General features: G+C 41.1%; 55 protein-coding genes. 33 read left to right on the top strand and 22 right to left on the bottom strand.

The window, feature by feature from the left end; translation table 11 throughout:
- Positions 1-289: 289 nt before the first annotated feature.
- The gene (locus BFP75_RS07875; protein ID WP_099544696.1) at positions 290-1,837 is read right to left on the bottom strand and encodes an Rne/Rng family ribonuclease; all 1,548 of its coding nucleotides are present in this window, start codon (positions 1,835-1,837) and stop codon (positions 290-292) included.
- Between the two features lie 257 nt (positions 1,838-2,094).
- Positions 2,095-2,385, bottom strand: a complete 291-nt coding sequence (locus tag BFP75_RS07870) for an HU family DNA-binding protein (protein WP_013306152.1) — start codon at positions 2,383-2,385, stop codon at positions 2,095-2,097.
- 126 nt (positions 2,386-2,511) lie between these two features.
- Between BFP75_RS07870 and mutY the strand changes: the two genes are divergently transcribed.
- The 5 genes from mutY (at position 2,512) to BFP75_RS07845 (ending at position 6,993) form a co-directional block, all read left to right on the top strand.
- Positions 2,512-3,561 (top strand): A/G-specific adenine glycosylase, encoded by a 1,050-nt coding sequence (gene mutY, locus BFP75_RS07865; RefSeq protein ID WP_099544695.1) that lies wholly within the window; start codon positions 2,512-2,514, stop codon positions 3,559-3,561.
- A gap of 115 nt (positions 3,562-3,676) precedes the next feature.
- Positions 3,677-4,138: a single-stranded DNA-binding protein gene (locus BFP75_RS07860; RefSeq protein WP_099544694.1), complete on the top strand. Its 462-nt coding sequence runs from the start codon at positions 3,677-3,679 to the stop codon at positions 4,136-4,138.
- 22 nt (positions 4,139-4,160) lie between these two features.
- A complete protein-coding gene (locus tag BFP75_RS07855) occupies positions 4,161-5,489 on the top strand; it encodes a gliding motility-associated protein GldE (protein WP_410504082.1) in 1,329 nt (442 codons plus the stop codon).
- Positions 5,479-6,033, top strand: coding sequence for a gliding motility lipoprotein GldD (gldD, locus tag BFP75_RS07850; protein WP_099544692.1), 555 nt, complete (start codon positions 5,479-5,481; stop codon positions 6,031-6,033). Before BFP75_RS07855 ends, gldD begins: the two co-directional genes overlap by 11 nt.
- 12 nt (positions 6,034-6,045) lie before the next feature.
- Positions 6,046-6,993: a pyridoxal-phosphate dependent enzyme gene (locus BFP75_RS07845; protein WP_099544691.1), complete on the top strand. Its 948-nt coding sequence runs from the start codon at positions 6,046-6,048 to the stop codon at positions 6,991-6,993.
- Positions 6,994-7,093: 100 nt separating this feature from the next.
- Here BFP75_RS07845 and BFP75_RS07840 read toward each other — a convergent pair whose 3' ends face one another.
- From BFP75_RS07840 to BFP75_RS07830, 3 genes are all read right to left on the bottom strand, one after another.
- Positions 7,094-7,516, bottom strand: coding sequence for a hypothetical protein (locus BFP75_RS07840; protein WP_099544690.1), 423 nt, complete (start codon positions 7,514-7,516; stop codon positions 7,094-7,096).
- A gap of 156 nt (positions 7,517-7,672) precedes the next feature.
- Positions 7,673-9,745 (bottom strand): M16 family metallopeptidase, encoded by a 2,073-nt coding sequence (locus tag BFP75_RS07835; protein WP_099544689.1) that lies wholly within the window; start codon positions 9,743-9,745, stop codon positions 7,673-7,675.
- A 7-nt stretch (positions 9,746-9,752) separates the two neighbouring features.
- Positions 9,753-11,075, bottom strand: a complete 1,323-nt coding sequence (locus BFP75_RS07830; protein WP_099544688.1) for a M16 family metallopeptidase — start codon at positions 11,073-11,075, stop codon at positions 9,753-9,755.
- A 241-nt stretch (positions 11,076-11,316) separates the two neighbouring features.
- Between BFP75_RS07830 and BFP75_RS07825 the strand changes: the two genes are divergently transcribed.
- From BFP75_RS07825 to rpmA, 3 genes are all read left to right on the top strand, one after another.
- A complete protein-coding gene (locus BFP75_RS07825; RefSeq protein WP_317044515.1) occupies positions 11,317-11,700 on the top strand; it encodes a DUF4199 domain-containing protein in 384 nt (127 codons plus the stop codon).
- Positions 11,701-11,800: 100 nt separating this feature from the next.
- Positions 11,801-12,469: a 50S ribosomal protein L21 gene (gene rplU, locus BFP75_RS07820; protein ID WP_099544686.1), complete on the top strand. Its 669-nt coding sequence runs from the start codon at positions 11,801-11,803 to the stop codon at positions 12,467-12,469.
- A 42-nt stretch (positions 12,470-12,511) separates the two neighbouring features.
- Positions 12,512-12,772: a 50S ribosomal protein L27 gene (gene rpmA / locus BFP75_RS07815; protein ID WP_099544685.1), complete on the top strand. Its 261-nt coding sequence runs from the start codon at positions 12,512-12,514 to the stop codon at positions 12,770-12,772.
- A gap of 53 nt (positions 12,773-12,825) precedes the next feature.
- Here the strand turns inward: rpmA and BFP75_RS07810 are convergent, their stop codons facing one another.
- The 3 genes from BFP75_RS07810 to ahcY form a co-directional block, all read right to left on the bottom strand.
- Positions 12,826-13,347, bottom strand: coding sequence for a 5' nucleotidase, NT5C type (locus BFP75_RS07810; RefSeq protein WP_099544684.1), 522 nt, complete (start codon positions 13,345-13,347; stop codon positions 12,826-12,828).
- 14 nt (positions 13,348-13,361) lie between these two features.
- Positions 13,362-14,657, bottom strand: coding sequence for a M20/M25/M40 family metallo-hydrolase (locus BFP75_RS07805; protein ID WP_099544683.1), 1,296 nt, complete (start codon positions 14,655-14,657; stop codon positions 13,362-13,364).
- Between the two features lie 149 nt (positions 14,658-14,806).
- Positions 14,807-16,123 carry an adenosylhomocysteinase gene (ahcY, locus tag BFP75_RS07800; RefSeq protein ID WP_099544682.1) on the bottom strand — a complete coding sequence of 439 codons (1,317 nt, stop codon included), beginning with the start codon at positions 16,121-16,123 and terminating at the stop codon, positions 14,807-14,809.
- Positions 16,124-16,203: 80 nt separating this feature from the next.
- On the opposite strand from ahcY, the gene BFP75_RS07795 reads away from it, so the two are divergent.
- The 6 genes from BFP75_RS07795 (at position 16,204) to BFP75_RS07770 (ending at position 23,175) form a co-directional block, all read left to right on the top strand.
- On the top strand, positions 16,204-16,845 hold the full coding sequence (locus BFP75_RS07795; RefSeq protein WP_099544681.1) for a 4'-phosphopantetheinyl transferase family protein: 642 nt from the start codon (positions 16,204-16,206) through the stop codon (positions 16,843-16,845).
- A gap of 43 nt (positions 16,846-16,888) precedes the next feature.
- Complete coding sequence (locus BFP75_RS07790) at positions 16,889-17,149, top strand: hypothetical protein (protein ID WP_099544680.1); 261 nt, start codon at positions 16,889-16,891, stop codon at positions 17,147-17,149.
- Positions 17,133-17,765: a nicotinamide riboside transporter PnuC gene (gene pnuC, locus BFP75_RS07785; RefSeq protein WP_206073516.1), complete on the top strand. Its 633-nt coding sequence runs from the start codon at positions 17,133-17,135 to the stop codon at positions 17,763-17,765. Before BFP75_RS07790 ends, pnuC begins: the two co-directional genes overlap by 17 nt.
- Positions 17,726-19,825, top strand: a complete 2,100-nt coding sequence (locus BFP75_RS07780; protein WP_099544679.1) for a DUF4301 family protein — start codon at positions 17,726-17,728, stop codon at positions 19,823-19,825. Before pnuC ends, BFP75_RS07780 begins: the two co-directional genes overlap by 40 nt.
- Positions 19,826-20,058: 233 nt before the next feature.
- Positions 20,059-20,364 (top strand): hypothetical protein, encoded by a 306-nt coding sequence (locus BFP75_RS07775; protein ID WP_099544678.1) that lies wholly within the window; start codon positions 20,059-20,061, stop codon positions 20,362-20,364.
- Positions 20,365-20,994: 630 nt separating this feature from the next.
- Positions 20,995-23,175 (top strand): TonB-dependent receptor, encoded by a 2,181-nt coding sequence (locus BFP75_RS07770; protein ID WP_099544677.1) that lies wholly within the window; start codon positions 20,995-20,997, stop codon positions 23,173-23,175.
- Between the two features lie 61 nt (positions 23,176-23,236).
- Here BFP75_RS07770 and BFP75_RS07765 read toward each other — a convergent pair whose 3' ends face one another.
- On the bottom strand, positions 23,237-23,674 hold the full coding sequence (locus tag BFP75_RS07765; RefSeq protein WP_165776560.1) for a Rieske (2Fe-2S) protein: 438 nt from the start codon (positions 23,672-23,674) through the stop codon (positions 23,237-23,239).
- Between the two features lie 133 nt (positions 23,675-23,807).
- Between BFP75_RS07765 and greA the strand changes: the two genes are divergently transcribed.
- The 3 genes from greA to BFP75_RS07750 all read left to right on the top strand — a co-directional run bounded on the left by greA (position 23,808) and on the right by BFP75_RS07750 (position 25,256).
- A complete protein-coding gene (gene greA, locus BFP75_RS07760; protein WP_099544676.1) occupies positions 23,808-24,284 on the top strand; it encodes a transcription elongation factor GreA in 477 nt (158 codons plus the stop codon).
- A 296-nt stretch (positions 24,285-24,580) separates the two neighbouring features.
- Positions 24,581-24,913 (top strand): type II toxin-antitoxin system RelE/ParE family toxin, encoded by a 333-nt coding sequence (locus BFP75_RS07755; RefSeq protein ID WP_099544675.1) that lies wholly within the window; start codon positions 24,581-24,583, stop codon positions 24,911-24,913.
- A gap of 10 nt (positions 24,914-24,923) precedes the next feature.
- Positions 24,924-25,256: a helix-turn-helix domain-containing protein gene (locus BFP75_RS07750; protein WP_099544674.1), complete on the top strand. Its 333-nt coding sequence runs from the start codon at positions 24,924-24,926 to the stop codon at positions 25,254-25,256.
- A gap of 363 nt (positions 25,257-25,619) precedes the next feature.
- Here the strand turns inward: BFP75_RS07750 and BFP75_RS07745 are convergent, their stop codons facing one another.
- Complete coding sequence (locus BFP75_RS07745) at positions 25,620-26,066, bottom strand: hypothetical protein (protein WP_099544673.1); 447 nt, start codon at positions 26,064-26,066, stop codon at positions 25,620-25,622.
- Between the two features lie 667 nt (positions 26,067-26,733).
- Between BFP75_RS07745 and BFP75_RS07740 the strand changes: the two genes are divergently transcribed.
- The 4 genes from BFP75_RS07740 to BFP75_RS07725 all read left to right on the top strand — a co-directional run bounded on the left by BFP75_RS07740 (position 26,734) and on the right by BFP75_RS07725 (position 28,597).
- Positions 26,734-27,357: a chloramphenicol acetyltransferase gene (locus BFP75_RS07740; protein WP_099544672.1), complete on the top strand. Its 624-nt coding sequence runs from the start codon at positions 26,734-26,736 to the stop codon at positions 27,355-27,357.
- 218 nt (positions 27,358-27,575) lie between these two features.
- A complete protein-coding gene (locus tag BFP75_RS07735; protein WP_099544671.1) occupies positions 27,576-27,818 on the top strand; it encodes a type II toxin-antitoxin system ParD family antitoxin in 243 nt (80 codons plus the stop codon).
- Complete coding sequence (locus BFP75_RS07730) at positions 27,815-28,117, top strand: type II toxin-antitoxin system RelE/ParE family toxin (RefSeq protein WP_099544670.1); 303 nt, start codon at positions 27,815-27,817, stop codon at positions 28,115-28,117. The genes BFP75_RS07735 and BFP75_RS07730 overlap by 4 nt, the downstream gene beginning before the upstream one ends.
- Positions 28,118-28,207: 90 nt before the next feature.
- Complete coding sequence (locus tag BFP75_RS07725) at positions 28,208-28,597, top strand: HIT family protein (protein ID WP_099544699.1); 390 nt, start codon at positions 28,208-28,210, stop codon at positions 28,595-28,597.
- On the opposite strand, the gene BFP75_RS07720 is transcribed toward BFP75_RS07725, so the two are convergent.
- Entirely contained in the window at positions 28,587-28,943 is a 357-nt protein-coding gene (locus tag BFP75_RS07720; RefSeq protein ID WP_099544669.1) for a hypothetical protein, read from the bottom strand. The genes BFP75_RS07725 and BFP75_RS07720 overlap by 11 nt on opposite strands.
- A gap of 2 nt (positions 28,944-28,945) precedes the next feature.
- Positions 28,946-30,094: a sensor histidine kinase gene (locus tag BFP75_RS07715; RefSeq protein WP_099544668.1), complete on the bottom strand. Its 1,149-nt coding sequence runs from the start codon at positions 30,092-30,094 to the stop codon at positions 28,946-28,948.
- A 323-nt stretch (positions 30,095-30,417) separates the two neighbouring features.
- On the opposite strand from BFP75_RS07715, the gene BFP75_RS07710 reads away from it, so the two are divergent.
- Positions 30,418-30,792: a DUF3127 domain-containing protein gene (locus BFP75_RS07710; RefSeq protein WP_099544667.1), complete on the top strand. Its 375-nt coding sequence runs from the start codon at positions 30,418-30,420 to the stop codon at positions 30,790-30,792.
- A gap of 124 nt (positions 30,793-30,916) precedes the next feature.
- Positions 30,917-31,573: a leucyl/phenylalanyl-tRNA--protein transferase gene (gene aat / locus BFP75_RS07705; RefSeq protein WP_410504081.1), complete on the top strand. Its 657-nt coding sequence runs from the start codon at positions 30,917-30,919 to the stop codon at positions 31,571-31,573.
- Here the strand turns inward: aat and BFP75_RS07700 are convergent.
- From BFP75_RS07700 to BFP75_RS07685, 4 genes are all read right to left on the bottom strand, one after another.
- On the bottom strand, positions 31,562-32,254 hold the full coding sequence (locus BFP75_RS07700) for a DUF2490 domain-containing protein (protein ID WP_099544666.1): 693 nt from the start codon (positions 32,252-32,254) through the stop codon (positions 31,562-31,564). The genes aat and BFP75_RS07700 overlap by 12 nt on opposite strands.
- Positions 32,241-32,825: a hypothetical protein gene (locus BFP75_RS07695; RefSeq protein ID WP_099544665.1), complete on the bottom strand. Its 585-nt coding sequence runs from the start codon at positions 32,823-32,825 to the stop codon at positions 32,241-32,243. Before BFP75_RS07695 ends, BFP75_RS07700 begins: the two co-directional genes overlap by 14 nt.
- On the bottom strand, positions 32,812-33,390 hold the full coding sequence (locus tag BFP75_RS07690) for a DNA-3-methyladenine glycosylase I (RefSeq protein WP_099544664.1): 579 nt from the start codon (positions 33,388-33,390) through the stop codon (positions 32,812-32,814). The genes BFP75_RS07695 and BFP75_RS07690 overlap by 14 nt, the downstream gene beginning before the upstream one ends.
- A gap of 126 nt (positions 33,391-33,516) precedes the next feature.
- Positions 33,517-33,894, bottom strand: coding sequence for a dihydroorotase (locus tag BFP75_RS07685; protein ID WP_099544663.1), 378 nt, complete (start codon positions 33,892-33,894; stop codon positions 33,517-33,519).
- Positions 33,895-34,139: 245 nt separating this feature from the next.
- On the opposite strand from BFP75_RS07685, the gene BFP75_RS07680 reads away from it, so the two are divergent.
- The 7 genes from BFP75_RS07680 to BFP75_RS07645 all read left to right on the top strand — a co-directional run bounded on the left by BFP75_RS07680 (position 34,140) and on the right by BFP75_RS07645 (position 41,471).
- A complete protein-coding gene (locus BFP75_RS07680; protein WP_099544662.1) occupies positions 34,140-34,826 on the top strand; it encodes a TetR/AcrR family transcriptional regulator in 687 nt (228 codons plus the stop codon).
- Positions 34,819-36,492, top strand: coding sequence for a peptidase domain-containing ABC transporter (locus BFP75_RS07675; RefSeq protein ID WP_099544661.1), 1,674 nt, complete (start codon positions 34,819-34,821; stop codon positions 36,490-36,492). Before BFP75_RS07680 ends, BFP75_RS07675 begins: the two co-directional genes overlap by 8 nt.
- A gap of 4 nt (positions 36,493-36,496) precedes the next feature.
- The gene (locus BFP75_RS07670; protein ID WP_099544660.1) at positions 36,497-37,849 is read left to right on the top strand and encodes an HlyD family secretion protein; all 1,353 of its coding nucleotides are present in this window, start codon (positions 36,497-36,499) and stop codon (positions 37,847-37,849) included.
- Positions 37,850-37,851: 2 nt separating this feature from the next.
- Positions 37,852-39,258 carry a TolC family protein gene (locus BFP75_RS07665; RefSeq protein ID WP_099544659.1) on the top strand — a complete coding sequence of 469 codons (1,407 nt, stop codon included), beginning with the start codon at positions 37,852-37,854 and terminating at the stop codon, positions 39,256-39,258.
- 11 nt (positions 39,259-39,269) lie between these two features.
- The gene (locus BFP75_RS07660) at positions 39,270-40,151 is read left to right on the top strand and encodes a YitT family protein (protein WP_099544658.1); all 882 of its coding nucleotides are present in this window, start codon (positions 39,270-39,272) and stop codon (positions 40,149-40,151) included.
- 105 nt (positions 40,152-40,256) lie between these two features.
- On the top strand, positions 40,257-40,625 hold the full coding sequence (locus tag BFP75_RS07655) for a hypothetical protein (RefSeq protein ID WP_099544657.1): 369 nt from the start codon (positions 40,257-40,259) through the stop codon (positions 40,623-40,625).
- Positions 40,626-40,859: 234 nt separating this feature from the next.
- Positions 40,860-41,471: a thioredoxin family protein gene (locus tag BFP75_RS07645; RefSeq protein ID WP_099544655.1), complete on the top strand. Its 612-nt coding sequence runs from the start codon at positions 40,860-40,862 to the stop codon at positions 41,469-41,471.
- Here BFP75_RS07645 and BFP75_RS07640 read toward each other — a convergent pair.
- The 6 genes from BFP75_RS07640 to BFP75_RS07615 form a co-directional block, all read right to left on the bottom strand.
- Positions 41,454-42,179, bottom strand: coding sequence for an energy transducer TonB (locus BFP75_RS07640; protein WP_099544654.1), 726 nt, complete (start codon positions 42,177-42,179; stop codon positions 41,454-41,456). The two genes, BFP75_RS07645 and BFP75_RS07640, sit on opposite strands and share 18 nt — an antisense overlap.
- 80 nt (positions 42,180-42,259) lie before the next feature.
- Positions 42,260-42,958, bottom strand: a complete 699-nt coding sequence (truB, locus tag BFP75_RS07635; protein ID WP_206073514.1) for a tRNA pseudouridine(55) synthase TruB — start codon at positions 42,956-42,958, stop codon at positions 42,260-42,262.
- A 20-nt stretch (positions 42,959-42,978) separates the two neighbouring features.
- Entirely contained in the window at positions 42,979-43,776 is a 798-nt protein-coding gene (locus BFP75_RS07630) for an undecaprenyl-diphosphate phosphatase (RefSeq protein WP_099544653.1), read from the bottom strand.
- A 1-nt stretch (position 43,777) separates the two neighbouring features.
- Entirely contained in the window at positions 43,778-44,041 is a 264-nt protein-coding gene (locus BFP75_RS07625; RefSeq protein WP_099544652.1) for a DUF3098 domain-containing protein, read from the bottom strand.
- A 9-nt stretch (positions 44,042-44,050) separates the two neighbouring features.
- Positions 44,051-44,929 carry a cell division protein FtsX gene (locus tag BFP75_RS07620; protein ID WP_099544651.1) on the bottom strand — a complete coding sequence of 293 codons (879 nt, stop codon included), beginning with the start codon at positions 44,927-44,929 and terminating at the stop codon, positions 44,051-44,053.
- Positions 44,930-45,105: 176 nt separating this feature from the next.
- Positions 45,106-47,076, bottom strand: a complete 1,971-nt coding sequence (locus BFP75_RS07615; RefSeq protein ID WP_099544650.1) for a T9SS type B sorting domain-containing protein — start codon at positions 47,074-47,076, stop codon at positions 45,106-45,108.
- A gap of 97 nt (positions 47,077-47,173) precedes the next feature.
- Between BFP75_RS07615 and BFP75_RS07610 the strand changes: the two genes are divergently transcribed.
- From BFP75_RS07610 to BFP75_RS07600, 3 genes are all read left to right on the top strand, one after another.
- Positions 47,174-50,677, top strand: a complete 3,504-nt coding sequence (locus tag BFP75_RS07610; protein ID WP_099544649.1) for a leucine--tRNA ligase — start codon at positions 47,174-47,176, stop codon at positions 50,675-50,677.
- 380 nt (positions 50,678-51,057) lie between these two features.
- On the top strand, positions 51,058-52,158 hold the full coding sequence (ald, locus tag BFP75_RS07605) for an alanine dehydrogenase (RefSeq protein ID WP_099544648.1): 1,101 nt from the start codon (positions 51,058-51,060) through the stop codon (positions 52,156-52,158).
- A 143-nt stretch (positions 52,159-52,301) separates the two neighbouring features.
- Positions 52,302-52,997, top strand: coding sequence for a zinc metallopeptidase (locus tag BFP75_RS07600; RefSeq protein ID WP_099544647.1), 696 nt, complete (start codon positions 52,302-52,304; stop codon positions 52,995-52,997).
- Positions 52,998-53,223: the final 226 nt, after the last annotated feature.

Raw genomic sequence — 53,223 nt, 5'->3', positions numbered from 1 at the left:
GGGTACCGTAACGTTAAAGCCACGACTAGGTGAAGGAAGGTATGCGACTATTGATTCTTCTATCATATCTTTGTCAAGAATAAAGTACATAAAGGGTTGTTTTGGTTTGACTTATGTTTCACAACACAAATCTCTGCAACCCTGTCTTTCGATCCAAAAAAAGTTTAAACCACTTCAATTCAAGGAATGATGCTATCCGGTCCATTAAGATAAAGTACAGACCTTATAAAATTTGATTTTAAAATCGGAAACAAAAAAAGCGACCTCTTTTGGAAGTCGCCTTTAATATTTAATATATTGTTTTGCCGTCCTTATTCTTAAAACGGTATTCGAGATACGTATACGCATCCCTTGGTTGAATCTTTATCCATCGCTTGTGTTCCAGGAACCACTTGGTACGAATGGACGGGAATCCCTTTGAAATGTAGGCCGCTATGAAAGGATGTATGTTTAATGTTATGCTGCTGTCTTTTGCAGGTCCTTTCAAGAGCCGTTCCAAATCCACGTTGATTTTGTTGATCAAAACGATGGGAGCTTCAATCTCCTGTCCGCCTTTGTTTGGATTCTCTTCGGTTGTTTTAATATTCATTTCGGGCCTTACACGCTGTCGTGTAATTTGAATGAGCCCAAATTTACTGGGAGGTAAAATTTTGTGCTTTGCCCGGTCGTCTTTCATCTCATCCCTAAGATGGTCAAAAAGTTTCTTTCTATGTTGTGATTTTACCATATCGATAAAATCCACTACGATGATGCCTCCCATATCCCTTAGGCGAAGTTGTCTCGCAATTTCCGAGGCCGCCAAAAGGTTTACTTCCAATGCAGTGTCTTCTTGGTTCTTGGCCTTGTTGGAACGGTTACCGCTATTGACGTCAATTACATGTAACGCCTCGGTATGTTCAATGATAAGGTAAGCACCTTTGCTCATGGTCGCCGTGCGGCCAAAGGAAGTCTTGATTTGTCTGTCTATTCCAAATTTTTCGAATATAGGGACATTGGTATTGTAGTGTTTAACTATGGATTCCTTCTCCGGGGCTATCTCGGCAACATAGTCCTTGATTTCCCCGTATAATGTGGGATCGTCAACATAAATTCCGGTAAAGCTATCGTTAAAGACATCCCTAAGGATGGAGGAAGCCCTATTGAGCTCCACTAATACTTTTGAAGGCGTCTGGGCCTTGTATAATTTTTTGCACATTGCCGACCATTTATTCAGCAAGTTTGCTAGGTCTTTGTCCAGTTCCGCAACTTTTTTGCCTTCTGCAACCGTTCTGATAATAACCCCGAAACCTTTTGGTTTTATACTTTTTACAAGTCTTTTCAATCGGTCTTTCTCCTCTTTGCTTTCAATTTTCTGCGATACGGAGACACGATCGGAAAAGGGCACCATGACCAGGTAACGTCCGGCAATGGATAGCTCGGAACTTATTCTGGGTCCTTTGGTCGATATCGGTTCTTTTACAATTTGCACTAAAAGGGATTGATTGGCCTTAATGGCATCCGTTATGACACCATTTTTGTCAATATCTTTTTCGAACGGAAAGTTTTTTAAGGAATAATCCTTTAGTTTTCCGGTACTCACCTGTTTAATAAACTTCAACATAGAAGACAGTTGTGGTCCCAAATCATGATAATGAAGGAACGCGTCTTTTTCGTAACCCACATTAACGAATGCGGCATTTAGACCTGTTACGGGTTTACGAATTTTGGCAAGGAATATATCCCCTACCGAAAAGTCGTTATTGTCTTCCTCTTTATGGAGTTCAGTGAGTTTTCCGTCTTTTAGCATGGCAAATTCAACGGCATTGGAACTAGATCTTACGATTAATTCTCTATTCACCTGAATGTATTTGTATCTATCCCCAGTTAGTGTAGGATAGATGGATTAAACAATGCTTGAAACAGATTTAAAAAATCTGCCGAGAGTCTCTTTGGAATCTCTATGTCAAGGAACGTAGGTATTAAAACGAAAAAGTAGTTTCTAAAACTACTTTTTCTTGTGTCGGTTAGCTCTTCTGCGCTTCTTACGCTTATGGGTAGCTACCTTATGTCTTTTTCTTTTCTTACCGCTCGGCATAAAGTTCTTCTTTTAGATTATTATTTTACTTGTACGTTGCTTTTTACACCTTCAACAAAAACCTTTGCCGGCTTAAATGCAGGAATGTTATGGGCGGGGATTTTGATGGTAGTATTTTTCGAGATGTTCCTACCGGTTTTCTCTGCCCTGGTCTTGATTATAAAACTGCCAAAACCTCTCAGGTACACATTATCTCCACTTTCCAAAGAAGTCTTTACTTCTTCCATAAAGGATTCAACTGTCGCTTGTACATCTCCTTTTTCAATTCCCAGTTTGTCTGAGATCTTCGATACAATTTCCGCTTTCGTCATCTTACAATATTAGATTTTCTGTATTTTTTTCGGGTTGCAAATATATAAATTAAATTCAATCTTTCTTTCTAATAATCTAATTTTAAGTATTTAAACTGATACTTTTGACGCTTATTATTTTTGGGAATGTCTTTTTCTGATAAAATTTTGTCGTGGTACCATGAAAATAAGCGTAGCCTGCCTTGGCGGGATACGGTAGATCCCTATAAAATCTGGTTGTCTGAAATACTATTGCAACAAACCCGTGTTGCGCAGGGAATACCCTATTACTACAAGTTTATAGATACCTTTCCTAAGGTTCGGGATTTGGCGAAAGCAGAGGAAGGGCAGGTGCTAAAATTATGGCAAGGGTTAGGCTATTACTCCAGGGCCCGAAATTTACATGCGGCCTCCAAAATGGTAGTAGATGATTTTAAAGGGGAATTTCCAAAAACCTATAAGGACTTATTGAAACTCAAGGGTGTAGGGGATTATACGGCCAGTGCCATTGCTTCCATTTGTTATAATGAGCCGCAAGCGGTGGTAGATGGCAATGTATACCGAGTGTTGTCCCGTTATTTTGGAGTGGACATACCTATCAACAGTACAGCGGGTATCAAATATTTTAAAAAACTGGCCCTTGAGGTATTGCATACCAGCAATACAAGGGATTACAATCAAGGCATTATGGAGTTTGGTGCGTTACAGTGTACACCTCAAAACCCCAACTGTGCGGTGTGTCCGTTGGCCAATGAATGTCAGGCTCTTGAGAAGGGAAGTGTCAAGAATTTGCCCGTTAAAATTGGAAAGGCCAAAATTAAGAAGCGCTATTTTAATTACTTGGTACCCTTGGAGCATCGGCAAAGTGATGCGGTTTACACGCAACTGCGTCAAAGAAAGGGAAAAGGGATATGGCAAAACCTTTGGGAATTCCCTTTGTTGGAAACGGAGCGTGAAGTTACATTACAGGAAATAGAAACTCGGTATTCAGAGGTTTTGAAATTCAAAAAACCGCCAGAAATCAACCTATTTAATACGGACACCATTGTCCATAAATTGTCGCATCAGCATCTACATACCAAATTTTGGATATTGGAAGGGACCTTTTTTCATACGGATGCAATAGATGTATCAAATCTGAAAAATTATCCCGTGCCCGTATTGATAGCGGAATTCATGAATACATTTAAATTTTAGTACTTTTGAAGGGAAGAAACCCAAAAGAGGGATTCTGCGAGTCAAATTACATACCCACACATAGGGTAATGATTAAATATCAGGTAGTTGACGTAATTTTAAACGTGAAAAAACTATGAGCGGGACATTAAACAAAGTGATGCTGATCGGGCATTTGGGAGACGAAGTCAAGATGCACTATTTTGAAGGCGGAGGTTGCATCGGGCGCTTTCCTTTGGCCACGAACGAGACGTATACAAACAAGCAGACGGGGGAACGCGTTACCAATACGGATTGGCATAATATCGTGGTGCGGAACAAGGCCGCTGAAATCTGTGAAAAATACTTGAGCAAAGGTGATAAGGTATATGTTGAAGGTCGTTTAAAGAACCGTCAATGGCAGGGAGAGGACGGGAATACCCGTTATACTACAGAGGTACATGTGCAGGACTTCACCTTTTTGACCACAAAACAGGAAAGTATGGAGAATAGCTCTGGCCAATCTTCCCAGCCGCAACCAATGCAGCATGATGAAAGGACACCTGCAAAATCACCTGCACCTTTGAGTCAGGATGAGGATGATGACCTACCTTTCTAATTTGGATATTAAATTATAGAAAGTGGATCCCGACCCTTTACCACTGGCATCGTTTTTTATGGCAATGGATAGTGCATTCGCACTCAATATCGCCGTCTTGATACTTCTTCTTTTATGTTCTGCCCTCATTTCAGGGGCAGAGGTGGCCATGTTTGGACTCTCGGTGACCGAAATCAACGAAATAAAGGATCAGAAAACGGATAGGGGCACTATCCTTATAAGATTGTTGGAACGGCCAAAAAAATTATTGGCTACCATACTTATTGCCAATAACGCCATCAACATTGGCGTGGTATTGATTTTTAATTTGATAGGGGACACCCTGTTCTCCGAAATAAATACGGTTCTATTCAATATTGTATCGGTCAGGTTTCTTTTGGAAGTGGTCGTAGCTACATTTTTGATTCTAATGTTCGGGGAAATATTGCCCAAGGTCTACGCCAATAGAAACCGATTGAGCTTCTCCAACTTCATGGCCTATCCCTTAAAGGTATTGGACTTTATCTTTTCCCCTTTGAGCCTGCCCATGCGCTCCGGAACCCTCTTTTTATACAATAAGCTGGGAAAGGAAAAATCGAATTTAAGTGTGGACCATTTGTCCCAGGCCCTGGAACTTACCTCAGATGGGGATACCACCAAGGAAGAACAAAAGATTTTACAGGGCATCGTTACTTTTGGGAATACCGATACCAAACAGGTCATGAGGCCTAGGATAGATATTTTCGCATTGAACGATCAAATGAAGTTTCCCGAAGTATTGGAGGAAATCAAAAAGAACGGATATTCAAGGATTCCCGTTTTTTCGGAAAATTTGGACAATGTTCTGGGAGTTTTATACGTAAAGGACCTTCTGCCCTACCTTGACAGGAAGTCCCTTAATTGGATGTCATTGATACGGGAACCCTACTTTGTTCCGGAGAACAAGAAATTGGATGATCTCTTGGCCGATTTTCAGACCAAGAAAAACCATTTGGCCGTGGTCGTGGACGAATATGGGGGTACCTCCGGTATTGTGACCTTGGAGGATATCATTGAGGAAATAGTTGGGGATATAAGCGACGAGTTTGATGATGAGGACCTGGTTTTTTCCAAATTGGACGATTACAACTATGTCTTTGAAGGAAAAACGACCCTAAAGGATTTCTATAGGGTCATCAAGCTTACCGATGAGGATATTTTTGAGGAAAACAAGGGCGAGTCAGAAACCATAGCCGGTTTTGTTTTGGAGATGGCCGGTAGTTTTCCCAAAAGAGGCGAGGAGGTTATTTTTAAGGATTATAAATTTGTAGTGGAAAGTTTCGATAAAAAGAGATTAAAACAAATTAAAGTGACATTGCCCCATGAAGTTTGATACATCCGTACTTATATTAGTGATCGTCCTGCTTTTAGGATCGTGCGAAGATCAAGCCATACCCAAACCAAGGGCCCAAATGCGCTTGGAATATCCGGAGGGAGCATCTTCGCCTTTTGAAACGGAAAACTTCAAATTTCAATACAATCAATTGGCAACGCCCAATTTGGATTCTGAAAATTCCTTTTCCTTGGAGTACCCAGAGATGAAAGGTGCCATATTTCTGACTTACATAAAGGTAGACTCCAACCTGAAAAAATTGATCGTGGATGCCAAGCGGCTCAGCTATGAGCATGCCGCTAAGGCCGATAATATTGTGGAGCAACCCTATGTAAACCCCAATAAAAAGATTTTTGGGTCCTTGTTCGAGGTACAGGGGAACGCGGCATCCCAGTCCCAGTTCTTTGTGACCGATAGTACGGAACACTTTCTGGCAGGTTCTGTATATTTTTATGTAAAACCCAACTATGATTCCATATTGCCGGCGGCTGCCTATCTGCAAAACGACATTAGAAGAATCATGGAAACCTTGGAATGGAAGTAATTTTTATAAGGGATGGACAAAAAAGCACTTACTGATTGCCACAATAGAATCGCTCCTTTTGTCCACGGGACCGCGGTGCTTACCTCAACCTTAATTAATGAAAGTCTGGGATGTAAGGTGTTTTTTAAGTGTGAAAACTTTCAAAGGGCGGGCGCCTATAAAATCAGGGGTGCTACAAATGCCATTTTGGAGCTGAACGAGGCACAAAGAAAGAACGGTGTAGTTACCCACTCTTCGGGAAATTTTGCCCAGGCCGTTTCATTGGCCGCCAAGAGCATAGGGATTACGGCCCATATCGTCATGCCCACTTCGGCCCCTAAAGTAAAAAAGGAAGGTGTTATTGCCTATGGTGGACATATCTACGAATGTGAACCCACGGTGGAGGCCAGGCAATCCATGGCGGATAGAATTGCAGCCGAAACAGGTGCGGTGTTTTTACATCCGTCAAATGATTTGAATGTGATCATAGGTCAGGGAACCGCAGCTTTGGAATTGCTGGCTGAACAGCCAGATTTAAGTTTTATTTTCTGTCCCGTAGGAGGGGGAGGTTTAATTGCAGGTTCTTCCTTGTCAGCCAAATATTTTGGGCAGGATTGCAAGGTTATTGGGGGCGAACCTTTTGAGGCCGATGATGCGTACCGATCATTGATTTCTGGAAAAATCGAGGGGAATGAGACCATAAACACTATTGCCGATGGTTTAAGAACCACATTGGGCGATATTAATTTCCCGATAATACAGGATAATGTTTCCAAGATCGTACGGGTTACTGAGGCGGAAATAGTTTTGGCCATGCGCCTCGTTTGGGAGCGGATGAAGATCATAATCGAACCTTCGAGCGCTGTTGCCTTTGCGGCCTTGATTAAAGATAATCAAGGGAATCCCCTGGAGTTTCAAAATAAAAAAGTAGGTATAATTATCTCCGGTGGTAATGTGGATTTGAACCAGTTGCCATTTTAAATATTTTAGTATTGGCAAACTATCCAAGTAATATCTAAATAACAGCATCAACAGGAGAAATTGAGCTATATCTTTCCAAATAGGTAGATTTGTATTGAATTTACTTCTTGGGGTTCAAAAGCGTTTTAGCATTGGCAATACTGGAATTTATTTTCTCCTTAACTTCCTTGACCTTTTCTTCCTCCTCGTTCAACCATTGCTTTTTTTCTTCGCTAAGTTCCTTGCCATCCATGATTTCTTCCGGCTCAAACCTAGCTCCAAAACCTTGCATCCAATCCATCATGGATTTGTTGGCATCCTGTAAATCGCGCATCGCCTTGGCTTGGGGTGAATCTGCCCCCAATGAATCTGCCATGGGTTTTAACTGACCAACCAGTTTTCCCAATTGTCCCATTTTGGGCATAACCTCATCATGAATTGCCATCACCTGTTCCATTTGGGTAGGGGTTGCGTCTTTCTTTTCTTCCTTGCATGAGATAAAAAGCAATAAGCAACTTAGGATTGGGATAAAATATTTTTTCATGTATGTATTCTTATTAAAGTATAAGATCAATTATGATGCAAAGATACCAAATAGGGTTATTAGTTATATATACTAAAACTCCAGTTATAAAATTTAAAATGAGAAAAGCCCACTTGAAGTTCAAGTGGGCCCATTAAAACCATTGTGAAGGTATGATTATTCAAAATCTGCCGGGGAGACCCCTTCATTGACCTTGATTTCCGATACAATGAACTCAATATTCTGTGGCCCCATGCTTTGTATCAGTTTATATGGAAATAAAATTCCGGACACCTCCTTGTAATCTTCGAGCATCATGGTCTGTTGCATGGTCTGGCCCTGCATTTCCAAAACATTTACTTCCTGAAGTTTTAGTCCGGTTTCAGTGTCGTAAAAAGCCGATTTATTATCTGTTATTTTGACCTTATACGCCTTCCTGTCCCCCACCATATCGGTACCTTCCAAAGAAATTCCTCCGGCGGCCAGATAGTTCAGTTCCGGGAAGGGCGCTGATTCTTCTTTTATCTTTATAATTTCCTCTTCAGAAAAATCCTTGCGCTGGCCCTGTGCCACCATATAGCCGGTATCACCGTCCAGCACCTGTTTGCTTAGCGAGTTCCCCATCATCTGGATATCCTGCATGAACTGGTCCTTGGAGGTTTTCTTTAGTTCTAAATTCAGCTTCATCCCCTGCATTTCCGCTTCTGCGGTCATCGAATAGGATTCTACCGCTTCTAGGGCCTCTTTCCCGCCTATTGCCTTTAAGTAGTTTTCAATGACGGTTTCCGCTTTCAAACCTTCTGGTGTTGCGGCATTATAATTTGGTTTTTCAGTCCGTTCCGCCGTCTTTGTATAAAAAAGCACCGGTAGTTTTTTTCCTTTGAATTCCACTTTTTCAAGGTTTTCCAACACCTCACTGCCCTTACCGGTAACTACAATACGGGCGTTGGAGGAACTAAAATATTTTTGTGCCGCTTTTTGAACATCATCAACCGTTATTTTCTCCAGTCTTTCCAAATAGGTCTTGTAAAAGTCTTTTGGCAACCCTTCTTTTTCTATGTTCAAGGCATAATTGGCAATGGTCTGGGGTTGCTCCAGCGCCATAACGAATCTACCGGCATATTTGGCCTTGGTGTTTTTCAATTCTTTTTCCGATACCGGTTCGGTGATGATCCTATCGATTTCCTTTAGGATTTCTACTACCGAGCTATCGGTTACGGCATTTCGTACACTGGCCGTGGCCCTAAATCTGGATGGTTCATACTTGTCATCGCCAATGGCGGAATAAGACCCGTAGGTATACCCTTTATCCTCACGTAGGTTCAGGAACAATCTGGCTTCACCACCGCCTCCCAAGATTTGGTTGGCTATTAATGCAGGCAGATAATCGGGATCCTTCATCTTCAAGTTTACAATGTTCTGAACCGTAATTTCCGATTGTACGGCGTTTGGCATGTCCACAAAACTGATCTGAGTATTGTAAACGTCCTTTGGCTTGCTATAGGTGAACGATGGGGGAACCGCTTTGGTCCAAGATGTAAAATACTTTTCGGTCAATTCCTTTACTTCGTCAAAATTTACATCGCCAACTACTACCAAATAGGCGTTTGCAGGAACAAAATAATCCCTGTAGAAGGTTTTTACATCTTCCAATTTTACATTGTTAACCGTCTCAATAGTAGTGAACTCCCCATAGGGATGGTCCTTTCCATAGGCCAATGCCCGTTGAACCCTGCCACTAATCGCAGATACATCCTTTTCCTCAGCTTTTAACGCGGTTATCAATATGTCTTTTTCCTTGTCGAATTCCTCTTGGGTAAAGTTAGGGTTGATGGCGGCATCGGCCATCAGCTCCATCATCCGAGGAAAATATTTTGAAAGTGAACTTGCAAAGGCGCTTTGCGCCCCAAAACTCAGTCGAGCGCCAAGAAAATCCACTTCCTCATTGAACTCGTCCTTTGGGATATTGGTGGAACCTTGACCCATCAAGGATCCCGTTAAGCTGGAAACGCCCGCTTTATCGCCTTCCAAAATTGGGGGATTATCAATGGTCAGTTGAATGGAAACCGTTGGTAGTTTATGGTTTTCTACGACCATTACCTTCAATCCGTTGTTAAGACTGAAACTTTGGGGTTCATCCAGGTTTATCTCAGGGGCAGGCCCTGGTTTTGGCATGGTACTTCTATCCACCTGTGCTTGGACAGCTGTGGTTAAAAATATACTTAATAGAAATAGGTGTATCTTTTTCATTTCCGTTTTAGTTTGAAGGTTTTTCTTCGGGTAAATAGTCGATAATGACCCGTTGATTGGGTTTTAGATATTTATTGGCCACTTCCATGATTTCTTCCCGGGTCACGGAACGATAAATCTCGATTTCTTTGTTGATTAATGCCGTATCACCATACAACATATAGTTTCTGGCCAACGAATTGGCAATACCCTCAACACTTGAATTTGAGTTTACAAATTGATTTTCAAACTTATTTTGAAGTTTTTGGTAATCCCTTTCTGAGATAGGTTCTGTACGGACTTTAGCAATTTCTTCTTCCATCTCGGAAATCAAGGTATCCAAGGAAGTCTCACCAACGGGTAGGGCGAAGACAAAATACATGCTATAATCTTCTTGCGGAATATTGAAAGCTCCCACCTGTAAGGCCTGTTTTTGGTCATCCACCATTTTCTTGTAAAGTTTCGAAGTGGGACCATCACTTAAATAGGTCGATATCATATCCAATACATAGGCATCCCGTTCCTTAAAACCCGGTGTTCTGTAGGCTAACCCCGCAGCGGGGATTTGAATATTTGGGTCATAGAATTGCACCCTTCTTTCTGTGGTAATTGGAGTTTCTTTTGGATAGTTCCGGGAAACATCGGTACCTTTTGGAATCGGTCCAAAATAGTCCTGTACGAGACTTTTCGTTTTTACTATATCAATATCACCTGCAACAACGAGTACCGCATTGTTGGGTACGTAGTATTTTTCATTGTAGGCCTTAACATCTTCTAAGGTGGCAGCTTCCAAATCCTTCATATACCCTATGTTGGGATCTTTATAGGGATGCTTTTCAAAAAGATTTTCCCCTAAAACAGGAAGTAATTGGCCATAGGGCGAATTGTCATATCGCAGTCGTTTCTCCTCTTTTACAACTTCGATTTGGGTATCCACACCATCCTGATTGATAACGGGATGCAGCATTCTTTCAGATTCCAGCCAAAGCCCCAGCTCAAGATTGTTGGACGGGAAAACCTCGTAATAATAGGTTCTGTCCTGGGTCGTGTTCGCGTTGTTGGTACCCCCATTCGAGGATAAGATCTCAAACCATTTTCCTTTTTCTATGTTTTTGGTACCTTCAAATAACAAATGTTCAAAAAGATGTGCAAACCCTGTCCTGCCTTCCGTTCTGTCTTTACCGCCAACATGGTACATGACCGAGGTAGTCACCACAGGAGCCGTATTATCTTGGTGAAGGATTACATGAAGCCCATTTTCAAGATCATATTCTTCGTATTCGACCTCTTGCGCAAGAAGTGGTGTACAAGAAACTAAAAGAGCGACAACCCCAATTAAATTTTTCTTCATTTTTTTAATGTTTAGTGTTCTTCAATACTATTAGTATTGTTTTATTGGAAATGTTACGCTAAAATACTCTTTTTGTAGGGTTAGTCTTATTGCCGGGTGTCCTTTTGTCATCGTTTTGGTTACATTTTAGATCAAGATTTCTTAACTTATAAGAATAAAAAGAAACGAAATTAAGAATTATACACTCCCCATCAGATTTGGAATCGTAACAAGTGCCTGCCTTATCGCCTATTTTTTGATTTTGGCATTATTGGAACTTCATACCAATGTTTTCTATAGTCTATTTAATGTGATTATTACCGGATTTGGTATTTATGAAACTATAAAATACCTAAAAATCAAAAGATCTGATACTTTCGAATATGGTACCGGTTTTGTTGCCGGCCTGGTTACGGGAGGCTTGGCCACACTTATTTTTACGCTGTTTTTCGCCTTTTATTCTACGGAGTTGGCACCCGGATTTTTGGAAGAGCTTTCCACCAAATGGGCCAAGGAATATGAAAATTTTGAGGCCATTGTTTTTTTAGTGGTGGCAACCATGGGATTCGTGACGTCCTTGGTGCTCACACTTTCGTTTATGCAACTTTTCAAACCGTCCAATAACTTAAAAAAAGGAAGGGGATAAAATACTTAAAAATCCCTTGTGAGTTAAGGAATAAGCAGTATATTTGCACCCGCCTTTGGAAAAAATCCAATAGGTTTTAACAATACATTTTTTTAACGCTATGTACGCAATTGTAGAGATGGCAGGGCAGCAATTTAAAGTTGCAAAAGACCAGAAAGTGTATGTTCACCGTTTACAAACGGAAGAAGGAAAAAAGGTGACTTTTGACAATGTACTTCTTTTGGACGATGGTAAGAACATAACTGTTGGCGCCCCAGCTATAGACGGAGCCGCTGTTGAGGTCAAAGTCATTAAACACCTTAGAGGAGATAAGGTAATCGTTTTTCACAAAAAAAGACGTAAGGGTTACAGAAAGAAAAATGGACACAGACAATCTTTGACAGAGATTGTTATTGAATCCATAGTGGCAAAAGGTGCTAAAAAAGCGGAACCGGCCAAGAAGGAAGAGAAACCTACGGCTAAAAAGGAGGCCCCGGTTGAGAAGTCGGTTGCATCTAAACCAAAGGCTGCTAAAGCAAAAGCTACTGCAGATGACCTTAAAAAGGTTGAGGGGATCGGCCCAAAAATTGCAGAAACATTGAATGCCGCAGGTATTACGACATTTGCAGAATTAGCTAAATCAACTCCTGAGAAAATCGCTGAAATCATTGCTGATGTAAGAGGTAACCACGTTACGGATACATGGCCTGCACAAGCCAAATTGGCTGCTGAAGGTAAGTGGGATGAGTTGAAGAAATGGCAAGACGAATTAGACGGAGGTAAGGCTTAACCGCGTTGCTTTCAAAGTATAACAATATAAAACCTTAAAATTATGGCACATAAGAAAGGTGTAGGTAGTTCTAAAAACGGTAGGGAATCAGAATCGAAACGCTTGGGCGTTAAGATTTTTGGTGGCCAGGCGGCAATTGCCGGTAACATTATCGTTAGACAACGAGGTACAAAACACAATCCAGGTGAGAACGTATATGCCGGTAAGGACCATACGTTACATGCCCGAGTAGACGGTCTTGTAAAATTCGAGAAAAAAGCGGGCGGTAAGTCCTATGTTTCCATTGAGCCTTTTGAAGCTTAATAAACGTTCGCTACAAAAAAAATGAAACCCTCACATTGTGAGGGTTTTTGTTATTACAGGAGTTTTTTAGCTACCTCTTGCCAAGAATTAACCCGCTCAATACCTGTTGTATGGATATTATGGGGAGAAGTAAAAAGTAAGGGTCTACCATCAAAATTGGTGAGGTTATAACTTCTATCGTCAATCAGAACATCTCCTTTTAAAATATGTTTGTGACCACATAAAATTCTATTCTGCCATGGAATGAAAGGGAAATGTTCATCCAGCCAATCACTTTTTTCTTCCAGGGAATTAGGGAATTGCATGGCCGCAGAGGCGATATAGAGCTCGTATTTTTCAGCCAGTTGCCTTAAGATTTCCTGACTGTTGGCAATAGGTTTTAAATTCCTGAAGAATCCCCTTCTTCTAGCATGGTTCCTAACACTTGCCTGATGAGCTTCGGGTACCACGTGCCAAACTTCCTTACCCATACAGAACTCTTCGGTGAGATTGCCACTGAATTCTTTGTTGTAAAGATCTATATGGGCGCCATAGGTATCTGCCAAAACCTCGTCCATATCCACATAAATTGTCATAGGCTACTCTCTTTTTATTTACTCAATCCGGCTTGAGCCAAGGTAATCATTAGAGCGAGTTTAATGGATTCTTCGGATGGCTCGTCGTTCACATACCACTCGTGCAAGGAATGCGCCCCGCCTCCAGAACCGCCCCTGCCGATGCATACGGCCGGGATGCCTTTGGAAACGGGAATGTTGATATTGGTGGAGCCCCTACCCAATGAGGGCGTACCGCCAAAATATTTGGTGGCGGCCATGCTCCTTTGAACCAAGGCAATATCCGCAGGCAGTTCGCCCGAGGGCCTGTCACCGATCTTGATGAGTTCATAGGTTACTTGATCCTCAATACCGCTGGCATTATAATCGGCTATTGCCTTTTCTATCGATGACTTAAAAATTTCTTCGATTTCATCCAGGTTTTTTGGACTGATGGCTCGCATGTCCACCTCCATCCAGGATTCAAAAGGAATGGAATTCACGGAAGTGCCACCACCCATGCGGCCCACGTTAAAACTGGTCTTTGGAATGTCGCCGGAAGTATAGTCCCAAGCAGCTTTGGAAAATAGGTCAATAGCCTTACCCAGTGCGTGGTGCGGGTTGGCAAGTCCGAAGGCTCCCCATGAGTGGCCTCCTTTTCCCTTGACCACAAGTTTATACCTTTTGGAACCCAATCCCGCATTGCTGATTCTTCCCATGCTCCCGCCGTCTATGGCGATCCAGGAATCGATATCCATTCCGGATTCATTGAATATATATTTCATTCCCCGCAAATCGCCCAATCCTTCCTCACCTACCGACCCAACTATGAGTACATCCTTTTCCGTTTTTAGGGCTGCTTTGTTCATGCCTTTCAACATGGAAATGAGATTGGCCAAAGCCCTTGTATCATCTCCAACGCCAGGGGCTTTCAAGGTGTCACCAACTTTTTTGACGGAAACGTCCGTACCTTCCGGAAATACTACGTCAAGATGGGCATCGATCCCCACATATCCAGATTCTCCACTCGTACCCTTCCTAAGGCCTATTACATTTCCTGCCTTGTCCGTCCATAGACTATCCACGCCTGCCTCCTCAAGTAGTTTGGCGAAAGCTATTCCTCTTTTATCCTCCTTAAACGGTGCGGCCAAAATTTCGGTAAGGGCAATATGATCTAAGGTCGTTTCTTCCTTTTGCCCCTCAATGTACCCAAAAGCAGATCGTACCTTTTTATCCTTGGCCAACCGATCAATTTCCTTTGCATATTTTTTGTCGATTGAAATGTCATCCTGTGCCTTTGAAATATGTACGACCAACAAGGTTGTCAAGGCTATTAAAAATTTTTTGTTCATACGCTTTTGTGATCTATAAATGGAGGTTCAACTTTGGGTTTAAGTTCTAAGCGTGAATTTAACGGATAATCCAGTAAAGAAAAACCATTAGCATAAAAAAATAAAGCCCTTACTATTTTTGTAAGGGCTTTATTTAGAAAGTATTGGGTTTAGTATCTGTAATAATCAGGCTTGAAAGGTCCTACAATCGTAACCCCAATATATTCCGCTTGCTCCTCATTAAGTTCCGTTAATTCGGCCCCAAGGCGCTCCAAATGCAATTTCGCCACTTTTTCATCCAAGTGCTTTGGTAACATATACACCTGGTTTTCATAATTTCCGTGGTTTTTCCAAAGTTCGATTTGTGCCAAAGTCTGATTGGTAAAGGAGTTACTCATCACAAAACTTGGATGACCGGTGGCACATCCTAAGTTTACCAACCTTCCTTCCGCAAGAACAATCACATCCTTTCCATTGATGGTGTATTTATCCACTTGGGGTTTTATTTCGTCCTTGGTATCGCCATAGTTTTTGTTCAACCATGCCATATCGATTTCATTGTCAAAATGGCCAATATTGCAGACGATGGCCTTATCCTTAAGGGCCTCAAAATGCTCCCCTCTAATGATATCTTTGTTACCTGTGGAGGTAATTACGATATCGGCATTGCCAATCACCGTTTCCAATTTTTTCACTTCAAAACCGTCCATACAGGCTTGCAATGCGCAAATAGGGTCAATTTCAGTAACCGTTACAATGGAACCGGCTCCTTTAAAGGAAGCGGCCGTACCTTTACCAACGTCACCATAACCAGCTACGACCACCCTTTTTCCGGCAAGCATGGTGTCCGTGGCCCTTCTAATGGCATCTACGGCGCTTTCCTTGCAGCCATATTTATTATCGAATTTGGATTTGGTAACGGAATCGTTCACGTTTATAGCAGGCATTGGAAGTGTTCCTTTTTTAACTCGCTCGTATAAACGATGTACCCCGGTAGTCGTTTCTTCGGATAACCCTTTAATACCACTGGCCAACTCCGGATATTTGTCCAATACCATATTGGTAAGGTCTCCACCGTCGTCCAAGATCATGTTCAAAGGTTTTCTATCCTCACCAAAGAAAAGCGTTTGTTCAATACACCAATCGAATTCCTTTTCGTTCATTCCTTTCCAAGCATATACGGGTATACCAGCTTCCGCTATTGCGGCAGCGGCTTGATCCTGAGTGGAAAAAATATTACACGAACTCCAAGTGACCTCTGCTCCCAAGGCCACGAGGGTCTCTATTAAAACCGCCGTTTGAATGGTCATGTGCAAACAACCTGCAATACGCGCCCCTTTTAAGGGTTGTTCGTCTTTGTATTCCTCACGCAGGGACATTAAACCGGGCATTTCGGCTTCCGCCAGTTCTATTTCTTTTCTCCCCCATGCTGCAAGACTCATATCTTTGACCTTGAAAGGAATGTAGGGAATGGTTGTTGTGCTCATATATTATTTTCTTTTTACTTTCGTTTAACTACGACTAGCTATTTTATAAGTTTCAAAGGTACAAAATACATGAAAAATCAATGCCTCTTTACAAAACTATAACAGTAAATTTGAATACTTCCATAGCCATTTGGAAGGTAGAGGAGACCGAAACTTTTCTGGAACAGGGCATCCGGTTGACATCACAATGTCAGACCCGATATAACGGTATGAAATCCGAATTGCACCGGAGGGCTTTCTTAAGTATTCGACATCTAATGGCGCTTTATGGATACGAGGATAAGGATTTGTATTATAGCGAATTTGGGAAACCCCATTTGAAGGACGGCAATTTTATTTCCATTACCCACTCACATCATTTTACGGCAATTATCGTTAGTAAAACGGAGGAGGTAGGCATCGATATAGAAAAGAACAGGGAAAAGATTCTTAGGATCTCGCATAAGTTCACCCCTTTTGAAGAGTACCGGACTTTGGCAAATACGGAGGCCATTATCCGAAAACTGACCATCGTTTGGGGAGCCAAGGAATCGCTCTACAAAATTTACGGGCAACAGGGCATCAGTTTTCTACATCATATCCATGTGGCCGATTTCTCCTTTTCTGACACTCAAACAACTGCCGAAATTATCTTTGAGGGGCAGGTTTCCCAGTACCATGTGCATTTTATGGAGTTTGAAGGTTTTACCCTTGTCTATGGCATTAGGCAAAAAACAGGATAGTTTTTGCGCCTAGAATCAAATATCTTTACCAAAACATAATTTCATGGATATATCCGTAGAACTTACCTTTTCCCCTTTACAGGACGATTTTGAGGAACATATCATCAACTTTATCAAAAAACTGAGAAATTCCGGTCTGGTCATTTTGGAAAATCCTTTAAGCACCCAGGTTTTTGGTCCTTATGATACGGTGATGGAAGTGCTTAAAACCGAAATCAAAACAGCCTTTGAACTCATGGACAAAGGACTTATGTATATGAAATTGGTGAAGTCCGATAGAAGCGCGTATGAGCCCCATTTTTGATTTTTTCCTCGGGCCCTACCGGGATAAGGAGACCTTCATTATTGTAATCGAAGCCATTGTCTTTGTTACCGGCATATTAAGTGTCTGGTACGCAAAAAAGGAACATATTTGGGTGTACCCTACGGGATTGGTAGCTACGGTCCTTACCGTGTATCTTTTGTATCGGGACCAGTTGTTAGGTGATATGATGATGAACTTCTATTTCTCCATCATGAGTGTTTACGGTTGGTGGAATTGGGCCAGGACTAAAAACAATAAAAAGGTCGTACATATTTCCAGGACCAATGCAAAGGAGAAAATTATTGGTTTTGTACTTTTCCTTCTAACAATGGTCGTTACCTATATCGTATACCGAATTTTTGATGTGGAAGTAGGTCCATCAAACTATATTGATATTTTTACCTCGGGTGTCTTCTTTACAGGAATGTGGTACATGGCCCTTAAAAAATTGGAGAATTGGACACTTTGGATTTTGGCCGATGTAATTACGGTGCCATTATATGCCTACAGGGGCTGGGGCATGCTTTCCTTGCAATATCTTATATTTACCATCTTGGCTATCCAAGGTTATTTTGAATGGAAGAAAAGTATAGACAACAGCCTTCGAACGTCCTAAAAGTAGTTCTTTTTGGTCCGGAATCGACAGGAAAGACCACCTTATCGGAACAACTCGCAAGACATTATAATACGGTCTGGGTTCCAGAATATGCACGGGAATATCTTCAGAACAAATGGAACAACGAACGAAAGACCTGTGAGCCGGAAGATTTGTTACCTATCGCCGAAGGTCAAATGCGACTGGAAAACGAACTGACCAAAAAAGCAACGGAAATTCTTGTTTGCGATACCGATCTATTGGAAACTAAAGTATATTCCGAAGCATATTATATTGGAAACTGTGACCCGGTACTTGAAAAATACGCCTTAGAGAACCAATATGACCTTTACTTGCTAACCTATATAGATATTCCTTGGGAGGCGGACGACCTTAGGGACAAACCTAATGAAAGGGAGCAGATGTTCGAATATTTTAAGGCTACCTTGGAAAAGTATGAACGCAATTTTATTATCTTAAAGGGAAATAAAAAAGAGCGCTTAAAGCGTGCAGTCGAACACATAGATAAATTACGTACAAAAATGATAGCAATTTCTGAACAGGATATAAAACAAATGGCAAACAAGGGGATTGCCAAGGAAAAAGTCGAGAATCAGATCAATACCTTTATGGAGGGCATTCCCTTTGTGGACTTACAAAGTGCCGCCGTAGTAGGTAACGGCATTCTTCGTTTTAGTGAGGAGGAAGAAAGTGAGTTGATCCATTATTATGAATCTAAAGCATCCAATTTGGAAATACTTAAGTTCGTGCCTGCATCCGGTGCAGCTTCTAGAATGTTCAAGGCTCTTTTTTCTTTTTTGGATAGCTATGACCCTGCCAAGGAATCCCTCGGGGATTACCTGGAAAGGACGGGTGACAAGGATATAAAAAAGCTTTCGGAAGGTCTGGAAAAAATGCCTTTTTACAGAAAGGTTATGGACAGGCTACCCAAGAATTTTAATTCTCAAGGGGAAAAGGTCTATTTATTCGTAAAGGAACTGTTAGGCGAAGATGCCTTAAACTATGGCTTTTACCCCAAGGGCTTATTGCCTTTTCATAAATATGGCGATAACACGGCAACCCCTTTCCAGGAACACTTGAAAGAAGGTGCCTTGTATGCAAGTTCCACCAATGGAAGTAAGCTGCATTTTACGATTTCTGAACAACATGAAGAAATGTTTAAGGAAGAGTTGAACCTTGTAGGGGAAAGGGTTTCCAAAGAAACAGGGATAAACTATACCGTGGATTATTCGTTTCAGAAACCTTCAACGGATACGATTGCCGTAGACATGGACAATAAACCATTTAGGAATACGGATGGTGCCGTTTTGTTCAGACCAGGTGGACATGGTGCCTTGATCGAAAATTTAAATGATCAGGATGCCGATGTTATTTTTATAAAGAACATAGACAATGTGGCGGTAATGCAAGATGCCAAGGCCGTGGCGGACAGTAAAAAAGTTTTGGCCGGGGTCTTGTTAAAAGTCCAAAAGAAGGCTTTTGAATATGCTAAAATGTTGGATGAAGGTGCTATTTCAGAAGATGGTATCAGTACAATAACCTCGTTTTTGGCGGACGAATTAAATGTGAAGTTTACTAAGGATTTTGATTCCTTCTCAACGGATGCTAAAATATCGCTACTTAAAAATAGAATCAATAGGCCTATCCGTATTTGTGGCATGGTCAAGAACGAAGGGGAACCCGGTGGGGGACCATTCTGGATTAGAAATGCCAATGGGGAGGTTTCACTTCAGATCATAGAATCCGCCCAAATAGATATGGATAACCCGGAGCAAGTGGATATTTTGCAAAATTCTACCCATTTTAATCCGGTGGACTTGGTTTGCGGAATTCGTGATTACAAAGGAAATAAATTCAACCTGTTGGACTTTGTAGACCCTAAACAGGGATTTATAACGGGCAAAACCATGAATGGAAAGGAATTAAAGGCCTTGGAGCTTCCAGGTCTTTGGAACGGTGCCATGGCACATTGGAATACCATTATGGTAGAGGTGCCTTTGGTAACCTTTAATCCGGTGAAGACGGTTTTAGATTTATTAAAGGGTTCGCATCAGGCTTAAATTAACCAAGAAGTAAGTTTAAAAAGTGTGTACTTGTTACACACTTTTTTTATTCCAAATAGTAGTGTTTTAACATCGGCCATAATGGTTTATGTTTTGGAAATATTCTGGATATGGCCTCTTTTCTATCTTCTTTTCCGTTAAAAAAAGCAAAGATCTTTATAGTTGAACATCCAATTTGGTTAAGGCTTCGTAAATAACGATAAGTACGAATCATTAACATAGATCATATAATGAAAAAGTATATCATAATTTGCGTAGTTGTTTTTGGAACGATATTGAACACCCATGCAAATCCTTGCCAAATGGACAAGATTTCAAAAATTGAAGTAATAAATGACGATTACGAAAGAATCCCTTCCAGCGAACTGACTCCCGCCGTTGTGGAAGAAATATTAAAAGAATATCCAACCTCTAAATTGGGAGCGGCCTACAGAAATTCAAAAGGAATTTTCAAACTGATCATGGTTTTAAAAAGCGGCACTAGACGTACGGTCTATATTGATCCGTATGGAAATTGGATTACAAAGAAGAAGTAATCATTATAGAATAATTTATTAAAGGCCGCCTTGCGGTCTTTTTTTTGACTATTTAATCCAATTGATATCCCACTAGAACATCCCCACGAAAAGTCGGTTTAAAGAAGTTTTTAATTATTTCTAGGGTAAATTTTTCATTTGATGTGACCAAAAGACGCTTCCTGTGTCTTACTAATTGTAAAGAAATTTAAAAACCCTCGAAAGTCAAACACTAACCGTTAACTGTAAAGGGACCATTAAGTTTCAGGATGATTCAACAGAAATAGGCTAATGCGATTTGTAATAGTCCTGTTTAGGGAGTTTTCAAAAGGTTTTGGTTGTTGTACCCTAGGTTTGGTTCTGTAATATAGCTTGATGGTGGTAAAGGGAGCTGGTCAGTCGGCTCCCTTTTTTTTTCAATTTTTTATCGGCCTATATTGATTTATTGAAACAAGCAATGTATTTTTGCGCCATCTCAAAGGGGTGCCGAATCTTAAAAGGAGGAAGCTGAGATTATACCCAATGAACCTGGGCAGGTAATGCTGCCAAGGGATGGCAAACGCCAAATTTGGATTATCAAAGGTCCTTAGATGGACAAAAATCAAGTTTAATTTAGAATAATAGCCCCTTTTATTCGTAACACTTTTACGAATGAAACAATCTATGTTCGCAACATTGGCCTTACTGGGCCTAACCATGGGCGCGTACGCCCAACAACAACCAGCGGAAACGGATTCCCTTGAAGGGAAGAAAGTAGTACTGGACGAAGTATTTGTATCGGCAGTACGGGTTACCAAGGAGTCCCCGGTAACCTTTTCCAATTTAACAAAGGAAGATATCAAACCAAGAAACCTGGGCCAGGACATTCCTATTTTAATGAACTTTTTGCCTTCGGTGGTTACGACCTCCGATGCTGGGGCCGGAGTGGGCTATACAGGTATACGCGTACGCGGTAGCGATGCCACAAGGGTAAATGTCACTATTAATGGTATCCCTTACAACGACGCGGAATCGCAAGGGACGTTTTGGGTCAACATGCCCGATTTTGCTTCCTCTACCGAGAGTTTACAGCTACAGCGTGGCGTGGGAACCTCTACCAACGGAGCCGGAGCCTTTGGTGCCAGTCTTAATTTGTTGACCGATGGATTTTCCGAAGATGCCTATGCGCAAGTTTCTTCCTCGTACGGCAGTTTTAATACGTTTAGGCGTAATATGAAATTCAGCACCGGTCTTTTGAACGACAGGGTCGAGATTTCAGGGAGGTTGTCCAGGATAAATTCCGATGGTTATATCGACAGGGCTTCATCAGATCTGGATTCCTATTTTCTACAAGGGGCCTACAAAGATGACAATACCTTGATCAAGGCCTTGCTTTTTGGAGGTCATGAAATCACTTACCAAGCTTGGTACGGTATTGATGCCGAGACCTTACGTACGGATAGGACCTTCAATCCTTCGGGAATTTATACGGACGAAAATGGTACTATTCAATTCTATGAAAACGAGGTGGACGATTATAAGCAGGACCATGCCCAATTATTGTGGAACGAACGGTTGTCCGATTCTTGGAGTACCAACATCGCCTTGCATTACACCCGGGGAAGGGGTTTTTTTGAACAGTTTAGGGAAGACGATGCTTTTGAAACCTATGGTTTTGAACCACTCAACGTGAATGGGGAAGAAGTGAACACTACTGACCTGATCCGACGGCGTTGGTTGGACAATGATTTTTACGGAACGGTCTTTTCCGCAACCTATAACAAGGAAAACCTAAACCTTATTCTTGGAGGGGGATGGAACAATTATGAAGGGGATCATTTTGGGGAAGTCATTTGGGCAAGGTTTGCCAGCAATAGTGAGTACAGGGACCGCTATTATGATGACACCTCCAAAAAGTCGGATTTTAACTTCTATTCCAAGGCTAATTACAAGCTTAACGACCGTTGGTCGCTCTACGGTGACCTACAGTACAGAACCGTTGGTTATCGGGCCAATGGCGAGGACACAGGTTTGGTGGATGATACCTTCGACTTTTTCAACCCCAAGGCAGGTGTGACCTATGATTTAAACCGGAACAATAATTTCTATTTCTCCTATGCCCGTGCCAATAGGGAACCCAACAGGAACGACTATGAAAATGGAAGCCCAAGACCGGAAAAATTGGACGATTGGGAATTGGGGTGGCGCTATATTTCTCCAGATGTTCAAGTGAACACGAACTTGTACTATATGAAGTATCAGGACCAATTGGTATTGACCGGTGAACTGAACGATGTTGGGGCCCCGCTAAGGGCCAATGTGGGGGATAGTTACCGTTTGGGGCTGGAAGTTGACGCACAAGTGCAAATAAGCGATAAATTTACTTGGAGACCTAACGTTACTTTAAGTACCAATAAAAATAGAGATTTTGTGTTTCAAAGGGACGGTGTACTGCAAAATCTGGGGAATACCAACATCGCCTACTCCCCAGATATTATTGCAGGAAACTTGATAACCTATAGTCCGGTTGAGGCATTTCAGGTTTCCCTGTTGACCAAATACGTGGGCAAACAATATATGGGCAATATAGATGCCGAAAGCTCCGTATTGGATGCCTATTCCCAGACCGATTTAAATTTTCAGTATGAACTACCCTTCAATGGTTTTATAAAGAACATTGTATTTTCGGGCTTGGTAAATAACCTATTTGATGCCGCTATCGTATCGAATGGATATTTCTTTACGTTCGATGATGACTTTTCGAATCCTGGCGTCATTACTACTGTAGAGGGCGCCGGATATTATCCTCAGGCCGGTATCAACTTTTTATTGGGCACCACGGTAAATTTTTAAAGGTAGCAAGTAACTAATTGTAAGTCCCAAGTAACCACTTTGTTTGCTTGGGGCTTTTTATTTAATTGGTCACTGTAACACTATTGCCCCCAAAACTGGTCCTGTACTCCAACATATCGTAATAGCGATTTCCATCGTCCGGTCTGTTCAGCATTTGGCCGGTAAAAAGGCTGTATTCATACTCCTCGCAAGGGCAGGTGGCCACTTGGCCGTTAAAGGTCATCGTGGAGCAATCGTTGGGTGCGTGGTTGGGGCAACTGGCCTCAAAGGCCCTAAATTGATTGAACCCGGCGTTTATGATGAATATCCCTCGTGTTCCTACACCGTCCTGTGTGACCAGGACAGCACTCCCCGTATTGGTCAAAGGACTGTACAGGGGGAGGTTCAAGTTGGCATCAAACCTAAAATTTATCTCTTGTAGAAAGGGGTTACGGTTTGTGGTGTTGTTGTCACAAGCCAAAAAAAGCAGAAAAATGACGAGACCTGATATTCGTTTCATGCTGTAAGAATGTTTGGGGAATGGATATATTAATTTGTGTAAAATTATATATATTTGTGGGAAATCCTCTCTAAAAAAGTCATGAGTATGTGGCTGTTATGGAGGATTTTGCTATTTATAAAACGACGACACTATGGGTAACGTATCATATTATACTGCGGAAGGACTAAAAAAGTTAAAGGAGGAGCTGAATTACTTGAGGGATGTGGAACGGCCAAAAGCTTCCCAAGCCATTGCCGATGCGCGGGATAAAGGGGATTTGTCCGAAAATGCCGAATATGATGCCGCCAAGGAGGCCCAAGGTTTGTTGGAGATGAAAATTTCAAAAATGGAAGCTACCTTGGCCAATGCAAGACTTATAGACGAGTCCCAGTTGGATACCTCAAAAGTCTTGGTGTTGTCCACGGTAAAGCTAAAGAACCAGACCAACGGTATGGAAATGAAGTATAAACTAGTGGCGGAAAGCGAAGCCGATTTAAAATCCGGTAAAATTTCCGTGAACTCTCCCATTGGAAAAGGATTGTTGGGGAAAAGCGTTGGAGATACAGCTGAGATTTCCGTTCCCAACGGCACTATGAAATTCGATATTCTTGAAATCACACGGGAATAATAGATTTGAGTCACCTAATTTGAATCCCACGATAATTATTATGGTGGGATTTTTTTTGCTAAATGCTATTTTGGAAGATTATGGAGATTTAGTTTACTAGCTTAAAGGAAACAATATGCTGTGCTTTTGGGTCGTCTATGTACGCTACAAAATAAGTATCTTACGTTTAAAATGGAAATATAGTAACTTGTTTCTATTTATAACTGTTTGCTTTAATGTTGACCAAATTCCAAAAGTTTCCATATAAATCAACTTTTTTATTTATATTTGTATCCATAAAAGGACACTAATTCCAAATGAAAAGAAGATTTGAAGTTGTTTTTCTTGAACAAGCCATTGATTTTATGGCTAAGGTCGACAAGAAAGCAAAAGCCAAAATTTATTATAATCTGGATAAGGCAAAACTCGGACTTGACCCAAAACTGTTCAAAAAACTAACGGACGATATTTGGGAATTCAGGATTAAATATGGTGGACTTCAATACCGACTATTTGCATTCTGGGACAGAAAAGGCAAAACCAAAACGCTTGTGATTTCCACACATGGAATGGTCAAGAAAACGGACAAGGTCCCAAAAGCTGAAATCGAGAAAGCAAAACAGATTCGAACGGAATATTTCGAACAATAAAAACAAAGTCATGGCTACAAAAAAGAAAAAAATGAAAATTATGACCCTTGACCAAATGAAGGACAAGGACATCGGAAAAATTGGAACAGCGGACAGGGACAAATATGAATTTGATCTGAGAATGGAAATCCTTGGGGAAATGATAAAGTCGGTCAGAAAAGAAAGGAAACTGACCCAAGAGCAACTCGGAGAATTGATCGGAGTTCAAAAGTCTCAAATTTCAAAACTGGAGCGAAGTGCCAAGAATGTTACCATCGAAACCATTTTAAAAGTTTTTAACGCTTTAAAAGCAAATGTTAAGTTTAGCGTGCAAATGGACACACAGGAATTCAAGGTTGCGTAGAAAACATTAAAGATAACAACACCTATAAACACCTGCTGGCGCGAGCATCTTGCTCGTGCCTCTGACTCCAGCACAAGCGGGACGCTGGCGCTAGCGGGGGAGTAAAAAAAAGAATAATGATAACATCAATACCGCAGAACCAAGAATGATCAAAACTGGCCAAATTGAAAAATCAAATGTCAAGTAACTAATGTTGGCAGGAATAAAATTAATTACAGTTAGGAGTAAAAGATAAAGGGCAAAAAGCCTTATTACAATTCTGAAAAAATCTCTTTTGGTCATTTATTATTGTGTTAAGTCCTTTGAAACTCTGAATTTCCAGTCATTGTCCCATTGACTTTGAACCATTTGTGAATTTCGTAATCAATTAATCTTATTGGGCCTTAAGTATGAATCTCGCCTTCTTCTCAAAGCTTTAATTTCGTTTGCCAAATCCATCAATTGCATTTGTTTAAATATAATATCGGCTTCTTTCTCAACTAGGTTTTCAGAATCAAGTTTTCTACTCAATTTTTGCACTTCATCTGAATCAGACAAAGATGCAAAAGGATGGTCAAATGGACGACTTAGACCGCACCTATTAACTTTAAAAAAACCATCTACAATTCTACCATAAAAAAGCCAAAAGCCATTTTCCTCAATATAAGGGTAGCAAGTTTTCCAATTCTGTCCTATGTAAATATTATCCTGAACATCCCCACCATCAAGGGATTCAACTACCTGTATTTTATAGGTTAAATCATCGTTTACCTTAATTACCTTTCCAATAAAAATACATTCGGACTGCATTTCTCTCTGCTGTTGCTCCATTAATCTATATGGATTACAAGAGCATGAATAACCTACATAGTTCACGAGAAGAAGTATAATGTATATTAAATTGCGCATATAATTCTTTATTTGAACTTTAAAAATAAAAATGTGGCCAATAATGTTAAGCAGATAGATACCAATAAATTCCTAGACCAATTAACTTTAGACTGTTCACTTTCAAGTTTGGTTCTTCCAAGTTTAACAAAGCACCACCAAAATAGGCCTCCTATATCTCTGAAAATTCTCCACATTTATGATTCGCTTTTCTGAACTATGTTCTGTAGGGAAGTTACAAAACTATTGGTACTTTTATTTTTCATTGTTGAAATATGAAATTATTCTCGATTATTCCCGCTGCTGGCGCGAGCATCTTGCTTGTGCCTCTGACCCCAGCACAAGCGTGACCCTTGCGCTAGCGAGCGGGCACAAGGTTTTAAAGTAGATGATGCATTGATGAAGTACGAAGTTGTAAACCTCGCACAGTGCGTCTCTGCCTTGACCAAAAAAGAAACATGGGACTGGCTAAGAGAATCAAAAAACAAATCGATAAACTTGAACTGAAACCTGAAGATCTGGGATTTTATAAAACACTTAATTGATGTTAGTCAGAATGTAAACACCTAATCATCTGAGAACATAAACTTGAGAATCTCATTGAAGAAAAATGAAAAAATTAATAGATATTGAGAGTTGGATTAGAAAGGAACACTTTAAGTTTTTTTCAAAATTTTCCGAACCATTTTTTGGTGTAACGGTTAATGTTGAATGCACAAATGCTTATTCAAAAGCCAAAGAAAAGCAAATTTCATTCTTCCTTTATTATCTGTATCGAGCATTGAAATCTGCCAATAAAATCCACAATTTCAAATATAGAATAATTGACGGGAAGGTCTATGAATTTGATGTTGTAAATGCCTCGCCAACCATAAATCGACCAAACGGAACATTTGGATTTGCCTATATGGATTATGTGGAAAATGAAGATGAATTTTATCGAAAAGCAATGGAAGAAATCAATAATGTGCAAAACACAAACAGCCTTTTACCAGCAGTTTCAGGTGAAAATGTGATTCACTTTTCAGCAATTCCTTGGATAGACTTCACAAGTATTTCACACGCAAGAAGTTTTTCTCACCCAGACAGTTGCCCAAAAATATCGTTTGGTAAAATGACAGAAACCAACGGAAAAAAGTCAATGCCAATTTCCATTCACGGACACCACGCTTTAATGGACGGCTTTCAAGTAGGACAATTTATAGACGAATTTCAAAAACAATTAGATGAATAAAACACTACCGCCAATAACTAGCGTTCGTGTGGTCGGTACGCCCGCTCTTCTAAGTTTGCAACTTCGAAGCACAAAGTTTTAAAGTAGATGATGCATTGATGGAGTACGAAGTTGCAAACGTCGCATAGAAGGTTGTCAGACTATTTGAAAACCTTTCATTTTATGCAATTTTTCTAGGTTACCAAGATTTGGTATATTTGGGTAAAATTATAGTCAAAATGGGAAAAAACACATCAATATCACTCGGGGATCATTTTGAGAATTTTATCAGAGAAGAAGTGAAATCTGGAAGATACGGTTCTGTAAGTGAAGTTATTCGTTCTGCTTTGAGACTTTTAGAAAGCGAAGAAAAAAAAGAAAGAGAACTAATTAAAGCACTTGAAATAGGAGAACAAAGTGGATTTATTGAGAATTTTGACCCTAAACAAAATTTGGCCGAATTACATCGCCAACACTTATGAGTAAAAACAAATATCACATAAGTAAACAAGCGATTGATGATTTAAATGATATTTGGATTTATACTTTTCACAAATGGTCCAAAGAACAAGCCGACAGATATTATAACGTTATAATTGATGAAATTGAATTTATAGCGAACAATTATCCGATCGGAAAATCCGCTGAACAAACCCGAAAAAACTATCGAGTAACTAAAATAAAATCACATCTGATCTTTTACAGAAAAGTGGAAAATGATATCGTGGAAATTGTGAGAGTTTTACACCAAAGGATGGATGTTAAAAAACGCCTGAAATAAAAAACTACACACAAGATGTGTAAGCTTCCCTTAAAAAAGGACCCTTTAAAATTCGATATATCCATCGTATTTTTATTTAAAATTAAAACCATGGCAACCATCTTCACTAAAATCATCAACGGCGAAATACCCTGCTACAAAATCGCGGAGGACGAGAACTATCTGGCGTTTTTGGACATCAATCCCAATGCAAAAGGTCATACCTTGTGTATACCCAAGGTTGAGGTAGACAAAATCCTGGATTTGGATGAAACCACCTATATGGGGTTGATGGCGTTTTCAAGAAAGGTTGGGAAGGCCGTTCAAAAGGCAATGGATTGCAAAAGGGTGGGTCTAACGGTCATCGGTCTGGAAGTGCCACACGTTCATGTGCATTTGATTCCGTTGAATTCCATGCAGGACGCTACTTTTCAAAAGAAGGTAAAACTATCGGAAGAGGAATTTATTCAGGTAGCCGAAGCGATCGCTTCTAAACTTTAATGGTTCCTCCCAAAAAGAAGTACACCCCAATACCCACCACGGCAATCATGAGCAACAGGATTATAAAAAACAGGAAGGTAGGTTTGGTGGATTTTTTTTCCGGTACGACGGTTTTCTGATAATAGTCGAACATACGTTCAATATCATCGGTCCATTTTACAGGATAGATCATGGAGTTACACTTTCTGCAAACGATTTGATTGGTAATCTCGTTCGTAGTCTTATGGAAAAAGGCACCGTAGGTGTGCTTTTGGTAAAAAGTGAGCTTTAAATCCTGATTAAAACACTCCGGACAATTATTGTTCAAGTCTGCTTCCTTAATTACTTTCAGTTTTTCCTTTGCCATGATTATTGATGTACTTTAAGTGTGATTTGCATGATGGTTCCTTCTTTTCCAGAGGAAAGCACTTTTATTTTTCCGTTATGATATTCCTCAACAATTCTTTTTACAAGGGATAGGCCAAGGCCCCAACCCCGTTTTTTCGTAGTTACTCCGGGGTTAAAAATAGTATTAAAATTACTTTTGGGGATTCCGTGACCGGTATCGGCAACGAGGATATTCACGAATTTCCCATTGGGAACAATCTCAATGGCGATACTTCCCTTGCCTTTCATAGCATCGATTCCGTTCTTAACCAAGTTCTCAATGGTCCAGTTGTAGAGCGATCTGTTCATTAACACCAAGGCAGCATCCAGTTTTGAATTGAAAGTGAAATGTATCAATTTGGAACTCCTCCTTTTTAGATAATCATAGGCATTTCTAGTCTCAACGACAATATCGCATGCATCCAATTTTGGCAGGGAGCCAATTTTTGAAAACCGTTCCGTTATGGTCTGCAACCGGGCAATGTCCTTTTCTATTTCCTTGGTGATGTCCGTACTTATATTCTCTGTTTTCAATAGCTCGTTCCATCCTAAAAGGGAGGAAAGTGGGGTGCCAATTTGGTGTGCCGTTTCCTTGGCCATTCCGGCCCACAGTTTGTTCTGTTCCGATGCCTTGTTCGTTTTAAAAAGAAAATAGATGACCGCCCCAAACAACAGAATGATCAATAACAGGGCGATGGGGTAAAACTTCAATTTGTTCAATACTTCAGAATTACCGTAGTAGAGTGTCGCCAAATGTTCTCCCTGCTGATCTATGGAGATGGGAACGTTCTCGTTCTGGAACTGTTGTAACTTTTTGGAAATGTATAGAGAATCGGTAGCCAACACAGAAGGAATATTGTTGGTCCTTATGGAACTATCCTTGTTTATAAGGATCATGGGCGTTGAGGTATTGTTTTGGAAAACCTTTAAGTGAAGACTCCCTAAATCAACGTCTTCCGCAGATTGTAAAAATTCCGATTGGGCCGTGGCCCAAATCTCCATTTTTAAACGCTCTTCCTCCTTGAAGGTCTTAAAAAAGCTATTGGTATTCCAAAGAATCAAACTCACCACAATAAAGGAGCCAATAACAAGGAATATGTTCGTAGTCTTGTTTTTAGGACTAAAATTCATCCAGAAATTTTATACTATTAAAGATAACCTAAAATGTAATTATTTGTTGTGCTTGGGAGTTTATCTAGATCATTTCGCGATGCGCTGTATCGGGGTTTCCGTATTAACCGCTCATTAAGGGAGGTCGAATCGCAAATTTTTGGGATTCGGATGAGGCAAAATACGGTACCGAAAGCTTTTGGGATCTATTTTGGATTTTCGGGCCGAAATGAAATCGGTACTATGCCTATATGATTTACCTAGGGGATAGTTGGTTTCAAGAAATTCTTTATTTCCCCGCTCATTTTGTTTATTTTTGATTTCTGTAGTAAAAGAGCATTAAGATGGAATTAGAAGGAAAAATCAAATTGATAGGCGATACCAAAACTTTTGGAAACAATGGTTTTAGGAAAAGAGAGGTGGTAGTGACCACGGACGAGCAGTACCCGCAACACATCATGGTGGAGTTTGTTCAGGACAAATGTGATTTGTTGAACAGTTATAAGGTAGGGCAGGATGTTAAAATCGGTATCAATTTAAGAGGCCGGGAATGGACAAACCCTCAAGGAGAGACTAAATATTTCAATTCCATACAAGGCTGGAGGATAGAAACACAAGCCCCTTCACAGCCCGATGGAATGCCGCCAGTGCCACCCATGGAAGCTTTTGAGCCAGTGGACAATCTGAATGAGGAAGATCATGATGATTTACCTTTCTAAACAATTTGTGTAGGAGGTAAAATCATTAGAGCATCATAAAATTGAAAACTTGTTTAGCCTGAAAAGGTTAAACAAGTTTTTGCTTTTTTGCTCAAATGTGTAATTTAAGCTAAAAGAATTTACATTGCAGCGAGGTCAAAATTCAATATATTTTTTGGATACGGAACTCTACTTTCCTCCTGTGAACAGGGCCAATTCAGAAGGATTATTGGCCGTGGGGGGAGACCTATCCCCAGAAAGATTGCTATTAGCCTACAGAAGCGGAATATTTCCTTGGTTTAACGAGGATTCGTTGATCTTATGGTGGAGCCCAGATCCTAGAATGGTGCTCTATCCAAACGAGATTAAGGTCTCTAAAAGTATGGCAAGGGTCATTGCAAAGGGTCATTTTAGTATCACCATGAACAGGTGTTTTGAAAGCGTGGTGGAACACTGCTCCGCTATAAAGCGGGAAGGGCAAAAGGGTACATGGATTACTCCGGAAATGAAGTCTGCCTATATCAAACTACACGAAATAGGTGTTGCAAAATCCTATGAGGTATGGGAGGACGAAGAATTGGTAGGAGGATTGTACGGGGTGGACCTAGGTCACGTGTTTTGTGGCGAGAGTATGTTCAGTAAAAAATCAAATGCATCAAAGTTCGCCTTTATAAGACTTGCCCATGATTTGCAGGCAAAAGGGTATCGTTTTATAGATTGCCAATTGTACACGGACCATTTATCAAGTCTAGGTGCCAGGGAAATTTCCAGGGAATCTTTTATGGAACAATTAAAGGCTTAGGACAAGTTCTGTTAAAAAGAAAAATACATTTTCTGTCGTTTGTGCGTAATTTTCCGCCCTGTATTCCCCTCCAATCTGAAATTTGGTGGTTGGGCTTAGAACCCAACCCAATTTGGGTGTTATCCTTTGGTCGTATTCAGGAACCATAGATCTACCCGCACTTAGAAGGGATTCAGTAGTGAGGACCAGATAAGGTTCGCCAACATCCAGCTTTTCCCCCATTAACGGAAAATCCAGGGCAAAACGGTACCTAAACCTGTGAACGGTATTTTCGCTGGTAATCCTTTGCTCCGCCCTAAATCGATTTCCATACCGAATGCTTCCTCTTTTAAAGGTAACGTTGAACTGTTGGGTAAGTCTAAGTTCATTATTTGCATCGCTATTGAACGGATTGCGAAACCTATATTTTACGCCAAATCCAATACTTTGGTTATCCCGTATCCTAAGGTTGGAAAAATGATTCAAATCCATTTGCCTCACCGTAAATTGTGCCTGGGAGTTCCTATAAAGAAAGGAACGGTTTTCAACTGAAAAATTGTGGGAATAGTTTGGTGTTACGTCATAATTGAGGGCCACTTGTGGATTCCAATAGCCCGTAAGATTGTCCTGTGCCAAGAGTATCGATGGAACCATTAAAGCAAATGGAAAAAAAAACAGGCAGGATTTTTTAGTATAGGACATGGTCGTAATTTGGAGGTAGGGACTTCCTCATGTTTTTAAAACGTCCATTAGCCCCAAAAAGCAGCTCGTAATCAAAGTATTCCTCGTCATTTTTTCCTGCTACTATGAATTCGTAATTTATGGTGGGCAAGATCAAATTTTGAAAAGCGTTCTTTATAGTTTCATCGGTTGGCTCTTTTATGGAGGTTGGATATTGCTGCTGAATTCTTTTGATACGGTATTTGCCAAAGGATTTATCTAGATACTTCCTTATTTCCTGCATGGGCTCAGACGGGATATCCACTTCCTTGATTAGGATTTCAACGTCCTCCAAGGTTCCCTCTTTATCAAACTCAATACTATACCATAGCCTATCTTTTTTAAACTTGGCCTCATAACTGATCTTGGTACTATCCGTTTCCTTGTAGTATTTGATTCTTTTGGCGTCTTCCAGTTTATCTTGAATAAGACCAATGGCTGCTGGTGGAAACTGTGATTTCCGTATTCTAAATTCCCGCTCATATTTGTTTTGGGCGTTTACAAAACATCCTACCAGAAGTAAAAAAATCAGAACCGAGCTATATCTCTTCATATCTAAAACAACTTGTTTCGTGGTCGTTCACCATTCCGGTCGCTTGCATCATTGCATAGACCACGGTGCTCCCCACAAACTTGAAGCCTCTTTTTTTTAAATCCTTGCTTATGGTATCTGAAAGAGGCGTTGTGCCAGGGGCTTCTTTATAATGGGAAACTTTATTTTTTATTGGTTTGTTGTCTACGAATGCCCAATAATACGTACTGAAACTTCCATATTCATTTTGGATTTCCATAAAGGCAGTTGCATTGGAAACCGTTGCATGTACCTTTAACTTGTTTCTAATGATACCTTCGTTTTCCAAAAGTTCGTTTATTTTATTTTGATCGTACAGGGCTATTTTTTTGTAGTCGAATTGATCAAATGCTTTTCTAAAATTCTCTCGTTTCTTTAAGATAGTGATCCAACTAAGTCCCGCTTGAAAGGTTTCCAATATGAGAAATTCGAACAACGTGGCATCATCCATAACAGGTACGCCCCATTCCGTATCGTGATAGGCTTTGTATAATGGGTCGCCCATACACCAACCACATCGTTTGGGTTCATCTTGATTTGCTTTCATACCTTAAACTACCTTTAAGGCAAAAGTAAAAAATCCCGCCACAAGTATTTTTGCGGCGGGATTTTTGTTTCAGTATTTGTTCCCAAATTATAAATAAGGGCAGAAGCACTTATCTTTAGGGAGGGACTAATTTGTAGCTACGGTCGATTTACTTCTCAAATCAAGGTATTGCAACTCGCCATCCTCAAGGGCTTGAGCCATATCGGCCTTAACATATTTATACGTATTAAAGAATTTTTTACCATTGACCGATGTAAGCTTGGCCATTCCATCGTCCAGTAATTCCACAACCTTTACCTTGACATCGTCAAGACCTTTATAATTGGCAATGCCTCCACGTTTTATGATAAAATTTGCCTTTGGAAAATGAATGTGATCAAAGGGCAGGTTGCTGCTTTTTTGAATACTGAATATATCTCCAACCTTAATTTCGGCCGATTCTGTTTGGGAAAAAGCACCAAAAGAGACTAAAAATAATGTTAATAATGATAGTAAATGTTTCATAGTTCTTTCAATTTTGGGTTAATAATTAGGTTGTTAAACCAGTCTGATAGGAACTGAAAATAAATATTTTAAAAATATACATCTTTTAATTTATCATATTCTCAGAATATTCCCATAAAACTTTCAATTCAAAAATATAAAATCTTATGGACATAAAAGTATAACTTCTGTTAAAATAAGTTAAACTTTCAATAAATAATAGTAATGCTATTATCTTAGCGGGTGTTAATTATTAAAATTTTGGAATGGAAGAGCTTTTTCAAGGTGTAAAAATTCGCGTGAACGACAAGTTGTTTGTCAAAGATCCAGAATCTTCGGAACTGGGAAAATCCATTATAAAGATGAGTATTGTAATGATGGGGGAGCTTGGTTTTGAAAAATTTAATTTTAGAAAATTGGGCGAGAGAATTGGATCGAACGAAAGTTCCATTTATCGCTATTTTGAGAACAAGCACAAACTTCTACTTTATTTAACCTCTTGGTATTGGGGTTGGATGGAGTACCAACTTGTATTTGCCACCCATAACATTCCGGAGCCCAATGATAAATTGACAAAGGCAATCTATATGATTACGCGCGAGATTACCGAAGATTCCAATTTTTCCCATATCAATGAGGTATTGTTGAACCAAATCGTAATTAACGAATATTCCAAATCCTATTTGACCAAAGAGGTGGACGAGGAAGATAAAGAAGGATATTTTGCCAGCTACAAGCGATTGGCAAAAAGGTTGAGTGAAATGATTAGGCAATACAATCCACATTATAAATACCCTTCTAGTTTGGCCAGTACCATTTTAGGCGGTGCCCTGCACCAACATTTTCTTAAGGATCACTTTTCTTCCATGACGGATTGTGGCGGTGATATAACACCTACTGAATATCTAACGAACTTGGTTTTCAATGTTTTAAAACAAGACTCAAATGAATAAAGAGGTATTGACCCCTTGGCAACGGCTACTGGGTATGTTGCGTTTGGATAAGCGGGACGTCTTTCAAATTTTCTACTACGCTATCTTTGCGGGTCTTGTGAGTCTTTCCCTTCCGTTGGGGATTCAGGCAATTATCAATTTGATACAAGGCGCCCAAATCAGTACTTCATGGATCGTGCTTGTAGTTCTGGTTACTTTAGGGGTAGTTTTCGTAGGTATATTGCAGTTAATGCAGATACGTATTATTGAAAACCTTCAGCAAAAAATATTTACAAGGGCCTCTTTCGAGTTTGCTTATAGGTTTCCCAAAATAAAAATGAAGGAACTCTATAATTATTATCCGCCCGAGCTGGCCAACCGTTTTTTCGATGTCCTTACGATTCAAAAATCGTTATCCAAGGTATTGATTGATTTTCCGGCTGCCCTGTTGCAAATAATCTTTGGTTTATTGTTGCTGTGTTTTTACCACCCATTCTTCATAATCTTAGGTATTTTGTTATTGGGACTTATTTATGTGGTATTCAGGTTCACTGCAAAAAAGGGCCTGGATACCAGTTTGGATGAATCCAAGAACAAATATAAAGTGGCCCACTGGATACAGGAGGTAGCTAGGTCCATCATTAGCTTTAAGCTTTCAGGTAAGACTTCCCATGCAATTGACAAAAATGACAAACTAGTTTCCAAATATTTGGAAGCCAGGGAAAACCATTTTAGGATTTTGGTCATACAATTGATTCAAATGATCGGTTTTAAGGTATTGGTTACTGCTGGATTACTTTTGATTGGTGGGTTGTTGGTCTTGAACCAAGAAATGAATATCGGTCAATTTGTGGGAGCGGAAATTATAATACTTCTGGTTATAAATTCTGTCGAAAAATTGATTTTGGGTCTAGAAACATTTTATGACCTGCTTACTTCCCTTGAAAAAATGGGACAAGTAGTGGATAAGGAATTGGAGACGCAAGAGGGGGAAAGGCCTTTTGTAGAAGGGGCGGGTTTTACCATAGAATTGGACAATGTGCATTATAGCCTGCCCGATACCGGCAAAAAGGTTCTCAATGGCATCAATCTAACAATCACACCCAAAAGTATAATACATTTAAAAGGAGGGCGCAATTCTGGCAGGACGAGCTTTTTAAGGGTAGTTGCGGGTATCCTGGAACCGGATTCCGGTAGAGTCTATGTCAACAATGCCTCTTTAAGGGGCATGAACCTAAATTTTTACCGTTCTCACGTTGGGCAATCCCTATTGGAGGAATCCCCTTTTGAGGGAACCATTCTTGACAACATCACCTTTGGGGACAAGTCGATTTCAGAGGAACAGATATATTGGGCCATGGACAAAGTGGGGCTGACCAGTTTTGTCAAGGAACAACCCAATGGTCTTCAAACGATTATTTATCCGGAAGGAAAGCAGATTCCATATACTATTTCGAAAAGAATCGTGTTGGCCAGAAGTATTGTAATCAAGCCTAAGTTGCTAGTGTTAAAGGATCCCTTGGATCAGATAGGCAAAGAGGAAGCTGAAAAAATAATCAAGTTTCTCACAGATCCTTCAAATGGATGGGCACTTTTAGTAGTTAGTGAGAACGATTTATGGTCCAAGTACTGCAATGGTGTGGTTACTTTGGAAAAGGGTAAGGTTGTAAACGAAAAATATAAATAAGGTTATGTTGAACATTTCACACAATAAACTAAATAAAAGTGTTTCTATAGAGCACTTTATTTCTGTGCAAAAAGTGTTCCATCAAAGGCACTATAAGCATTTCAACAGATTCCTTTTGACTTTTGCCATTATTGGGGTTATAATACTTTTTTTGCCTTGGACGCAGAATATTATGGGAACAGGTTCTGTAACGACCTTAACACCCGATCAACGCCCGCAAACGATTCAATCCCCTATTCCTGGTAAAATAGAGAAGTGGTTCGTACGTGAGGGGGACTACGTAAAAAAAGGGGATACCATACTGTTTATTTCGGAAATTAAAAATGAATATTTTGACCCAAGATTGGTGGAAAGAACCGGCAATCAGTTAAAGGCAAAAGAGGCCTCGGTTAATTCATACCAAGGAAAGGTTAAGGCACTCAATGTACAAATCGAAGCCTTGGTCAAGGAACGGGGACTCAAATTGCAACAGGCCCAAAATAAGCTGTTGCAGGCCAAACTTAAGGTTCAGAGCGATAGTATCGACCTGGAAGCGGCAAAGACGAATATTTTAATAGCGCAAAGACAGTTTGATCGTACCCAACAACTGGAAAGTGAAGGATTAAAGGCGGTTACCGATGTTGAAGAGAAGCGAATGAAACTTCAAGAAAGTCAGGCAAAATTGATATCCCAGGAAAATAAACTTTTGGCGGCCAAGAATGAGGTAATCAATTCTGAGGTTGAAATCAACAGGGTACAGGCAGAGTATACAGACAAGATATCCAAGGCCCAGAGCGAAATGTTTACTGCCCAGTCCAATCAATTTGATTCTGAGGCACAGGTCAATAAGTTGGAGAGTGAAGTGACCAATTATGAAATACGGAACGATCTATATTACATCCGGGCTCCGCAAAATGGTTTTATAAACAAGGCTATTCAGGCGGGAATTGGGGAGACTTTTAAGGAGGGTGACCGCTTGGTGGGTATCATGCCTTCAGATTACGATGTAGCCGTAGAGACATTTGTAGAACCCATAGACCTTCCGTTGATTCATTTAGGGGAAAAAATTAGGATTCAGTTCGATGGTTGGCCTGTAATTGTATTCAGTGGCTGGCCCAATGTATCCTATGGAACCTACGGCGGTACGGTCGTTGCCATAGAAACCTTTATAAGTTCCAATGGAAAATATCGTATTCTGGTAGCTCCTGACGAAGATGATCATCCTTGGCCAGACGCCATCCGGGTGGGTTCTGGTGCAAGAACCATTGCCTTGTTGGAGGATGTTCCTATTTGGTTTGAACTATGGAGACAGTTAAATGGATTCCCTCCAAATTATTACCAACCTGAGGGAGCACAAGGGGAACCGGTCAAAAAATAAATATGAACAAGTATTTTATCCTAAGCCTACTTTTTTGTAGTAGTTTTTTGGTGCATGGACAGCAGAACGATACGTTGGTCCTTAAGTTCAACGAATATCTTGGGTATGTCAAAAGGTTCCATCCCATCGCCAAGCAGGCAGAATTGGCCTTGAGTTCAGGACAGGCCAATCTCTTAAAGGCTAGGGGCGGTTTTGACCCAAAGTTGGATGTGGACTACGAACGAAAGGATTTTAAGGGTACGGAGTACTATGACCGCTTAAACGCTACTTTTAAGATACCCACTTGGTACGGCATTGAACTCAAGGGAAACTTTGAACAAAATGACGGAGCATTTTTAAATCCGGAGGAATCCGTTCCTGAAAATGGACTCTACAGTGCCGGGGTAGCGATGTCTTTGGGACGTGGTTCGTGGATAAACGAACGTATGGCGACCCTTAAACGGGCCAAGTTTTTTAGGGAACAAAGCAAGGCCGACCGTGATTTGCTGGTCAACCAAATCCTTTTCGATGCGTCCCTAGCCTATTTTAAGTGGTTACAGGCCTACAGGGACAGCAAGGTGTACTCCAATTTTTTGGATAACGCGCAAATTCGGTTTGTGGGAATCAAAAAGAGTGCTCTTGCTGGAGATATACCGGCCATTGATACGGTAGAGGCCAAAATTGCCGTTCAAAATAGGGCCCTGGAATTGGAGCAGGCAAAGGTTACCTTGGTCAACCAATCTATGGAACTGTCCAACTTTTTATGGTTGGGGGACAATATACCAGTCAACTTACAACCCAATGTCATTCCAGAAGAGGATCTTGATATGGAGATAGACCAGACTTTTGAGATATTGGGCAAACCCCTCGACAGTTTCTCATTGGAAAACCATCCAAAATTGAAAAGTCTTGGCTTTAAGGTAGATGGACTGCGGGTGGATAAACAATTGAAAACGAACAAGCTCCTACCAACCATCGACCTTGAATACAATTTTCTTACGGAAACACCAGAATTTATCAACTCCTTTGATACAAATCAGTACAAAGGCGGGGTAACCTTTCAGTTACCTTTGTTTCTAAGAAAGGAGCGTGGTGACTTAAGATTGGCCAAAATCAAATTACAAGATGCCCAATTCGAATTTGACAATGCAGAAGTGGCCATTCAAAACAAGGTAATAGCCATATACAATGAGTTGGACTCATTTGATAATCAAAACCAGCTTATACAGGATATTGTCACGAACTATCAAAGCCTGTTGACCGCCGAGGAGCGAAAGTTCAGTTTTGGGGAAAGTTCCCTTTTCCTTATCAATTCAAGGGAAAGCAAATTGATAGATGCTGTGCTAAAACAAAATGCCGTACAGAACAAATACTATACGGCCAAGGCAAAGCTTTTCAATAGTTTGGCGGTAAACCCTGAAAACCTTTAAAGATTCTTTTCATGGCACAATCTCCGTTTAATATTGGTCCCAATGTAAAATTATTGATGAAGGATACTTTTTTTTTGGCAGGTGGAATCCTCTCCGCAGCCTTTGGACTGGAAAGTTTCCTTTTGCCAAACCAATTTATTGATGGAGGTGCCACAGGTATTTCACTGCTTATGGCAGAAGTCTATGAAATACCTTTATATGTTCTGATCATTTTGGTCAACATTCCGTTCATTTTTTTGGGATATAAGGTCATAGGAAGGCAGTTTACCATCAAGACTTCTTTGGCCATTATAGGTTTGGCCCTGGTTTTGGTAACCTTGGATTTTCCTGAAGTTACTCAGGACAAACTTTTGGTTGCTGTATTTGGCGGTTTCTTTCTTGGGGCAGGAATAGGGCTATCAATCCGTGGGGGTGGCGTTCTTGACGGTACTGAAATCCTGGCCATTTATCTCAGTAGAAAGTTGGGAACTACCATAGGTGATATTATTATACTTATTAACATCCTAGTTTTTTTGGCAGCCGCCTATCTACTTTCTGTAGAATCCGCCCTGTATTCGATGCTGACGTATTTAGCGGCATCCAAGACACTGGACTTTGTAATAGAAGGTATTGAGGAATATACCGGCGTAACCATTATATCGGATTCCAGTGAGGAGCTTCGGGAAATGATTACGAACGTTTTAGGAAGGGGAGTAACCATCTATCAGGCAAAAGGGGGCTACGGAAAAAATGGTGTACACAATGAGTATGATGTGCTTTTTACGGTCATTACAAGATTGGAGATAAGAAAATTGAATATTGAAATCTCAAAAATCGACCCTAAGGCCTTTGTGGTTATGAGTAAAATAAACGATACGAGGGGAGGGATGATAAAGAAAAGGACTATTAAATGATAGTAATACTATCAAAAAAGAAAGTTTAACACCCAATTAACAGAGTAAATACTTCAAACCTGTCCGTTCGACATTATCTTTGCACCATATTATTAATTAAATATTATGAAGAATAATTTTTATTTTTTGTTGATTTCGTGTGTGACTTTTTCGATGGTCCATGCCAAAGACGTGGATCAAAATATTGAACTTATAACTAGCGAGGGCTCCATGGTATGCAAGTTAATGGACTGTAATGACCTAAGCAGCACCCCCAAATTCACTCTAAATGAGGGATTATCCTTGAATGAGGTAGAACATGAGGTAGATTTAGGTTTTGATCCCTATCTGTTTCTTTCACCTGATTTTGACCCTTATTGTGGAATGGAGTTAAACCTTGATTCGCTAAATCCATTAGAGGAAGAAGAAGTTATTTTGGATTTTGATACTTCCCTTTATTTGCCTAAGAATTTTAACCCTTATTCGGGTATTTGAGTTTTGTTTGGTTTGGTTGGTTTGGGCTGGTCTTGACTCTTTTTTAAGACCAGCCTTTTTTTATGGCTACCGCCAAAGTACCCCATATCCATGGGCCTATCTTGACATTAAAACATGTATTCAACGAACGCCTTCTGGGCCTGTTCTTAGATGATTTACCTAAAATGATTTTATTGGATTGTAAGGTTTGCGGTATATTTCCAACCAATAAACTCCATGTCAATTTACAGTCATATGAAAGTTTCTGAGAAAACATCCTTGGCTCAAGCCCTTGAGGTAGCCTTTACCTATCAACAATATGCGGACCTCGTGAGAACCATGGCGAATGAGGGAAAGTCTACTGGGGAAGCACCTACGGATGCCTATATAAATTATACAAAGTTGAACGCACGGAGAATGCAGCGATGGGACAAGACCCTTACATTTACTGAAGCCGATATAGCTTCCATAAAATCTTTTTCCAACGAAGTGAATTGGTTGGTATTTACAGAAAGTTGGTGCGGTGACGCATCTCCCGCCCTGCCCGTAATGCAAAAGATTACAGAAATCAACCCCAATATTGCGTTGAAAATTATTTTAAGGGATGAACATCCAGAACTCATGCAACGGTTTTTAACGAACGGTGCATGGTCCATTCCCAAGCTCGTGCAGCTTGAACCTCAAACCAATAGAATTTTAGGGACCTGGGGCCCCCGTTCTACCCAAGCGACCCAATTGGTAGAAGCTTTTAAAATGCAACATGGGGCCTTGACCGCTGCGTTCCGGGAAAGCCTTCAAATATGGTATAATAAGGATAAGGGGCAGAGTATCCTTGGGGATCTGTTGTTGCTACTTGCCTTGAAATAGATACGTAATCGTGCCTTTTTGACTTGGTTTATCGGAAGTGCTAAATTGCGCCTTATAAGCATAAGCAATAGCATTATCCACAAGGCAGCCGTTGGATGTTCCGGAACTTTTTTCATTGAAACTGACATCCGTCACTTGACCTAGGTTATTCACCTCTATATTGACAACTACTTTTCCGCCTTCTATACAGGTATATATTGGTGGAGGTAATCGGTATCCATTTCTATCGACCAACGAGAAGGAAATGGAGGTTCGCCTTTCGGCCAGATAGTTCGTGTATTCCTCCTTTTTTGCTTCCTTTTCACCGAGCATTTGCTTTTTTTCCTCCCTTTTTTTTGCCAGTTCCTTGACCCTCTCTACAAAATCCCCATCAGACATAAGGTTTTCGGCAAGTTCCCCATTATTTTCCATGGCCCTTTCCTCCATAATTTCCTCCAAGGTCTGCAAAGGTTCCGGGTTGCCAACACTGGGTTTGGCAGTTTCGTTAAAGGCCATATGACTTTTTATGGCTTCCGCCTTGGCAAGTTCTTCAAGGATTTCCTGCTCTTCCTCTGTAAGTTCTTCGGGTTCTTCCAAGACCATTTCCACCACATAGTCGTCGTCATCTTCCTCTTGGCCGCCCAAGTGGATATTGTATAACGTCAAGACAACGATACCCATGGAAAATAGGGTAATCAAAAAGGATAATTGTTGTCTGTTGAAATTCATGTGTATATAACCGATTTTTTCTAAAAATAGTATAGTAAATCGACGAACGGGAATTTACTAAAAATCCATCGATATAACTGTTACTGCAAAATCCGTTCCGATAAGACCGATGGGTCCAACGCTATATTTACGGTAAAATCACCTATTTTGGTTCTTCTGAGCTTGGACAGATACCCGCCCGAATCCAGGGCCTTTCCAAAATCGTGGGCAATGGAACGTATATAAGTTCCTTTGCTGCAGGTGATTCTAAAGTCTACTTCGGGCAATCGAACATCCGTTATTTCAAAGGAATGGATCAACACTTTTCTCTTTTGGATGGGAACGTCCTTCCCTTCCCTGGCATATTCGTACAAGCGCTTTCCGTCTTTTTTAATGGCCGAAAAAACCGGAGGGGCCTGCTCGATCTCCCCTATAAATTGGGATGTGGTTCTAGTGATTAGGTCTTTGGTAATATGGGCTGTAGGGAAACTTTCATTTATTTCGGTTTCCAAATCATAGGAGGGCGTCGTACTGCCCAATGTGATTGTGCCTGTATATTCCTTGGATTGTCCCTGATATTCCTGAATTTTTTTGGTAAACTTCCCGGTACAGATTATTAAAAGTCCGGTGGCGAGGGGATCTAAGGTACCCGCATGGCCAATCTTGATTTTTTTAAGGCCGAATTTTTTCCGGATGGCCCATTTTAATTTGTTCACCGCCTGAAAGGAGGACCACCCCAAAGGCTTGTCTATGAGTATAAGCTGACCATTTAAATAATCTTCCTTGGTCAAGATTTCCATTACGGTTTCTGTTTTATGGATTACCTATTCGTCAGTCCGTAGATGATGGCAATAAGTCCAACAATTAGGCAATAGATTGCGAAGTAGGAAAGTTTGCTTTTACGAACAAGGCGAATCATCCAGGTACATGCGGCCAATCCTGCAATAAAAGCGGCTAAAAAACCTGCTCCCATAGCCAAATTGTTTTCTCCGTTAAATGTGAGTTCACCACCCATTAGGTCCTTTGCAATTTTACCGAATATCAGCGGCACCACCATCAAAAAGGAAAATCTGGCGGATTTTGATTTGTCTACGCCCAGGAGTACGGAGGTAGAAATAGTGGCTCCACTCCGCGAAATTCCTGGCAACATGGCGATGGCCTGGGAAACTCCAATGATAAACGCACTACCAAAGCCAACCTTTTTACCGGTATCCTTTGCTTTATCGGCAAAATATAATAGGATGGCAGTAATAAGCAACATAAAACCAACGAACATAACATTGCCCCCAAAAAAGGCTTCCAGCTGCTTCTCAAAGAAGAGGCCCACAAAAACGGCGGGTAACATGGAAACGATGATTTTCGCAGTGAATTGACTTTCCTCGTTCCATTTCAATTGAAATAACCCTCTAAGGATTTCCCAAACATCCTTTCTAAACACCACTATGGTACTTAATGCCGTGGCGAAATGTAATACTACGGTAAATAATAGACTTTCCTCGGGAACGGAGTTGTCGCCCAAAATAGCCTTGCCCAATTCCAGATGTCCGCTTGAGGAAACGGGTAGAAACTCGGTCAGCCCTTGAACGATTCCGAGAATAATTGCGTCTAAAATATCCAAATTAGTCTTTCTTTTTGTGAGGATTCAATAAAATGGCGTAGACCTCTATTCCTAGTCCTATCAAGACCAGGGTAGGTGCCAAACGGATTCTTCTAAAATTAAAGATTTCCGGATTAAAAACGTTTGGGTCATCGCTACCCCCACCACTCATCAAAATAAATCCCAATGCTAAAAACGCAACGCCAATGAACATGAAGAGGTAATTCTTTTTCTGAAAAATAAATTCACGTCTTGGGGCCTGTTCCACTTTGTCCTTTTTGCTCATAGGGCAAATTTAATAATATAATTCGTCTGTTCTGAGATTTAAGAAACGTTGGGTGGCAAAGTAGGTGCTGAGCAAGGAAATAATCATCCCCAAAAGAAACACACCTACTAAAAGAATCACTAGTATCAAAGGGTCTTCCAAAAGTCCCAGATCTTGAAAATTGGTGTTTACATAATAGATGACACCCGCTATGGCAATAAGTGCAATGAGGGCCCCCAACATTCCCAACTTTATGTTCTGCCAGATAAATGGCTTGCGAATAAAACTCTTGGTCGCCCCTACCATTTGCATGGTCTTGATAATAAAGCGTTTGGAATAAATGGATAGTCGTATGGAGCTGTTGATCAACAAAACGGCGATTATGGTAAAAATGGCACTGGCGACCAAAATCCAAAACCCTATTTTTTCCACGCTCTTGGCGACCATACTTACTAATACACGGTCATAGCTTACCTCGTCCACATAGCTTTTTTCTTCAAGGGTGGCTGCGATTTCCGCAACCTTCTCCGCGGTGACAAAATCGGCATTTAATTTAACATCTATGGAATTCTTGAGCGGATTATAACCCAAATAATCCACAAAATCCTCTCCTATCTCCTTACTATGTTGGGCGGCCGCCTCCTCTTTGGATACATAGGTGGCAGACTTGGTGTATTCTGACATAGCCAGGGTTTTCTGCAATTGTTCTACCTCCATATCCTTCGCATCCTCTTTTAAAAACACGGAAATAGTAATCTGCTCCTTGGAACGATCGGCCATTTTTTTGGTGTTCAGTACCAGAAGACCTAGGATACCCAATAGAAACAACACCAAGGCAATACTCAATACGACCGAGAAATAGGACGAAATCAATTTTCTTCTTTGATATCTTTCAAATGCTTTGCTCATAAATAACCAATAGTGATGTAAAAATAGAAAAGTAATGTGACATGAGCCATAACAAATCGTGATACGCAACTAGAAGTTGCATAGGGAATTATATTCCTGTGCCGAGCACAGTCGGGGCATGACCAATAGAAAAAAATAAAACGAACGGATACAATGAATCACAAAACCAAAAACTATCATCGCTTCAAGGTAAAATGCCCCTTGCGCACCAAAGTATCCAATTGTAGGCGGTACCAATAATCGGACTCCGGCATAGGGGCACCCAAAAAGGTGCCGTCCCAAGAAGCATTCTCCCCTTTTCCATATTTCAATAGTTTGCCATATCGGTTGTAAATGGAAAGTTCAACCTCGCTAAAGGATGCTATTCCTTCCGGAATTAGAACGTCATTGGTTGTGTCCCCGTTTGGTGTGAAAAAATTGGGGACTACAATATGAAGGAAATCGGTCGTGATGATGCCGCAGTTGGTCTTGTCCCGAATATAAATAGTATACATTCCTCCTAGAACAGCTTCAAAAATAGGACTGTCCTGAAAATTGGTACCATCCAAGGAAAATTCAAAGTCCCCTGCGTTCTGGGTCGTTATGATAATAGATCGCCCGTTGGTCCTAACCGAATCCAATCGAGGTGCATCTATCTGTTCCAAAACAATTGTTCTTGTACTGGAACATCCGTTCGCATTCGTTACGGTTACGGAATACTCTCCGGGAGTGCCCACCGTAATATCCCGTGTAACCTCCCCGGTACTCCAGGTATAGCTGACATTGTCGATTTCAGCCGACAAAAGTGCCGTATCTCCCTCGCAAAAAGTTACAATGCTGTCAAAAACCTGGGGTAACGGATTAAAGGTTAAGGTGATGGCCGTTCTGGTGTCTGACGGACAATCAACCTCATTGGAATTTGCTTCTGCATAGTACGTGCCTGCTTCGGTAGGGGAAAACTCCCTACTGTTTTCCAAAAGCAGGTTTCCCCCGGTTGGGGAATCATACCAATTTACGCTATAAATATCAGCACTATCCACGTTTAAAGTGGCGGTTTCATTCACGCATACGGATACATCACCATTGCTTATGGGTGGCGGCGGGATGGGTACGATATTGATTTCGAACACATCGGATAGTACATTACAAAGGTCATTGGAGACATTAACGGGGTCCTCTGCCACCTTTACCCGGTAAAAACTTGTTGTATTCAACATTGGGGTCGTAAAGGTATTGGTGTTCTCACCTGGTATGTTGGTCCAATTTTGATTGTCCGTACTTGCCTGCCACTGGTAGGCATGGGTGGAAAAAATGGAATTGTCTGGGGTTGCCACCAAAGTAGCAGAAACCGATCCTTGATTTTCGCAGCTTATTAGGTTATCCTCACCCAAGTCTGTATTGACCGTAACGGAATCGCCACAGGACTTAAATACGATATCATCGATGGCGAGATCGTTGCCGCAACCGCCATTGCTATTGTTTCGCATTTTTAGGATGACGGAAGTCTGTCCCGGAAGAGTTTGAAATACAAGGGCATATTGCTCCCAGTTAGCGGACGCTCTGGCCGGTATGTTGCCCGTATCGCCCTGCGCCAGAAGATTTGTGTCCGTCTCGTCCCATATCTGAAACCGTACGTTTATTGGGATACCGTTGCTTTCACAAGAATTAGCAGGTAAAAGGTTTATCAACCAAGATGAAAACTCATAGGTGGTATTTTCGCACAGACCCGTAACGGCACGCTGGTAAAACTCCCCGGCCGTAAAACTTGCGTTCACTATGAACATTTTTCCATTTGTGTCGCCTGGGGTATTGTCGTCCACGTTTTGCCAATCAAAATAATTGGTAGTACTGGAAATGGTATAGTCCCCGTCATTGGGAGTCCCAGTGGTGAAATTATAGGTTGTGGTGCCGGGTGGAAGTGCAGGGCCATCCGTGGTACCGGACCCAAAATTCTCCGTAAAAATAGGGTCTCCGGAATTACCTGTACAAAATCCTAGCTGGGCCCTTCCTTCCAATGAGGCCAAAACCAGGAGGAGGAGAAAGCAAAGAAAGTATTTGGGACCTGCTGTATTCACAGGAATAAAGATACGGTTTTGGTATAGAAAGTATTCATTTTTTGGTTGTATGAGAGGTAAGGTGTAATTCATCAATATCTTTTCAACTTTCATCGAATAGGCCTATTTTTGTGCCCTAACGAAATTCTAGCCTAGTAGGATATTTTTACTAAATAAAATCAATACGGGTCAAACTTTTAGTACTGTGAAGATGAATTACAATTTCAACGAAATTGAGGCCAAGTGGCAAAAATATTGGGCGGAAAACCAAACCTTTAAGGCGGACAACGATTCCGAAAAGGAAAAATTCTATGTCTTGGACATGTTCCCATATCCTTCGGGGGCAGGGCTACATGTGGGGCATCCGTTAGGGTATATTGCCAGTGATATCTATGCCCGTTACAAAAGGCATAAGGGTTTCAATGTGTTGCATCCACAGGGCTATGATTCCTTTGGTTTACCGGCGGAGCAATATGCCATTCAAACGGGACAGCACCCTGCCATTACCACAGAGGCCAACATTAAGACCTATAGAAGGCAGTTGGACCAGTTGGGTTTCTCTTTTGATTGGAGCCGGGAGGTACGTACCTCGGATCCAAGTTACTATAAATGGACCCAATGGATTTTTATACAATTGTTCAATTCCTGGTATAATATGGATACCGATAAGGCAGAGGCTATAGACAGTCTGATCCAGATTTTCGAGAAGGAGGGAAACACCAAAGTAAATGCGGTATGTGATGACGATACCCCTAATATTACGGCGGAGTTATGGAATGCATTTTCATCCAAGGAAAAACAGGCCTTACTTTTAAAATATAGACTTACGTATTTAGCGGATACCGAAGTGAACTGGTGTCCGGCATTGGGTACTGTTTTGGCCAATGATGAAATTGTAAACGGGGTTTCCGAGCGTGGTGGCCATCCTGTGATTCGGAAGAAAATGACGCAGTGGAGTATGCGTATTACGGCTTACGCCCAACGTTTGTTGGACGGACTCGATAAAATCGATTGGCCGCAACCACTTAAAGATTCCCAGACCAATTGGATCGGGCGCTCTGAAGGGGCTTCTGTCACTTTTAAAGTCCTCCCCCCGGCCCCCTCCATTGGAGGGGGAGAGCATTCGAGACTTACTGGGGATTCTTCCATTATCGGTGTTTTGCTGGAGCGGGCCAAAGAAATGCGAAAAAACCCAACAGAGGCTGAGAATGTTTTGTGGCAAGCACTTCGCACTAAAAAATTGGATTTAAAATTTAGAAGACAGCATCCTATCTATAGATACATTGTTGATTTTGTATCTCTTGAAAAGAACCTGATTATTGAAGTCGATGGAAAAATCCATGAATATCAACTTGACAAAGATGCCCAAAGGACATTGGAATTGGAACAAAAGAAAGGATTCAAGGTCATTCGGTTTTCCAATGAGGAAGTTTTGAATAATCTAGAGGATGTCATACGTAATATTGAACAGACTTTACACTCCCTCCCCTCAGGGGAGGGTTGGGGAGGGGACACCATTGAAGTCTTCACCACCCGGCCCGATACCATTTTCGGGGTTTCTTTTATGACCTTGGCACCGGAGCATGAATTGGTGTCCAAAATCACCACCCCTGAACAAAAGGATGAGGTTGAGGCCTACATAGAGGCCACGGCGAAACGTTCCGAACGAGATCGTATGGCAGATGTTAAGACCATCACAGGGGCCTTTACGGGTGCCTATGCTGAGCATCCCTTCACCAAAGAGCGGGTGCCCATTTGGATCGGGGATTATGTGTTGGCGGGTTATGGTACCGGTGCGGTGATGTCCGTTCCTTGTGGTGATCAACGGGATTACGATTTTGCGAAACATTTTGGTATTCCTATTCCCAATATATTCGAAGGGGTAGATATTTCGGAGGAAGCTTTTGCCGATAAGGATAATACGGTAATTGCCAATTCCGATTTCTTGAACGGGCTACCTTACAAAAAAGCCGTAAAACGCGCCATTTTTGAACTTGAAAAAATAGGACAGGGAAAAGGAAAGGTGAATTATCGTTTGCGCGATGCGGTTTTCAGCCGGCAACGCTATTGGGGCGAACCCTTCCCGGTCTATTATGATGCGGATGGTATGCCCCAGATGCTAGATGAAAAGTTCTTGCCCTTGGAATTGCCCGAAGTAGACAAATACCTGCCTACGGAAAGCGGAGAGCCGCCATTGGGCAATGCCAAAGAATGGCATTGGCTGCAATATGGGGATGAAGGAAAAGTAGTCTCTGAAGAAGAGTTTGAGAGGGCCATTTCGGACACTGAGCAGCCTGTGCTGAGCGGAGTCGAAGTAGGTCGAAGTGGCGAAATTAAGGGAGGGGCTCTAGAATTGAACACCATGCCGGGTTGGGCCGGAAGTTCCCAGTATTTCAATCGCTATATGGATCCACATAATGATGAGGAAATTTTTTCCCAGGAGGCCATTAACTATTGGCAGGATGTGGATCTATATATTGGCGGTAGCGAACATGCTACCGGGCATTTATTGTATTCCCGGTTTTGGCAAAAATTTATGTTCGATAAAGGCTGGGTACCCAAGGACGAGTTTGCCAAAAAGTTGATTAATCAAGGGATGATTACTGGCGAAAGTGCTTTTGTAAATATTATTGAGGGAAGATTAAGAAATGGTAATGAAGATGTAAGTGGACATTGCCAAATTATTGTGAGCAAAGAATTATATGAAAGCCTAGAAAATAATGAGGGTATGTTAGGTCAACTACCTAAAAAGTTATCGTCTTTCTTGAATGAAAGACTGAGCTATCACCAAGATTTTAATCCTGATGTTAGTGAATATGATAGATATTATAAGGCCTTTAAATCGACTCAAATAAGTGTTGACTTTGTTAATCTTAAAAATGAATTTAGGTTTTTAGATTTAATAGATGACCCTAGGTTGTCGGAAATTGGAAGCGCACACTATTTTGATGGTGATAATATTATACCGAACGAAAAAATGACCAAAGAAACTCTGGGAAAAGTTTATCGTGAGGTTGAAAAAATGTCCAAATCAAAATACAATGTCGTCAACCCCGATGCCATTTGTGAGGAATATGGGGCGGACAGTCTACGGTTGTACGAAATGTTTCTGGGCCCCTTGGAGCAATCCAAACCTTGGAACACGGCCGGTATTACAGGGGTGCATTCCTTCTTGAAAAAACTTTGGAGGCTATATCACTCCGGTCCAAACGGAGAATTCTACGTGTCGGACGCCCCTCCGAAGGAGGGGTCGGGGGAGGCTTTCAAGACTTTGCACAAGACCATCAAAAAAGTAGAGGAGGATATCGAAAACTTCAGTTTTAATACTTCGGTTTCTACGTTTATGATCTGTGTCAACGAACTTTCCGCGCAAAAATGTAATAGTAGGGCCATTTTGGAACCTTTGGCTATTTTGGTTTCACCTTATGCCCCGCATATCGCGGAGGAGCTTTGGGAGAAATTGGGGCATACCACATCCATTGCTACGGCTTCTTTTCCCAAGTTTGAGGAAAAGTACCTGGTAGAAAGCAGCAAGGAGTATCCTGTTTCCTTTAATGGTAAAATGCGTTTTACATTGGAACTGCCTATGGACATGACCAAAGAGGAAATTGAAGCTGCCGTGATGGCCCATGAAAAAACCCAACAACAATTACAGGGAAGAACACCCAAAAAGGTCATTGTGGTTCCCGGTAAAATTGTAAACATCGTAGGGTAGCGCGCTTTAAGCAGGGCGAATTGTATTATTTCTTTGTCAGGTCGAGTCTTTCGACTTCGCTCCAGATAAACTTCAATTCGAGACCCTATTTAATATTCGAAATCTCGGGTCACCTCTCGACTTCCTTTGCGGAGACAACACGATATAACCAACTAGGTTCCATCAGATTTTTTAATATCCCACCTTCTTCAATCTTTCTATTGGATGAGGGGGTATTTCGTTTTAAAATAAGTTATTTTTATATAGACCCCTAAATTTAATGGGGATATTATATAAAAAAAATGAACTTTAATTGGATTAACCCCTCCTTTTATCGAATATTTATTCCTTAAAAATTAAAATTATCGCACCTTTACCCCATAATTTAAAAATTGACCATTATGATAGTGGGTATTCCAAAAGAGATTAAAAACAATGAAAGCAGGGTTGGTATGACACCGGCCGGGGTTTTTGAATTGGTAAAGAACGACCATACCGTGTATGTACAGTCCGGAGCAGGGGAAGGAAGCGGATTTTTCAACAAGGATTATCAACAGGCCGGGGCCGTCATTTTGGATACTATTGGGCAAGTATATGCCATGAGCGAGATGATCGTAAAGGTCAAGGAACCCATAGAAGAAGAGTATGAACTGATTCAGGAGGGGCAGATTTTGTTCACCTATTTCCATTTTGCTTCCAGCGAAGCGTTGACAAAAGCCATGATCAAACAAAAAGCTATTTGCATTGCCTATGAAACTGTGGAGGACGAAGATGGAACCTTGCCTTTGTTGACACCGATGTCAGAGGTGGCGGGTAGAATGGCCATTCAACAGGGCGCCAAATATTTGGAGAAACCGGTTAAGGGGCGAGGCGTACTTTTAGGAGGCGTTCCCGGTGTGGCCCCTGGTAGGGTGTTGGTCCTTGGAGCCGGTGTCGTTGGGATACAAGCTGCTAAAATGGCAGCCGGTCTGGGTGCCCACGTAACCATTTTGGATATCAATATGAAGCGTTTGCGTTACGTGAACGATGTCATGCCGCCACACGTGGTAACAGAGTTTTCGAACGAATTCAATATTAGAAAACATATTAAGACCCATGATTTGATCATTGGCGGGGTTCTTTTAAAAGGAGCGAAAGCCCCAAACTTGATCACAAGGGATATGTTGAAGGACATGAGACCCGGGACCGTGATCGTGGATGTGGCGGTAGACCAAGGCGGATGTGTGGAAACTACAAGGCCCACAACGCATGAAGACCCCATATATATTATTGATGACGTAGTACATTACTCGGTAGCGAACATGCCCGGGGCCTTACCCTACACGTCTACCATGGCCTTGACCAATGTTACCTTGCCCTATGCCCTAAAACTGGCCAATTTGGGCTGGGAAGAAGCTTGTAAAAAGGATGCTTCCTTGGAAAAGGGATTGAATATTGTGTCCGGCAAAGTGGTTTACGAGGAAATTATTGAGGCCTTTGGCTGGAAAGAAGTGTTCGCATAACGGTACATTTTGTCAGTTTTTGGAAACCCCACCGGACCGCAATCATATAATCACGGGTTTGGCGGGGTTTTTGATTTTAATAAATGATTCTTATTCAAAAGGGAATCTTCTGTATATTTATTGAAACTAAAAATTGAAACGTTATGATGGGATATTATATATTAATCGGTGCCATTGCTTTGGTGAGTTGGCTCGTAAGTAGCCGATTAAAGAGTAAGTTTAAGCATTATTCAAAAGTCCATTTACAAAATGGTATGAGTGGGGCCGAGATTGCCGAAAAAATGTTGGCGGATCATGGTATCCGTGACGTAAAGGTAGTGTCCACACCGGGGATGTTATCGGACCACTACAATCCAAAGAACAAAACAGTAAACCTTAGTGAAGGCGTGTACAGCCAACGCAACGCTGCTGCCGCAGCGGTGGCTGCCCATGAATGTGGCCATGCCGTGCAGCATGCACAAGCTTACGAGTGGTTGACCATGCGTTCCAAATTGGTACCTGTGGTGAGTGTTACCTCCGGAATGTCCACTTGGGTCGTTTTTGGCGGCTTGGCACTGGGTGCCGCTGCGGGGGTTGGCTTTGGATATTGGGTGGCGGTAGCCGGATTGATCATGATGGGAATGGCTACATTGTTCAGTTTTATTACCCTACCTGTTGAATATGATGCGAGCAACCGTGCCCTAGCATGGCTCAAGAATAGGAATATGGTCACACAGTCTGAATACAAAGGTTCCGAAGATGCCTTGAAATGGGCGGCAAGGACTTATTTGGTAGCTGCTATTGGTTCCTTGGCCACCCTTGTCTATTGGGGACTTCAGGTTTTTGGAAGTAGGGATTAATCTATTCGATAAAAATTTATTGACTTAGGTACTTAATCAATAACGATAGAAGTAGTAAATTCGGGGAAACAAACATCAAGAACATGGAGCAAAGATTCAAAAGCATGTCCCTTTTCGACTTTATGGAGAAATTCCCGGACACGGACAGCTGCCTGTCGCATCTGGCCTGGCTAAAGTGGGACGGGGGCTACAGGTGCCCCAAATGCGGCCACGGCCACAGCTGCGA

Source organism: Maribacter sp. 4G9 (genome assembly GCF_002742265.1).
Taxonomy (GTDB): Bacteria; Bacteroidota; Bacteroidia; order Flavobacteriales; family Flavobacteriaceae; genus Maribacter.
Note: the sequence above shows the minus strand (reverse complement) of the source record. Positions and strands in the feature narration are given on the sequence as shown.

Bases quoted from the DNA above. Each gene is read 5' to 3' on its own strand.
- BFP75_RS07695 (WP_099544665.1), bottom strand. From the start codon at position 32,825: ATGAAGAGATATAGCTCGGTTCTGATTTTTTTACTTCTGGTAGGATGT.
- BFP75_RS07725 (WP_099544699.1), top strand. From the start codon at position 28,208: ATGGCAACCATCTTCACTAAAATCATCAACGGCGAAATACCCTGCTAC.
- ahcY (WP_099544682.1), bottom strand. From the start codon at position 16,123: ATGAGCACAACAACCATTCCCTACATTCCTTTCAAGGTCAAAGATATG.
- BFP75_RS07670 (WP_099544660.1), top strand. From the start codon at position 36,497: ATGTTGAACATTTCACACAATAAACTAAATAAAAGTGTTTCTATAGAG.
- BFP75_RS07755 (WP_099544675.1), top strand. From the start codon at position 24,581: ATGAAAAGAAGATTTGAAGTTGTTTTTCTTGAACAAGCCATTGATTTT.
- BFP75_RS07845 (WP_099544691.1), top strand. From the start codon at position 6,046: ATGGACAAAAAAGCACTTACTGATTGCCACAATAGAATCGCTCCTTTT.
- BFP75_RS07775 (WP_099544678.1), top strand. From the start codon at position 20,059: ATGAAAAAGTATATCATAATTTGCGTAGTTGTTTTTGGAACGATATTG.
- BFP75_RS07685 (WP_099544663.1), bottom strand. From the start codon at position 33,894: ATGAAACATTTACTATCATTATTAACATTATTTTTAGTCTCTTTTGGT.
- BFP75_RS07610 (WP_099544649.1), top strand. From the start codon at position 47,174: ATGAATTACAATTTCAACGAAATTGAGGCCAAGTGGCAAAAATATTGG.
- BFP75_RS07660 (WP_099544658.1), top strand. From the start codon at position 39,270: ATGGCACAATCTCCGTTTAATATTGGTCCCAATGTAAAATTATTGATG.
- BFP75_RS07715 (WP_099544668.1), bottom strand. From the start codon at position 30,094: ATGAATTTTAGTCCTAAAAACAAGACTACGAACATATTCCTTGTTATT.
- BFP75_RS07735 (WP_099544671.1), top strand. From the start codon at position 27,576: ATGGGAAAAAACACATCAATATCACTCGGGGATCATTTTGAGAATTTT.
- BFP75_RS07700 (WP_099544666.1), bottom strand. From the start codon at position 32,254: ATGTCCTATACTAAAAAATCCTGCCTGTTTTTTTTTCCATTTGCTTTA.
- BFP75_RS07615 (WP_099544650.1), bottom strand. From the start codon at position 47,076: ATGAAAGTTGAAAAGATATTGATGAATTACACCTTACCTCTCATACAA.
- BFP75_RS07665 (WP_099544659.1), top strand. From the start codon at position 37,852: ATGAACAAGTATTTTATCCTAAGCCTACTTTTTTGTAGTAGTTTTTTG.
- BFP75_RS07810 (WP_099544684.1), bottom strand. From the start codon at position 13,347: ATGACAATTTATGTGGATATGGACGAGGTTTTGGCAGATACCTATGGC.
- BFP75_RS07840 (WP_099544690.1), bottom strand. From the start codon at position 7,516: ATGAAAAAATATTTTATCCCAATCCTAAGTTGCTTATTGCTTTTTATC.
- pnuC (WP_206073516.1), top strand. From the start codon at position 17,133: ATGAGCCCCATTTTTGATTTTTTCCTCGGGCCCTACCGGGATAAGGAG.
- BFP75_RS07765 (WP_165776560.1), bottom strand. From the start codon at position 23,674: ATGAAACGAATATCAGGTCTCGTCATTTTTCTGCTTTTTTTGGCTTGT.
- truB (WP_206073514.1), bottom strand. From the start codon at position 42,958: ATGGAAATCTTGACCAAGGAAGATTATTTAAATGGTCAGCTTATACTC.
- rplU (WP_099544686.1), top strand. From the start codon at position 11,801: ATGTACGCAATTGTAGAGATGGCAGGGCAGCAATTTAAAGTTGCAAAA.
- mutY (WP_099544695.1), top strand. From the start codon at position 2,512: ATGTCTTTTTCTGATAAAATTTTGTCGTGGTACCATGAAAATAAGCGT.
- rpmA (WP_099544685.1), top strand. From the start codon at position 12,512: ATGGCACATAAGAAAGGTGTAGGTAGTTCTAAAAACGGTAGGGAATCA.
- BFP75_RS07655 (WP_099544657.1), top strand. From the start codon at position 40,257: ATGAAGAATAATTTTTATTTTTTGTTGATTTCGTGTGTGACTTTTTCG.
- BFP75_RS07680 (WP_099544662.1), top strand. From the start codon at position 34,140: ATGGAAGAGCTTTTTCAAGGTGTAAAAATTCGCGTGAACGACAAGTTG.
- ald (WP_099544648.1), top strand. From the start codon at position 51,058: ATGATAGTGGGTATTCCAAAAGAGATTAAAAACAATGAAAGCAGGGTT.
- BFP75_RS07675 (WP_099544661.1), top strand. From the start codon at position 34,819: ATGAATAAAGAGGTATTGACCCCTTGGCAACGGCTACTGGGTATGTTG.
- BFP75_RS07770 (WP_099544677.1), top strand. From the start codon at position 20,995: ATGAAACAATCTATGTTCGCAACATTGGCCTTACTGGGCCTAACCATG.
- BFP75_RS07860 (WP_099544694.1), top strand. From the start codon at position 3,677: ATGAGCGGGACATTAAACAAAGTGATGCTGATCGGGCATTTGGGAGAC.
- BFP75_RS07645 (WP_099544655.1), top strand. From the start codon at position 40,860: ATGAAAGTTTCTGAGAAAACATCCTTGGCTCAAGCCCTTGAGGTAGCC.
- gldD (WP_099544692.1), top strand. From the start codon at position 5,479: ATGAAGTTTGATACATCCGTACTTATATTAGTGATCGTCCTGCTTTTA.
- BFP75_RS07625 (WP_099544652.1), bottom strand. From the start codon at position 44,041: ATGAGCAAAAAGGACAAAGTGGAACAGGCCCCAAGACGTGAATTTATT.
- BFP75_RS07640 (WP_099544654.1), bottom strand. From the start codon at position 42,179: ATGAATTTCAACAGACAACAATTATCCTTTTTGATTACCCTATTTTCC.
- greA (WP_099544676.1), top strand. From the start codon at position 23,808: ATGGGTAACGTATCATATTATACTGCGGAAGGACTAAAAAAGTTAAAG.
- BFP75_RS07720 (WP_099544669.1), bottom strand. From the start codon at position 28,943: ATGGCAAAGGAAAAACTGAAAGTAATTAAGGAAGCAGACTTGAACAAT.
- BFP75_RS07780 (WP_099544679.1), top strand. From the start codon at position 17,726: ATGGAAGAAAAGTATAGACAACAGCCTTCGAACGTCCTAAAAGTAGTT.
- BFP75_RS07600 (WP_099544647.1), top strand. From the start codon at position 52,302: ATGATGGGATATTATATATTAATCGGTGCCATTGCTTTGGTGAGTTGG.
- BFP75_RS07830 (WP_099544688.1), bottom strand. From the start codon at position 11,075: ATGAAGAAAAATTTAATTGGGGTTGTCGCTCTTTTAGTTTCTTGTACA.
- BFP75_RS07750 (WP_099544674.1), top strand. From the start codon at position 24,924: ATGGCTACAAAAAAGAAAAAAATGAAAATTATGACCCTTGACCAAATG.
- BFP75_RS07690 (WP_099544664.1), bottom strand. From the start codon at position 33,390: ATGAAAGCAAATCAAGATGAACCCAAACGATGTGGTTGGTGTATGGGC.
- BFP75_RS07835 (WP_099544689.1), bottom strand. From the start codon at position 9,745: ATGAAAAAGATACACCTATTTCTATTAAGTATATTTTTAACCACAGCT.
- BFP75_RS07805 (WP_099544683.1), bottom strand. From the start codon at position 14,657: ATGAACAAAAAATTTTTAATAGCCTTGACAACCTTGTTGGTCGTACAT.
- BFP75_RS07745 (WP_099544673.1), bottom strand. From the start codon at position 26,066: ATGGAGCAACAGCAGAGAGAAATGCAGTCCGAATGTATTTTTATTGGA.
- BFP75_RS07740 (WP_099544672.1), top strand. From the start codon at position 26,734: ATGAAAAAATTAATAGATATTGAGAGTTGGATTAGAAAGGAACACTTT.
- BFP75_RS07710 (WP_099544667.1), top strand. From the start codon at position 30,418: ATGGAATTAGAAGGAAAAATCAAATTGATAGGCGATACCAAAACTTTT.
- BFP75_RS07620 (WP_099544651.1), bottom strand. From the start codon at position 44,929: ATGAGCAAAGCATTTGAAAGATATCAAAGAAGAAAATTGATTTCGTCC.
- BFP75_RS07795 (WP_099544681.1), top strand. From the start codon at position 16,204: ATGCCTCTTTACAAAACTATAACAGTAAATTTGAATACTTCCATAGCC.
- BFP75_RS07870 (WP_013306152.1), bottom strand. From the start codon at position 2,385: ATGACGAAAGCGGAAATTGTATCGAAGATCTCAGACAAACTGGGAATT.
- BFP75_RS07790 (WP_099544680.1), top strand. From the start codon at position 16,889: ATGGATATATCCGTAGAACTTACCTTTTCCCCTTTACAGGACGATTTT.
- BFP75_RS07730 (WP_099544670.1), top strand. From the start codon at position 27,815: ATGAGTAAAAACAAATATCACATAAGTAAACAAGCGATTGATGATTTA.